This is a genomic window from Pseudonocardia sp. CA-142604, assembly GCF_050948475.1.
Lineage (GTDB): Bacteria > Actinomycetota > Actinomycetes > Mycobacteriales > Pseudonocardiaceae > Pseudonocardia > Pseudonocardia alaniniphila.
In genome coordinates this window covers 7,726,275-7,782,914 of the sequence record NZ_CP192045.1, presented here as the reverse complement: position 1 = coordinate 7,782,914, position 56,640 = coordinate 7,726,275, and the positions used below count along the sequence as shown (strand labels likewise).

Annotated in this window: 50 protein-coding genes (2 of these 50 running past the window's edge); 18 read left to right on the top strand and 32 right to left on the bottom strand. The window is 70.9% G+C overall.

Annotation, left to right across the window (positions count from 1 at the left end):
• Nucleotides 1-1,193, bottom strand: partial view of a helix-turn-helix domain-containing protein gene (locus ACQPZQ_RS35115; protein WP_433288097.1) — the 5' portion only. 565 nt of this gene lie to the left of the window's left edge; 1,193 of the gene's 1,758 nt are visible here — the first part of the coding sequence; its start codon is at nt 1,191-1,193; the stop codon falls past the left edge of the window.
• Nucleotides 1,194-1,304: 111 nt separating this feature from the next.
• Between ACQPZQ_RS35115 and ACQPZQ_RS35110 the strand changes: the two genes are divergently transcribed.
• Both ACQPZQ_RS35110 and ACQPZQ_RS35105 read left to right on the top strand, forming a co-directional pair.
• Nucleotides 1,305-2,768 carry an aldehyde dehydrogenase family protein gene (locus ACQPZQ_RS35110; RefSeq protein WP_433288095.1) on the top strand — a complete coding sequence of 488 codons (1,464 nt, stop codon included), beginning with the start codon at nt 1,305-1,307 and terminating at the stop codon, nt 2,766-2,768.
• Nucleotides 2,768-3,220 (top strand): GlcG/HbpS family heme-binding protein, encoded by a 453-nt coding sequence (locus tag ACQPZQ_RS35105; RefSeq protein ID WP_241039835.1) that lies wholly within the window; start codon nt 2,768-2,770, stop codon nt 3,218-3,220. The genes ACQPZQ_RS35110 and ACQPZQ_RS35105 overlap by 1 nt, the downstream gene beginning before the upstream one ends.
• A gap of 145 nt (nt 3,221-3,365) precedes the next feature.
• Here the strand turns inward: ACQPZQ_RS35105 and ACQPZQ_RS35100 are convergent, their stop codons facing one another.
• The 3 genes from ACQPZQ_RS35100 to ACQPZQ_RS35090 are packed head-to-tail and all read right to left on the bottom strand — an operon-like array spanning nt 3,366 to nt 6,803.
• Nucleotides 3,366-4,760, bottom strand: a complete 1,395-nt coding sequence (locus tag ACQPZQ_RS35100) for an MFS transporter (RefSeq protein WP_433288093.1) — start codon at nt 4,758-4,760, stop codon at nt 3,366-3,368.
• Entirely contained in the window at nt 4,757-5,194 is a 438-nt protein-coding gene (locus tag ACQPZQ_RS35095) for a RidA family protein (protein WP_433288091.1), read from the bottom strand. The genes ACQPZQ_RS35100 and ACQPZQ_RS35095 overlap by 4 nt, the downstream gene beginning before the upstream one ends.
• Complete coding sequence (locus ACQPZQ_RS35090) at nt 5,187-6,803, bottom strand: gamma-glutamyltransferase family protein (protein WP_433288089.1); 1,617 nt, start codon at nt 6,801-6,803, stop codon at nt 5,187-5,189. The genes ACQPZQ_RS35095 and ACQPZQ_RS35090 overlap by 8 nt, the downstream gene beginning before the upstream one ends.
• Before the next feature lie 210 nt (nt 6,804-7,013).
• Here ACQPZQ_RS35090 and ACQPZQ_RS35085 point away from each other — a divergent pair, with 210 nt between their 5' ends.
• From ACQPZQ_RS35085 to ACQPZQ_RS35065, 5 genes are all read left to right on the top strand, one after another.
• The gene (locus tag ACQPZQ_RS35085; protein WP_433288087.1) at nt 7,014-8,669 is read left to right on the top strand and encodes a hypothetical protein; all 1,656 of its coding nucleotides are present in this window, start codon (nt 7,014-7,016) and stop codon (nt 8,667-8,669) included.
• Between the two features lie 217 nt (nt 8,670-8,886).
• Complete coding sequence (locus tag ACQPZQ_RS35080; protein WP_433288085.1) at nt 8,887-9,633, top strand: TenA family transcriptional regulator; 747 nt, start codon at nt 8,887-8,889, stop codon at nt 9,631-9,633.
• A 60-nt stretch (nt 9,634-9,693) separates the two neighbouring features.
• Nucleotides 9,694-10,023 carry a Rieske (2Fe-2S) protein gene (locus tag ACQPZQ_RS35075; protein WP_433288083.1) on the top strand — a complete coding sequence of 110 codons (330 nt, stop codon included), beginning with the start codon at nt 9,694-9,696 and terminating at the stop codon, nt 10,021-10,023.
• A gap of 10 nt (nt 10,024-10,033) precedes the next feature.
• Complete coding sequence (locus ACQPZQ_RS35070) at nt 10,034-11,263, top strand: NAD(P)/FAD-dependent oxidoreductase (RefSeq protein WP_433288081.1); 1,230 nt, start codon at nt 10,034-10,036, stop codon at nt 11,261-11,263.
• Between the two features lie 11 nt (nt 11,264-11,274).
• Nucleotides 11,275-11,655, top strand: a complete 381-nt coding sequence (locus tag ACQPZQ_RS35065; RefSeq protein ID WP_433288079.1) for a Rieske (2Fe-2S) protein — start codon at nt 11,275-11,277, stop codon at nt 11,653-11,655.
• Nucleotides 11,656-11,663: 8 nt separating this feature from the next.
• Here the strand turns inward: ACQPZQ_RS35065 and ACQPZQ_RS35060 are convergent, their stop codons facing one another.
• Nucleotides 11,664-12,260, bottom strand: a complete 597-nt coding sequence (locus tag ACQPZQ_RS35060; RefSeq protein ID WP_433288077.1) for a TetR/AcrR family transcriptional regulator — start codon at nt 12,258-12,260, stop codon at nt 11,664-11,666.
• A 105-nt stretch (nt 12,261-12,365) separates the two neighbouring features.
• Here ACQPZQ_RS35060 and ACQPZQ_RS35055 point away from each other — a divergent pair, with 105 nt between their 5' ends.
• Both ACQPZQ_RS35055 and ACQPZQ_RS35050 read left to right on the top strand, forming a co-directional pair.
• Entirely contained in the window at nt 12,366-13,808 is a 1,443-nt protein-coding gene (locus tag ACQPZQ_RS35055) for an APC family permease (RefSeq protein ID WP_433288075.1), read from the top strand.
• Entirely contained in the window at nt 13,805-15,166 is a 1,362-nt protein-coding gene (locus tag ACQPZQ_RS35050) for a D-arabinono-1,4-lactone oxidase (protein ID WP_433288073.1), read from the top strand. The genes ACQPZQ_RS35055 and ACQPZQ_RS35050 overlap by 4 nt, the downstream gene beginning before the upstream one ends.
• Nucleotides 15,167-15,370: 204 nt before the next feature.
• Here ACQPZQ_RS35050 and ACQPZQ_RS35045 read toward each other — a convergent pair whose 3' ends face one another.
• Both ACQPZQ_RS35045 and ACQPZQ_RS35040 read right to left on the bottom strand, forming a co-directional pair.
• Nucleotides 15,371-15,943, bottom strand: coding sequence for a CHRD domain-containing protein (locus ACQPZQ_RS35045; RefSeq protein ID WP_433288071.1), 573 nt, complete (start codon nt 15,941-15,943; stop codon nt 15,371-15,373).
• A 604-nt stretch (nt 15,944-16,547) separates the two neighbouring features.
• Complete coding sequence (locus ACQPZQ_RS35040; protein ID WP_433288069.1) at nt 16,548-17,396, bottom strand: SDR family NAD(P)-dependent oxidoreductase; 849 nt, start codon at nt 17,394-17,396, stop codon at nt 16,548-16,550.
• A gap of 213 nt (nt 17,397-17,609) precedes the next feature.
• On the opposite strand from ACQPZQ_RS35040, the gene ACQPZQ_RS35035 reads away from it, so the two are divergent.
• Nucleotides 17,610-18,521 (top strand): LysR family transcriptional regulator, encoded by a 912-nt coding sequence (locus tag ACQPZQ_RS35035; protein WP_433288067.1) that lies wholly within the window; start codon nt 17,610-17,612, stop codon nt 18,519-18,521.
• Nucleotides 18,522-18,542: 21 nt separating this feature from the next.
• Here the strand turns inward: ACQPZQ_RS35035 and ACQPZQ_RS35030 are convergent, their stop codons facing one another.
• The 10 genes from ACQPZQ_RS35030 to ACQPZQ_RS34985 all read right to left on the bottom strand — a co-directional run bounded on the left by ACQPZQ_RS35030 (nt 18,543) and on the right by ACQPZQ_RS34985 (nt 30,194).
• Nucleotides 18,543-19,046 (bottom strand): Dps family protein, encoded by a 504-nt coding sequence (locus ACQPZQ_RS35030; RefSeq protein WP_433288065.1) that lies wholly within the window; start codon nt 19,044-19,046, stop codon nt 18,543-18,545.
• 183 nt (nt 19,047-19,229) lie between these two features.
• Complete coding sequence (locus ACQPZQ_RS35025) at nt 19,230-20,936, bottom strand: MFS transporter (protein WP_433288063.1); 1,707 nt, start codon at nt 20,934-20,936, stop codon at nt 19,230-19,232.
• Between the two features lie 254 nt (nt 20,937-21,190).
• Nucleotides 21,191-21,688: a winged helix-turn-helix transcriptional regulator gene (locus ACQPZQ_RS35020; protein WP_433288061.1), complete on the bottom strand. Its 498-nt coding sequence runs from the start codon at nt 21,686-21,688 to the stop codon at nt 21,191-21,193.
• Nucleotides 21,689-21,747: 59 nt separating this feature from the next.
• Nucleotides 21,748-22,698 carry a ketopantoate reductase family protein gene (locus ACQPZQ_RS35015; RefSeq protein WP_433288059.1) on the bottom strand — a complete coding sequence of 317 codons (951 nt, stop codon included), beginning with the start codon at nt 22,696-22,698 and terminating at the stop codon, nt 21,748-21,750.
• A gap of 70 nt (nt 22,699-22,768) precedes the next feature.
• On the bottom strand, nt 22,769-23,953 hold the full coding sequence (locus tag ACQPZQ_RS35010) for a saccharopine dehydrogenase family protein (protein WP_433288057.1): 1,185 nt from the start codon (nt 23,951-23,953) through the stop codon (nt 22,769-22,771).
• A gap of 73 nt (nt 23,954-24,026) precedes the next feature.
• Nucleotides 24,027-24,830 (bottom strand): alpha/beta fold hydrolase, encoded by an 804-nt coding sequence (locus ACQPZQ_RS35005; protein WP_433288055.1) that lies wholly within the window; start codon nt 24,828-24,830, stop codon nt 24,027-24,029.
• A 199-nt stretch (nt 24,831-25,029) separates the two neighbouring features.
• Nucleotides 25,030-26,526 carry a CoA-acylating methylmalonate-semialdehyde dehydrogenase gene (locus ACQPZQ_RS35000; RefSeq protein WP_433288053.1) on the bottom strand — a complete coding sequence of 499 codons (1,497 nt, stop codon included), beginning with the start codon at nt 26,524-26,526 and terminating at the stop codon, nt 25,030-25,032.
• Nucleotides 26,523-27,899, bottom strand: a complete 1,377-nt coding sequence (locus ACQPZQ_RS34995) for an MFS transporter (RefSeq protein ID WP_433288051.1) — start codon at nt 27,897-27,899, stop codon at nt 26,523-26,525. The genes ACQPZQ_RS35000 and ACQPZQ_RS34995 overlap by 4 nt, the downstream gene beginning before the upstream one ends.
• A 31-nt stretch (nt 27,900-27,930) precedes the next feature.
• Nucleotides 27,931-28,659: an enoyl-CoA hydratase/isomerase family protein gene (locus ACQPZQ_RS34990; protein ID WP_433288049.1), complete on the bottom strand. Its 729-nt coding sequence runs from the start codon at nt 28,657-28,659 to the stop codon at nt 27,931-27,933.
• Nucleotides 28,659-30,194, bottom strand: a complete 1,536-nt coding sequence (locus tag ACQPZQ_RS34985; RefSeq protein WP_433288047.1) for an aldehyde dehydrogenase — start codon at nt 30,192-30,194, stop codon at nt 28,659-28,661. Before ACQPZQ_RS34985 ends, ACQPZQ_RS34990 begins: the two co-directional genes overlap by 1 nt.
• Before the next feature lie 153 nt (nt 30,195-30,347).
• Here ACQPZQ_RS34985 and ACQPZQ_RS34980 point away from each other — a divergent pair, with 153 nt between their 5' ends.
• Nucleotides 30,348-31,013, top strand: a complete 666-nt coding sequence (locus tag ACQPZQ_RS34980; protein WP_433288045.1) for a GntR family transcriptional regulator — start codon at nt 30,348-30,350, stop codon at nt 31,011-31,013.
• A gap of 23 nt (nt 31,014-31,036) precedes the next feature.
• Here the strand turns inward: ACQPZQ_RS34980 and ACQPZQ_RS34975 are convergent, their stop codons facing one another.
• The 10 genes from ACQPZQ_RS34975 to ACQPZQ_RS34930 form a co-directional block, all read right to left on the bottom strand.
• Entirely contained in the window at nt 31,037-32,473 is a 1,437-nt protein-coding gene (locus tag ACQPZQ_RS34975) for an FAD-dependent oxidoreductase (RefSeq protein WP_433288043.1), read from the bottom strand.
• A gap of 135 nt (nt 32,474-32,608) precedes the next feature.
• Nucleotides 32,609-34,003 (bottom strand): FAD-binding oxidoreductase, encoded by a 1,395-nt coding sequence (locus tag ACQPZQ_RS34970; RefSeq protein WP_433288041.1) that lies wholly within the window; start codon nt 34,001-34,003, stop codon nt 32,609-32,611.
• Between the two features lie 51 nt (nt 34,004-34,054).
• Nucleotides 34,055-37,222 (bottom strand): ATP-binding protein, encoded by a 3,168-nt coding sequence (locus tag ACQPZQ_RS34965; protein WP_433288039.1) that lies wholly within the window; start codon nt 37,220-37,222, stop codon nt 34,055-34,057.
• Between the two features lie 25 nt (nt 37,223-37,247).
• Nucleotides 37,248-37,421 (bottom strand): hypothetical protein, encoded by a 174-nt coding sequence (locus ACQPZQ_RS34960; RefSeq protein ID WP_241039864.1) that lies wholly within the window; start codon nt 37,419-37,421, stop codon nt 37,248-37,250.
• Between the two features lie 114 nt (nt 37,422-37,535).
• Nucleotides 37,536-38,270: an acetate uptake transporter gene (locus tag ACQPZQ_RS34955; protein ID WP_433288037.1), complete on the bottom strand. Its 735-nt coding sequence runs from the start codon at nt 38,268-38,270 to the stop codon at nt 37,536-37,538.
• Nucleotides 38,271-38,463: 193 nt separating this feature from the next.
• Complete coding sequence (locus ACQPZQ_RS34950; RefSeq protein ID WP_433288035.1) at nt 38,464-38,634, bottom strand: hypothetical protein; 171 nt, start codon at nt 38,632-38,634, stop codon at nt 38,464-38,466.
• Nucleotides 38,635-38,707: 73 nt separating this feature from the next.
• A complete protein-coding gene (locus ACQPZQ_RS34945; protein WP_433288033.1) occupies nt 38,708-40,141 on the bottom strand; it encodes an FAD-dependent oxidoreductase in 1,434 nt (477 codons plus the stop codon).
• A 155-nt stretch (nt 40,142-40,296) separates the two neighbouring features.
• A complete protein-coding gene (locus tag ACQPZQ_RS34940; protein ID WP_433288031.1) occupies nt 40,297-42,345 on the bottom strand; it encodes an ATP-dependent Clp protease ATP-binding subunit in 2,049 nt (682 codons plus the stop codon).
• Between the two features lie 80 nt (nt 42,346-42,425).
• Nucleotides 42,426-44,543: a glycogen debranching protein GlgX gene (glgX, locus tag ACQPZQ_RS34935; protein ID WP_433288029.1), complete on the bottom strand. Its 2,118-nt coding sequence runs from the start codon at nt 44,541-44,543 to the stop codon at nt 42,426-42,428.
• Between the two features lie 65 nt (nt 44,544-44,608).
• Complete coding sequence (locus ACQPZQ_RS34930) at nt 44,609-44,947, bottom strand: hypothetical protein (RefSeq protein WP_241039869.1); 339 nt, start codon at nt 44,945-44,947, stop codon at nt 44,609-44,611.
• Between the two features lie 253 nt (nt 44,948-45,200).
• Here ACQPZQ_RS34930 and ACQPZQ_RS34925 point away from each other — a divergent pair, with 253 nt between their 5' ends.
• Together ACQPZQ_RS34925 and ACQPZQ_RS34920 are read left to right on the top strand one after the other, a co-directional pair.
• Nucleotides 45,201-46,436 carry a phosphodiester glycosidase family protein gene (locus ACQPZQ_RS34925; protein WP_433288027.1) on the top strand — a complete coding sequence of 412 codons (1,236 nt, stop codon included), beginning with the start codon at nt 45,201-45,203 and terminating at the stop codon, nt 46,434-46,436.
• A 79-nt stretch (nt 46,437-46,515) separates the two neighbouring features.
• A complete protein-coding gene (locus ACQPZQ_RS34920) occupies nt 46,516-47,025 on the top strand; it encodes a mycothiol transferase (protein ID WP_433288026.1) in 510 nt (169 codons plus the stop codon).
• 21 nt (nt 47,026-47,046) lie between these two features.
• Here the strand turns inward: ACQPZQ_RS34920 and ACQPZQ_RS34915 are convergent, their stop codons facing one another.
• Entirely contained in the window at nt 47,047-47,331 is a 285-nt protein-coding gene (locus ACQPZQ_RS34915; protein ID WP_433288024.1) for a hypothetical protein, read from the bottom strand.
• 182 nt (nt 47,332-47,513) lie between these two features.
• Here ACQPZQ_RS34915 and ACQPZQ_RS34910 point away from each other — a divergent pair, with 182 nt between their 5' ends.
• Nucleotides 47,514-48,074 carry an NADPH-dependent FMN reductase gene (locus tag ACQPZQ_RS34910; protein ID WP_433288022.1) on the top strand — a complete coding sequence of 187 codons (561 nt, stop codon included), beginning with the start codon at nt 47,514-47,516 and terminating at the stop codon, nt 48,072-48,074.
• A gap of 88 nt (nt 48,075-48,162) precedes the next feature.
• Here ACQPZQ_RS34910 and ACQPZQ_RS34905 read toward each other — a convergent pair whose 3' ends face one another.
• The gene (locus tag ACQPZQ_RS34905; protein WP_433288020.1) at nt 48,163-49,134 is read right to left on the bottom strand and encodes a pirin family protein; all 972 of its coding nucleotides are present in this window, start codon (nt 49,132-49,134) and stop codon (nt 48,163-48,165) included.
• A 1,260-nt stretch (nt 49,135-50,394) separates the two neighbouring features.
• Here ACQPZQ_RS34905 and ACQPZQ_RS34900 point away from each other — a divergent pair.
• Together ACQPZQ_RS34900 and ACQPZQ_RS34895 are read left to right on the top strand one after the other, a co-directional pair.
• Nucleotides 50,395-50,859 (top strand): MarR family winged helix-turn-helix transcriptional regulator, encoded by a 465-nt coding sequence (locus tag ACQPZQ_RS34900; RefSeq protein ID WP_433288018.1) that lies wholly within the window; start codon nt 50,395-50,397, stop codon nt 50,857-50,859.
• A 52-nt stretch (nt 50,860-50,911) separates the two neighbouring features.
• Nucleotides 50,912-51,274 (top strand): tetratricopeptide repeat protein, encoded by a 363-nt coding sequence (locus tag ACQPZQ_RS34895; protein ID WP_433288016.1) that lies wholly within the window; start codon nt 50,912-50,914, stop codon nt 51,272-51,274.
• Nucleotides 51,275-51,278: 4 nt separating this feature from the next.
• Here ACQPZQ_RS34895 and paaK read toward each other — a convergent pair whose 3' ends face one another.
• Together paaK and paaZ are read right to left on the bottom strand one after the other, a co-directional pair.
• Nucleotides 51,279-52,547, bottom strand: a complete 1,269-nt coding sequence (paaK, locus tag ACQPZQ_RS34890; RefSeq protein ID WP_433299501.1) for a phenylacetate--CoA ligase PaaK — start codon at nt 52,545-52,547, stop codon at nt 51,279-51,281.
• A 68-nt stretch (nt 52,548-52,615) separates the two neighbouring features.
• A complete protein-coding gene (gene paaZ / locus ACQPZQ_RS34885) occupies nt 52,616-54,649 on the bottom strand; it encodes a phenylacetic acid degradation bifunctional protein PaaZ (RefSeq protein WP_433288014.1) in 2,034 nt (677 codons plus the stop codon).
• A gap of 132 nt (nt 54,650-54,781) precedes the next feature.
• On the opposite strand from paaZ, the gene ACQPZQ_RS34880 reads away from it, so the two are divergent.
• Together ACQPZQ_RS34880 and ACQPZQ_RS34875 are read left to right on the top strand one after the other, a co-directional pair.
• Nucleotides 54,782-55,585 carry an enoyl-CoA hydratase/isomerase family protein gene (locus ACQPZQ_RS34880; protein ID WP_433288012.1) on the top strand — a complete coding sequence of 268 codons (804 nt, stop codon included), beginning with the start codon at nt 54,782-54,784 and terminating at the stop codon, nt 55,583-55,585.
• Nucleotides 55,585-56,190 (top strand): TetR/AcrR family transcriptional regulator, encoded by a 606-nt coding sequence (locus tag ACQPZQ_RS34875; RefSeq protein WP_433288010.1) that lies wholly within the window; start codon nt 55,585-55,587, stop codon nt 56,188-56,190. Before ACQPZQ_RS34880 ends, ACQPZQ_RS34875 begins: the two co-directional genes overlap by 1 nt.
• A gap of 67 nt (nt 56,191-56,257) precedes the next feature.
• Here the strand turns inward: ACQPZQ_RS34875 and ACQPZQ_RS34870 are convergent, their stop codons facing one another.
• Nucleotides 56,258-56,640 carry the end of a bifunctional YncE family protein/alkaline phosphatase family protein gene (locus ACQPZQ_RS34870; protein WP_433288008.1) on the bottom strand. Its footprint extends 2,146 nt past the window's final position, so 383 of the gene's 2,529 nt are visible here — the last part of the coding sequence; the start codon falls outside the window, past its right edge — the gene reads right to left on this strand; its stop codon occupies nt 56,258-56,260.

Here is a 56,640-nt window from a genome sequence, read left to right as displayed (position 1 = left end):
ACGAGGTTGCCGCCGATCTGGGTGGCGAGGGTCGGCAGCGCCGCTTCGGGGTACAGCCGCTCGACCGCTCGGGCGGCGGCGTTGAAACGGCGGACGGCGCGCACGTCGTCGGACGCCGGGGGGTCGAGCTCGGCCACGTAGACGGCGTACCTGCCATCCACCGAGAACCCGTGGTGGCGCGCTCTGGCCTGCAGCTGCCCGCCGTCGGCGAACCGGCCGTGCACGAGCTCGACTACGAAGTCTCCGCGCGTGCGCTCCTCGGCCTCGGTCATCGACCGGATCCGCAGCATCTCGGAACCGACGAGGACCGCTCCTTCCTCGGCGATGATCCGCCGCTGCGCCCGGTCGTGGGGGTCGCCGTGCGGGGGTTCGAGGACGGCGACGAGCCCGCTGATCTCACCTCCGAACATCACCGCCGCGGCGATCGGGACGACCGCCGACCCTGCGGCGTCCACCGGATCCAGCACGGTCGCGCCGATCGGCAGCTCTCCGCGGACGAGGCCCTCCACGTGCCGGGCCAGGACCGCGGCCACGGGCGCCGGAGCGGGCTTGGTGCCGGCGGCCGTGGTCTCGTAGGCGAGCACGGTGCCGTCGAGATCCACGACCATCACGGGCGCCTCGCCCATCCGCGCCATCCCGTAGGCGAGCGATGGGATGCCGGCGCCGCGGGCGTGGATCTCGCCGAGGGAGCGGTGCACGCGGTCGCTGTACTGCAGCACGTGGGTCGCCTGGGCCAGCACCTTTGTCGCGACGAGCTGGCTGACGGCCCGGTAGTCCGCGGTGGGTGGGAGCAGGGCAAGGGGAAGCCCCGCTGCGTCGGCAGCCGCCCTGGCCTCCGGGAACGAGACGCGCAGCTCGGCGGGGGAGGCGACGTCCGCGCGACCGAGCCGAACCAGCAACGCCACGGCACCGGACGCCGCGACACGCTCGACGGTGGCGGGGCCTGCTCCGTCGCGGAGGTGGTCGGCGTGGGCGTGCACCGCCACGCCCTCCTCGGCGGCGTCGGGGTCGCCGGTGATCTCCGAGAGGGGCAGACACCAGCGCACCGCACGGCCTGCGCCGGTCGCTCCAGCCACGAGGGTGTTGCGCAGCAGTGGCTCGGCGAGCAGATCGGAGACGGTGACGGGGTCCGGCGCGGGAGCGTGCCGGTGCAGCGACTCGTGTGGTGATCCCACGTGCTCGGCCTGTGCCATGTGCCTAGATCCCGTCCGTGTTCGGGTGCACTTCGTCCAGTGCCAGCCATGGTGACCCGCCCGCACAATCGCCGGAAGCCGTCACACTCCACAATCCGTCGGAGGTTCTTCGTGCACTCCGCACCATCGGTTGCGTCGGCCGGGCTCTCGATCCACCCCGGCCCGTCGTCGGACCGGTCCGTCGATCCCGCCTCACCCGGCCGGGTCGTCCACGCGTACCGCACATCCACCGCCGACGACGTCCGTGCCGCGGTGGCCGGAGCCGAGAGGGCTGCCCGGGAGTGGGCACAGACTCCGCCGCTGCGCCGGGCCACCGTCCTGACCCGCATCGCCGACGTCCTCGAGCGCCGGGCCGACGAGGTCGCCGCACTGATCACCCGCGAGGAGGGCAAGCCCCTCGGCGCTGCCCGCGGCGAGGTCGGCAAGTCGGCCGAGCAGTTCCGGCTCGCGGCGCAGCTCGCGTACCTCGTCGAGGGCAGCACGTACGCGACCGAGACACCTGGCACGTTCGCCTACACCCTGCGCGGGCCCCTCGGCGTCGTCGCGGCGATCACGCCGTGGAACTTCCCTCTCTCGCTCGCCGCCCGCAAGATCGCTCCCGCGCTGGCCGCGGGCAACGCGGTGGTGTTCAAGCCGTCGCCGGTCACGGCGGGGGTCGGTGCGTTGCTCGCCGAGATCGCCGTGGAGGCGGGCCTTCCCCCGGCCGCTCTCCCCGTGGTCCAGGGCCACGACACCGGGGCGATGGGTGCGCTGCTCGGTGACGTGCGGGTGCGCGGGATCAGCTTCACCGGTTCGGACGCCGTCGGCGCTCTGGTGCGCGCGCAGGCCCACGGGCACGCACGGCTGCAGCTGGAGCTCGGTGGCCGCAACGCCGCCGTCGTCTGCGCCGATGCCGATCTGAACAAGGCTGCCGCGGACGTCGCCGCGGGCGCGTTCGGGCTCACCGGGCAGGCCTGCACGTCGACGGACCGGGTGCTGGTCGCCCGGGTCGTCGCCGCTGAGTTCACGGCGCTGCTCGCCGCGAAGGTGCGCGCGCTGAGGGTCGGGCCGGGGGACCGGACCGGCGTGACGACGGGGCCGGTCGCGATGGCTGCGCAGTTCGAACGGCTCAGCGCGTTGAAGGACTCGGCGATCGCGGCCGGTGCGCGAGTGGTGGCCGAGGCCGAGCTGCTCGACGACCGTGACCCGGACGGCTTCTGGGTCGCCCCGACGCTCTTCGCCGACGTGCCCGGGAGTCACCCGCTCATCGACGGAGAGGTGTTCGGGCCGTTCTGCTCCGTGGTCGCCGTCGACGACGCCGACGAGGCGCTGCGGATCGTGAACTCCTCGACGCACGGCCTGGTCACCGCCGTGCACACCAGCGATCTCGCCGTGGCGCACCGGTTCGCGGCCGAGGCAGCCTGCGGCATCGTGAAGGTCAACGCCCCCACCACCGGCAACGGGGTCGCGCCGCCGTTCGGCGGCTGGAAGGCCTCCTCCGGCGGAGCCTTCCCGGAGGGCGGCCGGCAGGCGCTGGACTTCGTCACCGACACCAAGACCGTCTACCTCACCCACGGAACCCACGGAGAGAGCTGATGCAGACCATCCACCGCCTGACCCTCGAAGACGCGCTGGTGCTCCTCAAGGCCGCCGAGGCGGAGGCCGAGCGGATCGGCGTGAAGGAGACGATCTGCATCGCCGACGAGGGGGCGCATCCGATCGCGCTGCACCGGATGACCGGGGCGCGGCTCACCGGGGTGGACATCGCGATGGCCAAGGCGTTCACCGCCGCGGGCCACCAACGTGCCACGCACCTGTTCAACGAGCCGCCGAACGGCCCGGCGCTGCCGGGAAACGAGGCGTTCGGCATCCAGCACATGCACACCGGCAAGTTCACGGTGTTCGTCGGCGGCTTCCCGATCGTCTACCGGGGTCAGGTCATCGGCGCGGTCGGGGTGAGCGGTGGCAACGGCGAGCAGGACAAGGCCGTCGGGGCCGCGGCGCTGGCCGCCTTCGAGGAGCACATCGCGGGCTCCGTCCCCGCGTAGGACCGGCCGCGAAACGGCGCCCTCACGGCGAGGGCGCCGTTCTCGGCCCGCCCGACCGCTGCCGCGCGAGCGAAGATCGTCACGAGATGGGGAATTCCGCCCTCGCAAGGGCGAACAACCGGATCTCGCGCCGGTCATCGCCCCGTCAGCGGGGTGAGCGGCCCGCGAACGTGAAGACCAGAGCGAACAGGGCCGCGCCCGCGCAGACCAGCAACATCAGGGCGAAGGGGCCGGTGCCGGTCGGGGAGTCGCCGACGACGACCGCGACCACGGCCCCGCCGAGTGCGGCGCCGACGAAGCGCAGCATGTTGAACACCCCGAGGCCGGCGCCGGAGTCGGCCTCCTGCGCCGAGCGGGTGGCGCCCGCGGCGGCCGGTGTCTGCGTGAACGCCATCCCCGCTCCGATCACCGCGGCCGCGCCGACGAGGGTGATCGCCGAGCCCACCCCGGCGCCGCCCGTCCCGACGACGGCCGCGAGCGCCAGTTCGGCCGCACCGAGCCCGAGCAGGCCCCACCGCAGCGCCCACCGAGGGCTCCACCGTTCGGTCAGCACCCCGGACACCGGTGCGAGCAGGGTCATCGCCAGCGGCAGCGCGACGATCAGAAGCCCGGCGGTGCGCGTGGCGACTCCGAGGTGGGTGGTCAGGTAGAGCGGGATCGTCAGCAGCGTGGCCGTGAGGCAGAACATCTGGCAGAGCGCAGCGACGGCCGAGCGGGCGAACCGTGGCTCGACGAGCAGGGAAGGCGGCACGAACGGCGCCGAACGCCTGCGTTCGACCAGCACGAATGTCGCGAGCGCCGCCGCGCCGCACCCGAATCCCACCCACACCACGGGCGAGGCGAGCCCGGCCGGTGCCACCGCGGAGGCGCCGACCAGGACGAGCGCGACCCCAGCGGCGAGCGACAGTGCGCCCGCGAGGTCGAGCCGGACGGTGCGCGGCGGGGTGTGCGCCACCCACAGCCAGGCCCCGATGAACGCGGCGACGGCGAAGGGCACGATCGCGACGAACACCGAACGCCAGCCGAAGGCATCGGTGAGCAGTCCGCCGACCGTCGGGCCGGCGGCCTGCCCGGCCCCGTTCGCCGCCGCCCACCAGGACACCGCACGACCTCGCCGCTGCGGCCCGGCGACCGCGGTGAGCAGGGCGAGGACGGTGGGCAGCACGAGCGCACCGGACAGTCCCTGCACCGCGCGGAATCCGACGAGCAGCGGCAGCGTCGGTGCCATCGCCGCACCGAGCGCGCCGATCGTCACCCCGATCATCGACAGCAGGAACACCCGGCGCCTGCCGAGCCGGTCGCCGAGCCAGCCTGCGAACGGCAGCACGACCGCGCATGTCAGGTTGAACGCGACGACGATCAGCGTGCCGCTGGTGAGCGGCGCCCCGAGGTCGGCGGTCATCACCGCCAGCGGAACGTTGACCAGCGTGTTCGCGATCGTGCTCGCGAAGGTCCCGACGACCAGCGCGGCAGCCACGAGCCCGAGCGGCCCTCCGGTGACCGAGCTCGCGGGTCGCTGTTCCCGTACCGCTCGGGTCACGTCGCGCCCTTGACGGCAGCGGTCAGCTCCACCTCGACGGGCGCGCCGCCGGGCAGCGCCCGCACCCCGACCGCGGCCCGGACGGGTAGCGCGTGTTCGCCGAGTCGCTCGGCCAGCACCGCCGACGCGCCATCGGCGACCGCGGAGAGCGCGGTGAACCCCTCGGCGCAGGCCACGAACACAGTCATCCGGACGCAGCGCTCGATCCGGTCCAGCCCGCCTGCCGCCTCCGCCACGGCCACCAGGGCGTTGGTCGCGGCGACCCCGGCAGCAGCCGCGGCGGTGGGCACGTCGACGTCCTCGCCGACGAGTCCCACGACGGTGAGCACACCGTCGCGGCGCGGGGTCATCCCCGCGCTGTAGGCGAGCCCGCCGACCAGGACGGCCGCGGCGTAGCGCCCTTGCGGCACCGGAGATGCGGGAAGATCAGACACCGAGCGCCACTCCCTCCTGGCGAGAGTCGGAGCCGCCCGCCAGGCAGCCACGTTGATGGTCAACGGATATCACCTGGGCGCTCCCGCCGGCGCCCCAGTCCCCGACCCGAACAACCTCATGCCCGCGCGCCCGCAGGCCGTCGAGCGTCGTGTTCCCGAGCCGGTCCTCGCAGCGGAGCTCGGCGGCGGAACCGAGATCCTCGGCGTCACTGCCGGGGAAGACCGAGAAGCGCGGCGCGTCGACGGCGGCCTGTGGACCGGCGTCGTGGTCGAGCAGGTGGGAGATCAGCTGGGTGTTCCACTGCACCTGGCCGTCGCCGCCGGGGGTGTTGCCGACGTGCCGGAGCCGGCCCTCGTCGTCGGTCACGAGCCAGGCGTTCAGGGTGTGCAGCGGGCGCCGCCGCGGCCGGACCTCGTTGGGATGCCCCGGCACGAGGTAGGCGCCGCGGCCCAGCCGGTTGTTCAGGACGATGCCGGTGCCGGGGATGGTGATCCCGGCGCCGAAGGTGAACGCCAGCGAGTGGATCAGGCTCACCGCGCGGCCGTCGCCGTCGACCGCGACCATCGAGGTCGTGTCGCCCGCCGGGTCCGCCCCTGCCGGTGCGGGCAGGTCACCGGCCCGGATCCGGTCCCGCGATCGCACGATCGCGGTGGGTTCGCCGCCGCGGCGCCAGCCGTCCGTGTCGCTGCCTGCATGGGCGTAGCGATCAGCGAATGCGATCCGCGCGGCCCCGGCGAGCCAGTGCACGGCGTCGGCCGCGAGTGGCGGGCCACCGAGCTCGCCCTCGCAGACGGCGAGCTGGTCGAGAACCATCCAGCCGGGCGTCGGCACCGGGGTCTGGTGCACCCAGTGCCCGCGGTAGCGGCCACGCAGGGCGGGCTCGGGGCGGACCTCGCCGCTCGCGGCCCACTCCTCGCCGGAGAACGGCGCGCCGAGCCCGGCGAGGAAGGCGACGGCCCGTTCGGCCGGCGCACCGGTGTAGAAGGCGGCGGGATCGGCCGCCAACTGTTCGATCGACGCGGCGAGCAACGGCTGCGCGAGGCGGGTGCCCATGGCAGGTGCCTGCCGGTCACGCAGCAGCGTCGCCGCGGTGTCGGGGTCGGCGGCGAGCCGTGCAGCGTGCCGCGCGAGGTCCCCGCTGGTCCGGGCGGTGCAGGGCAGCCCGGCTCGCGCGATCGTCACGGCGGGTGCCCAGAGCTCGGGCAACGAGCGGGTGGCGCCGGCGGCGTGAAGGGCGGACAGTGCGGCGACCGCACCCGGCACCGCGACGGACAACGGGCCGTACCGCGGGAGGCTGGTCAGCCCGGAGTAGTGCTCGGGCGTTCCGCCGTCGGGGCCGAAGCCGCTGCCGCAGAAGGCGTGGACCGAGCCGTCGGGCTCCCGGACCAGCGCGAACGCGTCACCGCCGATGCCGCATTGGCCAGGGAGCGCGAGCCATGCCACGGCGGCCATCGCGAGTGCGGCGTCGATCGCGTTGCCGCCGGTCGCGAGCACGTCCGCGCCCGCCCGGCTGATCGCGGGATGGCTCGCGGCGACCATCCCCTCGGCGCCGAGGGCGGCGGGCCGGAGCGCGTCCGGGAACGAGGCAGGGGGTGCCGTGACGGTCATACCTGCACGATGGACGGGCCTCGCGGGGACCAGTAGGTGAAATGTGCACAGAACCGGGCGGCTCCGACGTGCACTGTGCCTTAACGACAACGTGCACAATCCGAAACCCGTGCGCTGTGCACTGTTGTCGTAGCTGCGATCACGCTGGTAAGAGGACTGTGTCCCGCCACACAGCAGATGACCGCCGACGTCGGCGGGAAGGAGGCCGCGGTGGGACTGACCCCCGCGCACTGGGTCTACCTAGCGAGTGTGCTCCTGATCATCGGAGTCACCGTCGCACGTAAGAACGTCGTGGTCCCCGCCCTCCTGGCCACCGCCGTCACGGCGTGGGTCATGACGGGAAGTCCGGTCACGGGGATCCAGGCGATCTTCAACGCCAGCCTGATCGCAGCATCCGAACTGTTCAACATCTTCTTGATCATCGCCATGGTCACCGCACTGCTCGGCGCGCTCCGGGCGATGAAGGCCGACCAGCGCATGGTGACGCCGTTCCAGAAGGTCATGCGGGGCGGCTGGTCCGCCTACGTGGTGCTGGCCGTCGTCACCTACGGGATCAGCTTGTTCTTCTGGCCGACGCCCGCGGTGCCGTTGATCGGCGCGATTCTCGTGCCGGCCGCTATCCGGGCAGGTCTCCCGGCCATGGGTGCCGCGATGGCGATCGCGGTCGCAGGCCAGGGCATGGCCCTGTCCAGCGACTACGTCATGCAGGTCGCGCCCGGGTTGTCCGCGACCGCGGCGGGTGTGGAGGGTTCGGCGGTCGCCGACGTCGCGCTCGTCCTGTCCCTGGTCACGGGGATCACCGCGCTCGTGATCGTCGGCGTCATGCTGCGCAGGCACATGCGCACGCCGGCCGAGGCCAACCTGGAGGAATGGGAGGCCGGGGTCGTCGCCGAGCCCCGTCCGCCGCGTCGGCTCCTGCGTCGCATCTCGGTGTCGCCGGCTCGCAAGCTCGTCCCCGCGACCTCCGCCGAACGGATCGCCGAGCCGATCGCTGTGGTCGAGGAGAAGGTGCCGGTCGGTGCGACGGTCGGCGGGCCGCCGTCCACCGGGTCAGGAGGACCCGCAGATGGGCGACCTCCCTCGGGCGGCTCCGGCGCCGGCGGCGGGCAGGCCGGCGATGACACGCCGGCCGACGAGGTGGCGGACGCCCGCATCGAGCGACTGTCGAAGATCTTCTCGATCGTCGTCCCCGTCGCATTCCTGGCGATGATCGTCTACATGGTGCTCGGCAAGGTCACCGATCTCGTCCCCTCGCTCGAGGGTGGGTCGGCGGCCGCGCTGGTCGGCGGGCTCGCCGCGATCCTGGTGGTCGTCGCGGCGGCCTCACTGGACGGACCGAAGAAAGCCCTGCAGTCCACCGGCGAGCACCTGACCGACGGCCTGGTGTTCGCGTTCCGGGCGATGGGCGTGGTGCTGCCGATCGCCGGGTTCTTCTTCCTGGGCAACGCCGACTTCGCGGGGAAGATCCTCGGCTACGAGGACGGCCAGCAGGCGCCCGGCCTGCTCGTCGACCTCGTCACCGCCTCGGAGCACTTCATCCCCGGCAACCCGATCGTCATGTGCTTCGGCGTGCTGATCATCGGGATGATGTGCGGGCTGGAGGGCTCCGGCTTCTCCGGACTCCCGCTCACCGGCTCGCTCGCGGGCGCGCTCGGCCCGCATGCCGGAATGGATCCCGCGACGCTGGCTGCCGTCGGCCAGATGGGCTCGGTGTGGACGGGCGGCGGTGTGCTCATCGCCTGGTCCTCGTTGCTCGTGGTGGCCGGGGTGACCCGCGTGCCCGTGATCGAGCTGGCCCGGAAATGTTTCCTTCCCGTCGTGGCCGGTCTCGTGCTGTCCACGTTGGTTGCTGCGTTGTTCTTCTGAGCAATTCCCGCGCACTCCCGCTCGGAAAAGAAATGCAGGACACCGGCCCCGGCGCTCCCTACCGGGGCCGGTGTCGTCTCCGGAGAGCCGTGTGCACACCCCTGCAAGATGGCCCCGGTCCTTGTGCTGAATGACCAGGATTCGGACGCCGCACCGGATTAGCGTTCTCGTCATCACCCCGTTCCACCACTTCCAGAACTCCCGAGGAGGGTTCGCCATGACCCTGACCGCAGACAGCGCCGCCAGCACTGCGGACGGAACGCCGGGTCTCCTGTCCCGCGACGACTTCCGTGCCGCGCTCGAGAACGCGATCAAGGGCCGCGAGGCCAAGAACGCGTCGTTCAGCAAGGCCTGGGCCGACGGTGAGCTGACCCGCGAGCACTTCGCCCGCTGGGCCGAGAACCACTTCCACTACGTCGGGCCGTTCGCCGACTATCTCGGCTACATCTACGGAAACACCCCGGACAAGTTCACCGACGCCAAGGACTTCACGCTCCAGAACATGTACGAGGAGGAGCTCGCCGACATCCGGCACACCGACCTCCTCATTCGTTTCGGTGAGGCCTGTGGCACCACGAGGGAACGCATCGAGGATCCGGAGAACATGAACGCGGTGACCCGCGGTCTCCAGTCGTGGTGCTACGCCGTGGCGATGCGGGAGCACTTCGTGGTGGCGACGGCCGCGCTGGTCGTCGGCCTGGAGTCGCAGGTGCCGAGCATCTACAAGAAGCAGATCATCCCGCTGCGCGAGTCCTACGGCTTCACCGAGGACGAGATCGAGTTCTTCGACCTCCACATCACCTCGGACGAGGTGCACGGCGAGCGCGGCTACCAGATCGTGCTCGACCACGCCGACACGCCGGAGTTGCAGCAGCGCTGCCTCCAGTACGTCCGCTGGGGCGCGGAGATGCGCTTCTCCTACACCCGCGCGCTCTACGACACCTACGTCGCGCCCACCCTCTGACCGCCTCGCCGCGGCGGCCGCACCATCGTGGCCGCCGCGGCCCGACGCCCGGGAGTACCCGTGAGCGACACCGACACCGGGCAGTGGATCGCCACGGTCCCGCTCGCGGACCTGAAGCGCCGCAAGAAGCTCCGCGTCGAGTTGGGTGACCGGGCGGTCGCCCTGTTCCTGGTCGGCGAGCGGGTCTTCGCACTCGACGACGTCTGTATCCACAAGGGACGGTCGCTGTCCCGTGGGGTGCTGTGGAAGGGCAAGGTCGTCTGCCCCGCGCACCAGTGGACGTTCGACCCCGAGACGGGAGCGGCCGACGACCAGGACGAGTGCCAGCCCGTCCACGAGGTCCGAGTGATCGACGGCGTGGTGCACGTCAGCGCCCACCCCCGTCCATAGAGGAGACGACATGTCCGACCTACCGCGCAGCCTCGTCACGGTGGGCGCCGGTCAGGCCGCCGTCGCCGCCGTCCGGCTGCTGCGCCGGCGCGGTTTCGACGGGCGCGTGACCGTGCTGTCCGACGAGCTGCACGCTCCCTACCAGCGCCCGCCGTTGTCCAAGGAGTTCCTCCGCGGCGAGACCGAGCCGGAGGATCTCACCCTGCTCGACGAGGCCTGGTGCGCGGACAACGACGTCGAGCTGCGCCTGGGCGTCCGCGCCGAGTCCGTGGCCGCCGGAGTCGTCCGGCTGATCGACGGCAGCGAGCTCGCCTCCGACGCGATCCTGCTGGCCACCGGCGTCAGCGCCCGGCGGCTGCCGGGCGTCGGGGGCGATCGGGTCGTGTACCTGCGCACCCTCGACGACGCCGCCCGGCTGCGCGGCATGCTGTCGGCCGCGGAGCGGATCGCCGTCGTCGGTGGCGGGCTGATCGGCTCCGAGGTCGCCTCCGCCGCCCGTGAATCGGGCGTCGCCGTCACCGTTCTCGAGGCCGGGACGCTGCCGTTGATCTCCCAGCTCGGCCCGGAGATGGCCGGCTTCTATGCGGGCCTGCACCGGCAGTACGGCGTCGACCTGCGCTGCGGGCAGGAGATCGGCGCCGTCGACGAGACCGCAGGCGGTGTGGTAGTCCGCACCGCGGCAGGTGATGTCGAGGCCGACCTCGTCGTCGTCGCGGTCGGCGCGGTGCCGAACGACGAGATCGCGCGCGTCTCCGGGATCCCGGTCGACCCGGTTCGCGGCGGCATCGTCGTCGACGACGGGTGTCGCACGGTGGTCCCGGGCGTGTTCGCTGCGGGCGACGTGGCGAGCCGCGCCGTGGGCGGCGGGTTCGTCCGCGTCGAGCACGTCGACAACGCCACGACGCAGGGCACCGCGGTCGCGAAGGCGCTCATCGGCAAGCCGGCTGGTCCGGCCGACGAGGTGCCGTGGTTCTGGTCCGACCAGTACGAGCTCGGGCTGCAGTTCGTCGGCAGGCCGCGTCCGGGCGCCGAGATCGTGGTGCGCGGCAGCGTCGACGACCGCGACTTCACGGCCTTCTACCTCGCCGACGGGTGCGTGCATGCCGCGTTCGCCGTCGACCGCGGGGGAGACGTCCCGGCCGCCAAGCAGCTGATCGCGAGCGGCCTGCCGGTGTCACCGGCGGCCCTCGCCGACGACGACACCGACCTGTTCGACCTGCTCGACACCATCAGCGCCTGAGGAGAACGACGGTGGAGTTTCACAAGATCGCCCGCTCCGGCCAGATCCCCGAGGGCGTCGTCCGGCGGTTCTTCGTCGGCGACGTCGAGGTCGCCCTGTCGCGTTCCGATGGCGAGATCCACGCGACGTCGAACTACTGCAGCCACCTCGACTGCCTGCTCTCGAGCGGCAAGGTGACCGACGAAGGTCTCCTCTGCTCGTGCCACGGCAGCGTGTTCGACCTGGTGAGCGGGGAGCCGCTCTGCCCGCCCGCGACCCGTCCGATCACGGTGTTCCCGGTTCGTGAGGAGGACGGGCACGTCTACGTCGGAATCGACGAGAAGCTCGCCGCGGCCGCCATGAAGCGGCGGGCGGCGGGCTCGCGACGGCTCTCCGCACCCCGCACGACCTGACGGGGCAGTCAGCCCGCACCGACGGCCAGCCCGCCGAGCTGGTCGGCGAACGCGTCGAGGGCGGCTCTGGCGGCGTCGCTGTCGCGGTCGACCAGCCAGGCGAGCGTCACGCCGTCGGTGACCACGACGAGCATGCGGGCGAGCTGGGCGACCGGGAGCGTCCAGCGCACCGCGCACGCGTCGGCGATCTCCTCGAGCGTCTCCCGGGCGGTGCGGTGGTAGGCGGCGTACTGCTGCTCGGCGACGCCCGCGAGCTCCGGCTCGTGGAGCGCGTGCTGGGTGAGCGCCATCAGCACCGACTCGCGGTTGGGGTCGTTCTCCACGGTCTCCCAGTAACCGCGCAGCGTCGCCCGCAGCGACTGCGTCACGTCGCCGCTGACGTGGACGTCGGCGCGTGCGGCCACGAGCCCGGCCATGGTCTGCGCGGTGAGCTCGGCGAGCAGCTCCTGCTTCGAGGCGAAGCAGTAGTGGAACGCCGCGAGCGGTGCACCGGCCTCGGCGCACACCCGGCGCGTGGTGGCCGCGGCGAAGCCCTCGCTCCCGATCACCCGGAACGCTGCGTCGACGAGCTGCCGGCGACGCTCCTGAGCCGGTACTCGCGCCATGGCGGCCTCCTCGATTCGGACTTCTGGGTCAATCGTCCCAGACGATTGACACACTCGCCTCTCCGTCGCACTCTGTGATCCACCTGACAAACAGGGGGGAACGCGATGAGTGAGTTCGGTTATGCGTCGCAGTTCCCGCGGGTGCTCCGGCGGTTCGCGCTCTTCGCGATCGCGTTCTCGATCGTCTCCATCACCACGGGGATCTTCGTCAACTACGCCTACGGGCTCACCCAGCTCGGTCCGGCGGCGGTCTGGCTGTGGCCGGTGGCCGCGGTCGGTCAGTTGCTCGTGGTGCTCGTGCTGGCCGAGCTGGCGGGGCACTTCCCGCTCGCCGGAGCCAACTACCAGTGGACCGCTCGCCTGGTCGGCTCCCGCTTCGGCTACGTCGTGGGGTCCCTCGGCGTGCTCTACGGCGCCGTCGGCCTGCCCGGCATCGCGTTGATCGGCCTGGCCCCGCTGACGGCCACCGTACTCGGGCTGGACGCCGAGAACGTCCGGCTCCTGCTGTTCATCGCGGTCCTCGCGCTGGTGGTCGCGTACCTCATCAACGTCGTGCGGGTGCAGCTGGCCGCTCGCGTGAACAACGTGGCGGTGTTCGCCGAGATCATCGGAACCGTGGTGCTCAGCGTCGTGGTGTTCCTGGCGTGGGTGCGCGGCGGCGAGAATGCCGGTGGCGGCCACGGTTTCGGCTTCCTGTTCACGACAGCCACGGGGGCGCCGCTCGCCGACGCGATCGTCGGCGGTGCGTTGATCGGGATCTTCACCCTCGTCGGCTTCGAGGCCGCGGCGGACATGGCCGAGGAGGCCGTCGACGCGCGGCGCGCGGTGCCGCGGGCGATGATCCTCTCCGTGGTGGTGTCCGGCGTGCTGGGCATGTTCGCGCTGGTCGGATTCACGCTGGCGATCCCCGACCTGCCCGCGATCCAGGCGTCGCCGGTGCCGCTGGCCGCGATCGCCGAGTACTGGCTCGGGCCCGTCATCACGAAGATCTTCCTGGCCATCGTCGTGTTCTCGATGTTCGCCTTGATCGTCGTCGCTGCGGCATCGAACTCCCGGCTGATCTTCGCGATGGCCCGCGACGGGATGCTGCCGTTCTCCGCCGCCCTGCGCCGCGTCCACCCTCGTACCGGGACGCCCGTGCCCGCGCTGGTCGCGTCGCTGGTGGTCTGCCTGGTGCTGCTCATCTACGGGACGGCGGACGGCAACGCGTTCGCGGTGCTGGTGGGGGCCACGGCGCTCGTGCCGTACCTGGTCTACCTGCTCACCCTCGGCGGATACCTGGCCCGGCGGCGGGCTCTCGTCGAGGCGGGCGAGGGCGGCTTCCGGCTGGGGGCCCTCGCCCTGCCCGTCGCGGGGCTGGCGCTGCTCTGGCTCGTCGTCGTGGTGGCGGCCCTGACGTTGCCGGAGGCCTTCCGCTCGGCCGACTACGTCGTGATCGGCGCGCTGGCGCTGGCCGGAATCTGGTACGTCGCCGCGCTGCGCAGGCGGCTCCGCGACGGCACCGCCGGCATCGGATCAGCTCGCCCCGACCCCGTGGAGATCGCATGACCTGGCGCAACTGGGCCGGCAACCAGCGAACCGACCCGCGTCGGACGGTCGTCGCGCGGGACGCGGACGAGGTCGTCGAGGCGGTGAAGAACGCCCAGCGCGACGGCCTGCGGGTCAAGGCGCTCGGCACGGGACACTCCTTCACCGGGATCGCCGTGCCCGAGGACGTGGCGCTGCGACCGCCGTCGGACCCGACACTGCTGCGCGTCGACGCGGCGACGGGACTGGTCACCGCTCCCGCCGGGATGCCGCTGCACCGACTCAACGTGCTCTTGTGGGAGCGCGGGTTCGCCCTGCCCAACCTCGGCGACATCGACGCGCAGACCGTCGCCGGGGCGATCTCCACCGGCACCCACGGCACCGGCGTGACCCACCAGGGGCTCGCCGCGCAGGTGCGGGGGATCGAGATCGTGCTGGCCGACGGGTCGCTCGTGACGTGCTCGCCGACCGAGCGCCCCGAGATCTTCAGCGCCGCGCGCATCGGGCTGGGCGCACTGGGCGTGATCACGAGCGTGACGCTGCAGGCCCTACCGGCGTTCCGGCTGCACGCCGTCGAGACCGCGATGCCCCTGGACGACGTGCTCGACGGCCTCGACGAGCTCGTCGCGGGCAACGAGCATTTCGAGTTCTACTGGTTCCCGCACACCGGGATCGCCGCCACGAAGCGCAACAACCGCACCGAGGCGACCGGCCCCACCCGCGGGCGCGTCGCGGAGTGGGTGGGCGACGACCTGCTCGGCAACGGCGCGTTCGAGCTCACCTGCCGGCTCGGCGCGGCGTTGCCCACGCTCGTGCCGCGGGTCAACCAGCTGATGGCGAGGCAGATGGCGGCTGCCGAGTACGTCGACCGTTCCTACCGGGTGTTCACCAGCCCGCGGCGGGTGCGGTTCCTGGAGATGGAGTACGGGATCCCGCGGGCCGCGATCCATGAGGCCCTCGCGGGGCTGCGGGCAGCAGCGGAGCGGCACGGCCAGGCGGTGACGTTCCCGGTGGAGGTGCGGTTCGCCGCCGCCGATGACGTGCCGCTCTCGACCGCCACGGGCCGCGAGAGCGCCTACGTCGCCGTGCACGTGTACCGCGGCCAGCCGCACGAGGCCTACTTCGGTGCCGTCGAGGCGGTGATGACAGCCCTCGACGGGCGTCCGCACTGGGGCAAGCTGCACACGCAGACCGCGGCGACACTGCGCGAGCGCTACCCGGCGTTCGACGACTTCGTGGCGCTGCGCGACCGCCTCGACCCGGAAGGCCGCTTCACCAACGCCTACCTGAACCGGGTGCTGGGCGCACCCGGCGGCGCGATCACGTCGACACGTAAGGCGCTGCCGGAAGACCCAGCCGGGCCCGGCCCCGCACAGTGAGCTGTCGCCGTCGCGATTGATCTCGGCCGCGCCATGACCGGGGAAGTGCGCGGGCACCACGAGCGTCCGCGTGCCCGCAGCCTCCGCGATCACGCGCCTGCGGGTGGCTCGAGCCCGCTCGGATCGCGCATCGGCAAGGTCGGGTGATCGGGCCATGATCGACCCGATCACCCGACCTGCCTCACTGCGTCGTGGGTGTCGTTCTCAGTAGCTTTCGTGCACCTGGCCGCGCACGGCGCCGCCGGGGAACTCCTCGGTGTGCAGGTTGAAGTAGAACCGCTCCGGGTGGTCCTCGATCCGCTTCAGGAGATCGCGGTCCTTCACGGTCACGGAGCCGCTCGTGTAATTGCGCCCGCCCGGGAGCTTCTTGCCGAAGAACGGGATCTTCACGTCACCGTTCTTGCCGGCCACACCTTCGTGGATGTGGCCCATGATCGGCGTGCCGATGCCGGTCCAGCTGAAGTAGTAGTACACCTTGTCGCCCTGGATCCGCATACGCGCGATCGCGATGCCGTCCTTGTCGCCGACCTTCGGTCCACCCTTCACCGGCACCTCGTTCTTGCCCTTCAGCACTCCGGAGAAAGACCACGTCTTGTCGTAGTCGGCCTCGTGGCCCGCGCTCATCGTGGCGGCCGGAACGGCCGCCACGGTGACGGCGCTCGGCGCGGCGGCCGAGGGCTGCGCCGCGGCGGCCGTGCCGGCGCCCAGCGCCAGTCCGGCGACAGCCACGGTGGCGGCGACTCCGACGAGGGCGCGGCGGCTCAGGCTGCGGTTCATGTCGATCCTCCTGTTTTGCGAGCCGATGCCCTGTGCACCGCCTCACGAGGTTGATCACGCAGCGACCGACCCGCCGCGTTCAGCGTGATCGGGAGGTGAAAATCATGCCGTCCGAGCACAACCGAAAGCCGGCCGCCTGCGTTCTCTCAGAGGTAGTGCTGGTAATGCGTTCGCAAAAAGAGAGTCGAGGTTTGGTATACGTGCATCGGCGTCAGCGCCGGACGGCGTAGACCCGGTTGATGCCGCCGACAGGCACAGGCGTCCGACGACGCGGTCAGGCCCCGCCCGACCGTGTTGGTGTTCTGTCTCGTCCGGTTGCGATCTTCCGTGCATTCTCGATGGACGGGCCATGGAAGTCGTAACCGTGGAAGAGGGATTTCGGAAACACCTCGGCTGTCAGCATGGTGGAACGGTCGAACCTACATCCGACGTCGGCAACCGGCGAGTCATTCCCGCACGTATCGCTCGTTCAAGCGGTGCGCTCCGCCAGTTGGTCCGGACGGGAGCGGATCGGCCCCGGCCATTCCTGTGTGCCGGCCCGAAATCATTACGAAGGGATTATTGCTGTCAACCGGGCGTCGGCGAGTGACCGTGCATCGTCCCGTCAGTCGAATACACCGTCGGTGACAGCGGCCCAGTCGTCGAGATCGTCCAGCCGGGCGTTGAGGGCCGTACGCATCGCGTTCGCCCCGCTGCTGCCGAGGGCGAGGCGCAACGGTGCACGGTCGCTGTCGACCGCAGCGATGATGCCGGCCGCGATCTGCTCGGCACTGACGAACGCGCCCGGCGGCAGGGAGTCGATCTCGGCTTGTACCTGACGCACCGTCCGGTCGTAGTCGCTGATCGGCGTGGCGATCTCGAGGTTGTCCAGGAAGTTCGTGGCCGTCGGCGCGGGCTGGACGATCGTCACCCGGATACCGAGCGGCTCGAGCTCGCTGACCAGCGCATCGCTCAGCCCTTCCACCGCGTACTTCGTGGCGGCCAGCAGGCCGACGCCGGGGTGCGCGAACTGGCCGTAGAAGGAGGAGCCCTGCAGCACGTGCCCGGACCGTTGCCTGCGCAGCACGGGCAGCGCCGCACGCAGGACGTTGAGCACCCCGAAGACGTTGGTGTCGAAGATCGCCCGCGCCTGCTCGTCACCGGCCTCCTCGACAGCGCCGAACAGGCCGTAACCCGCGTTGTTGGCGACCACGTCGATGCGTCCGAACGACTCGACGGTCGCGTCGACGGCCCGCTGCACGTCGTCCTCGTTGCGCACATCGGCGTCGATCGCGAGCACGGTGCCCGCGTACTTCTCCGTGAGGTCGCCGAGCCGTGCGCTGCGGCGGGCGACGGCCGTGACCTGGTCGCCGGCGGCGAGAACCTGCGCGACGAGCTCGCGGCCGATGCCGGAGGTGGCGCCCGTGACCAACCAGGTTCGCCGGCTGTTCGACTGTGTCGTCGGGTCGGTCATCGGTCTCCTCCTGGGCTCGGCTGTCCCCACGCTAGAAGGCGTTCCCCATGAACGGAAATAATTCGCGCGCTCGTGTCGGCGCCCATTCGATCACCGGTTCCCGGCGGTGGCTGTACGGCGTTCTGTGGGTCGATGCGTCGTGGGCAGACAGCGCGCCCGGCCGCGATTAGTTTCTGATGTGGCCCCGGCGAACCGTTCGGCAAGGGGGGAAATATGTCGGCAGCTGCGATGAATGTCGAGATGCGGCATCTGCGGGCGTTCGCGTCCGTCGCGACGCACCGATCGTTCACGATGGCATCCCGGGAGCTCATGATCACGCAGCCCGCGCTCACCCGGACGGTGCAGCAGCTCGAGACCGCGCTGCAGGTCCGGTTGATCGCGCGCAACGCGCGGCCGGTGGAGCTGACCGATGTGGGGCGGCGGTTCCTGGAGCGCGTCCGCCGGGTGCTCGCCGAGTTCGACCGTGCCATGGCCGCGACGAGCGATGAGCGGGAGTTGCGGCTGGGGTTCCACTGGGTGTTGCCGCACCCGTGGGCACAGCTCGCCATCGACCGGTTCGAGCAGGCGACGGCGGCAACGGTGACGGTCTCACGCTGCGCCGACCTGGTGGCAGATCTGGCCGCCGGTGAGGTGGACGTGGTGGTCCTGCGCGGCGCCAGGACGCTGCCCGGGCTCACCGCCGTTCACCTGTTCGACGAGGACCGCGTCGCAGCCGTCTCCGCGCGTTCTCCGCTCGCCACGCGTGAGAAGCTGCACTGGGACGAGCTGGCCGATCGGCCGCTGGTCGTGAACACCGTCTACGGGAGCACCCGGCCGGAGCAGTGGGGCCCTCGGCATCGCCCGCAGCAGATCGTGACCTGCTCGAACTTCGACGATTGGCTCGAGCTGGTCCGAGCCGACCACGGTGTCGGTGCCGTCCCCGCCTCGGTCGCCCGGCCGGGGCTGCACCCCGGTGTCGCCCTGATCCCTCTGGTCGGCGCGCCTTCCGTTCCGGTGCGGCTCCTGTACCGGCCGCATCAGCCGGATCCGCTGCTGCGGTGCTTCCTCGACGCCGCGGTCTCGGCCGCCCACGAGCAGCCGGCCCCGACGGTCATGCCCTCGGGCCGTAGCTACCAGAGGGCATGACGGCAGCCTGCTGGTCCCGGATCACGGCGTGGGGGACTGCTCCGCCGCGATCATCCAGGCGCGCTTCTCGAGGTCGTCGATGATCGCGTGGAGCAGATCCGAGGTGGCGGGATCCGCGGCGTCGACCCTGTCGTGCACACCCCGCATGGTGCCGACGGCAGCGGTGATCCGTGCGGTCACGAGCTCGACCGTCTCCGCCTTCTGCCGTGTTCCGCTGGGGTAGGCGGGCAGGCTCGTCGTCGCCGTGACCGTGTCCGACCGCCCGTCGGGAACGGTCTGCAGGGCGCGCATCCGCTCCGCGATGGTGTCACTCGCCTCCCGGGCGGTGTCGACCAGCTCGTCCAGGCTGAGATGCATGGAGCGGAACCCGGGCCCGATCACGTTCCAGTGCGCCTGCTTGGCCTGCAGATGCAGCTCCACGAGATCGACCAGTACGGCTTGGAGATTGTCGGCCAGCTCCGAGGGAGCAACGAACGGACGAAGATCCTCGCTGCGGCGCCTGCTGGAGTTCTGGGTGGAGGTCATGATGGTGATCGTAGATTCGGAAAGCGATCGCGGAAAATGCTTGTTATCGCGACGGCATGCGCGGCGGGCATCGCGATCAATCGTCGACGCGACGAAATGGACATGCCGCTTATTCGTGAATTCGTTGCTTTTGCAGCCGCAAACGGAGGAGTCGCTCCGCACGTTCGCCCCTGCGTGCCGCGGTCAGGCGCTCCGCCCGGCCTGGCGCCCTCCTCGCAGCGCCGACGCGATGGCGGCCAACACCGCGAGTCCGGTGGATACGGCGAACACCAGCACCAGGCCCTCGTGGAACGGCGCCGAGAGCAGGTGCGGGAAGAACTCGCGACCGGTGAGTGTCTGCTGGTTCGCCGCCGGCAACGACGTGAGCACGCCACTGGGTCCGAGCAGCGTCTGGATGGGGGTCACGCCCAGGATCGTCGCGAACAGCGACGACACCGGCGGCAGATCGCCGATCTGCTGGGCGACGCCGTGCGGCACGCCCTGCTGCTGCAGGCTCGCCGTCAGCGAGTGCGGGAGGCCGGCGGCCAGCCCGGCGATCAGCAGCGTGAAGAACACGCCGATCGACAGCGACGTGCCGGTGTTCTGGAACGTCGAGCGCATTCCGGAGGCCTCGCCGCGAGCCCGGGCGGGCACGCTGCTCATGATCGAGGCGGAGTTGGGGGAGCTGAACATGCCGATGCCGACCCCGTTGGCGGCGATGAGCAGCGCGAAGACCCAGTAGCCGAAGTCGATCGGTAGCAGCATCAGGCCGACGAAGCTGCCGGCGAACAGGACCATTCCGCCGGTCGCGAGACCACCGGCGCCGATCCGGTCGGAGAGGTACCCCGAGATGGGACCCGCGACGAGGAAGGCGGCGGTCAGGGGGAGCAGGAAGATCCCGGCCCACAGAGGCGTGTCGCTGTAGTCGTAGCCGTGCAGGGGTAGCCAGATGCCTTGCAACCAGATGATGAGCATGAACTGCAAGCCGCCCTGCGCGAGCCTCGTGGCGAAGCCCGCCAGGTTGCCTGCGGTGAAGGCCTGGATGCGGAACAGCGCCAACTCGAACATCGGCTCGGCCACCTTGAGCTCGATCACGACGAACGCCGCGAGCGCCACCACCCCGCAGACGAGCGTTCCGAGCACCCAAGGATCGGTCCAGCCCATGGAATGGCCGCCGTACGGACGGATGGCCTCGGTGATCGCGACGAGGAGAGCGCCCAGCCCCACGGCGAACGTGATGTTGCCCCACCAGTCGATGCGGACGGTGCCGGTCGGCCGGGTGCTGGTCTCCCGGAGCTTGCGGTAGGCCCAGATCGTCCCGAAGATCCCGACGGGGACGTTCACCCAGAACACCGCCCGCCAGTCGAAGATCGCCAGCACGCCGCCGGCGATCAGCCCGACGAACTGGCCCGCCAGGCTGGCGACCTGGTTGATGCCCAGCGCGAACCCACGTTGGTCGCTCGGGAAGGCGTCGGTGAGGATCGCGGCCGAGTTGGCGGTGAGCATGGAGCCGCCGATGGCCTGCAGCGTCCGCCAGCCGATCAGCCACATCGCACCGTGGCCGCCGTCGAACGGGTCGAAGGACAGCAGGATGGACGCGAGGGTGAAGACGGCGAAGCCCGCGTTGTAGATCCGTACGCGGCCGTACATGTCGCCGAGGCGGCCGAGGGTGACGACGAATACGGCCTGGACGAGCCGGTAGCCCATGATCATCCACAGCAGGTAGCTGACGTTCTCCGGCGCGAGCGGGTCCAGATGGATGCCGCGGAAGATGGCAGGGAGCGAGATGAGGACGATCGAGCCGTCGAGCAGCGACATGAAGACGGCGGCGGTCGTGTTGGCCAGCGCCACCCACTTGTAGTTGTCGTCCGGGCCGGCGTCCGCCTGGCGGCCCTCCAGTTCCGTCGGCATCAGGATCCCTCGGCCGGCAGCGGACGGTCCGGCAGCGGCGACGCCCGGTCGAACCGCTCCGGCGCACCGATCCCGATCGGGCCGATGCTCGTCAGAGGCGCACGGAGTACATCCGGGATCCGAGCCACTTGCCAATGCTAACTATGCGGTCCGGGTCGGGCGCCCGAGCGCGGCGTGACAAGCGGGACACTTCTCCGCCACCTGGAGACCCACTCCCGTGCACTCGGGGAACCGGAGGGTGTGGGTGGGTGGCCTCAGACGGCCGGTGCGAGCGGGATCGCTTCGGGGGAGCGCCAGGGGCGGACCCAGGCCTCTTCCTCGCGGGTGACGTGGACGCCGCAGCGAGGGCAGTCCCCGCCCGGTTCGACGGGCTCGCCGCACGTACGGTGCACCACCTGCATGGGCGCGGTGGCTTCCGCCGGGCCCGTGTGTGTGGCTCCCCAGTCGTACATTGCATGCAGCACCGGGAGGATCGCTGCTCCGGCCTCGGTCAGCCGGTACTCGTTGCGGGTGCGGCCGCCGCTTTCGTCCCGATACGGCCGCTTCGTGAGCAGGCCGTGCTCCACCAGCTTCCTCAGCCGGTCGGAGAGGATGTTGTCGGCGATGCCGAGGTCGGCCTTGAACTCGTCGAACCGGGACATGCCGACGGTGGCGTTGCGCAGCACGAGCAGCGTCCATCGGTCACCGAGCACGTCGATCGCACGTCCGATCGGGCAGGGACCGCGGGCGTCCCCGCGTCGGGGTCCTGCCATTCGCCCTCCTGTTGCACTCCAGCTGACTTGCTGCTCAATAGCTTACGACGTCGCTGCCGTCAATGGTCCAGCATCCGCTCGCGCACACGCAGGTGCAGGGTGGCCAGGTCGAGCAGCGGGGTCGCGACACCGAGGGCGTGCCCGCGGTCGGCGAGGTCGGCCAGCACGTGCTCCACCTCGGTCCGCCGGCCCGCGACGACGTCGCGGTACATCGACGAGGCCAGGGTCGATCCCGGCTTGGTCACCGCGCCGCAGGTGTTGGCCAACGCCTCGTGCGGGACGGGGTGCCCGGCCGCCGCGGCGACCGTGGCGGTCTCGTCGAGCAGGCCGACAGCGAGGTCGGTGCCGCCCGGTGTGGCGACGATCTCGCCGACCGGGGCGCGCATCAGGCACGTCAGCGCCCCGACGGTCGCGATGAACGACCACTTCGCCCACATCTCTCCGACGATGTCGTCGGAGACCCGCACGTCGATGCCGGCACCGCCCAGGGCGGTCTGCACGGCCTTCGCGCGGTCGGGCGGGGAGTCGGTTCGTTCGCCGACGGTGAGTTGTGCGGTCGGCGCCAGTACGGCGACGTTGCCGTCCTCGTCGAGTGACGTGACGGTCAGCGCCACCCCGCCCAGAACACGCTTGCGGTCGAAGCGGGCGTCGAGGACGTCCAGGTGGGCCATGCCGTTGAGAACGGGCACGATCGCGGTGTCCTCGCCGACCGCCGGCGCAACGTCGTCGAGGGCTGGGGCGAGGGCGGTGGCCCGCAGGCCGAGAAGGATCACGTCCGCCGGGTCCTCGATGGCGTCCGCGGTGGTCACCTGGGGATGCACGACGTGGTGTTCGCCGCCCTCGATGATGTGCAGCCCGTCTCTGCGGACCTGCTCTGCCCGGCGCGGACGCAGCAGGAAGGTGACGTCGCGACCGGCGTCGGTCAGCCGGGCACCGAACAGTCCGCCGACCGCGCCTGCACCGACGACGAGAATTCGGGCCGGACGGCCTGTGTCCGAGATGGCACTCATAGCGAGCCCTCCGTCGAGACTGTGTGAGTCCGACGATGCCACTCTGACTATTGATCTGCAAGTAAGATGGTCAGAAGGTCATCACACCGCGTTCGGCCAGCCGGGCGACGAGGAGGTCGCCCGCGAGCGCCCCCGGGGTCCACATGCCGCCCGCAGCGCCGGATACGTCGTCGAGCAGGCAGCGGGCGACCTCGGTGACCATCGCCGCCGTCGCCTCGTCGCCGGGGTTGCCCTCACCCGCGACCGTGGTCCGCAGACGGCGTCCGTCGGTGTCGGTGCCGACCAGCAGGATCCGGTAGGTGGGCGCGGCCCCGGCGACGAGATCGGCCTGGTTGCCGTGCGCGGCGCCGGCTGCACGGGGTGCCACGATCGCTGCCATCACCGCGGTCATCTCCGCGGCGATCTCCCGGCCGAGATCTCCTGGGCCCGCGAGCATCAGCTCGTCGTAGGTGAAGTCCTCGCTCCAGGCGTGCCCCTGCAGGGCGTTCGAGCGGTGCAGGTTCGCCGCGTTGATCGGGCCCATCACCCACGGAGCCGCCCACATCCCGAGCCGGTCGTCGAACTCGGGCTCGGTGGGCCGGGGCTGTTCCGGGCCGCGGAAGCCCCCGGCCAGCAGGAACGGGTCGTTCGCCAGGGCGCCCAGCGCCGGGTCGGTTCGTGCCGCTTCGGCCGAGGCCACGAGGCTCGCGATGCTCCCGGCGGTGAAGCCGCCGACGTCGGCGAGGGCGATCCGGCTGTTCACCCGCGGCAGCGGGACCCCCCAGCGCGTGACGGCTCTCGACTCGAGGACGTGCACACCGAGCTCGAACGGAACGGACTCGAAACCGCAGGAGAAGACGATCCGGGCGCCCGTGCGCCGGGCGTCGGCCTCGAAGCGATCGATCATGCTCCGCATCCAGAGGGGCTCGCCGTTGATGTCGACGTAGTCCGTGCCGTTCGTCGCGCACAGCTCGACCAGCAAGGCTCCGACGTGCTGGAAGGGACCGACCGTGCTGAGCACCATCCGGGTGCGGGTCACGAGCGCGAGCAGCGACGGTGCGTCGTGTGCGTCGGCGACGATCAACGGCGTGTCCGGCGGGGCGCCGATCTCCTTGCTCAACCGATGTAACGCCATCTCGTCGCGGGCGGCCAATCCCCACCGCAGGCCGTGGCCGTGGCTCGCGAGGCGCTCGGCAACGAGCCTGCCGGTGAATCCGGTGGCTCCCCAGACCACGAGGTCGAGCTCGGCGGGTGCGCGGCCGTCAGCAGAAATCACGCCAGCGGACCCTACAGATGCGCCCGGTGGGCGGACTCACGTCGGACGAGCGAGGCGCCCGGCCATCGGCGCGTCAGTCCGCGAGGAACGTCGCCAGCAGCCCGGCCACTTGCGTGTCGGCTTCGAGGACGAGCATGTGGCTGCCGCCGTCGGCACCGTCCACGACCTCCAGACGCGCGCCCGGCACCTGGTCGGCAACCCACTGTTGCGCAGTCAGCGGCACCAGGCTCGCCCCGCCGGCGATGACGAGGGTGGGTTGCTCGATCTGCAGGACCTGGCGACGCCAGTCCTGGTGCGCGAAGTCGTCGAACAGCGCCGAGGAGAAGGCACCGTCGACGCGCATGGCTCCGGCGATGACCTCGCGCTTGCGCTCCTCGGGGAAATCGGGGAGGAACAGCCCCGACAGAAACCCGGGAAGCATGTACTCGCGCGTCGCCGGGTTGGCGATGCCTTTCACGATCCCCGAGATCTGCTCCTCGGACAGCGCCGAGATCCCGCGAGAAGAGGACTCCTCGTCCGCACCGGCCTCGTGGATCATCAGCGGGGTGTGGTCGGCGAACGCCAGTTTGTGCACCCTGGCGGGGCCGAACAGCTCGAGGTAGGCCCAGATCACCGAGCAGCCCATCGAGTGCCCGATGAGCGTCACGTCGTCGAGAGCCAGGTGGTCGAGAAGTTCGTGCAGGTCGAACGCCAGCCGGTGCAGGTGCCAGCCTGCCTCCGGGTCCCCGGACGCGCCGTGGCCGCGCTGGTCGTAGAGCACCCGCCGGTACCCGGGAAGCTGCTCGGCGACCGGGCTCCACAAATGGGAACTGCCCTGCCAGGCGTGCACGAACACCACGGGCGCACCGGTGCCGTGGTCGGTGTAGCTGAGGCGCACGCCGTCGTTCGTCGTGAAGGTCGCGTTTACGCGATCCTCTCCCGCGAATGTGATTATGGAGCCATAGAACTGTCAGGAGTACCCGTCCGGAAGCATTACGGTTCCATAATGCGAAGGACGCGCCGGCCACGGGGTCCGTTGCGTTACGGTCCGTGGCCGGCGCGTGGGAGCGGACGTTCTTCGTGCGCGCACGTCTTTCTCAGTTCGAGGTCGGGAAGCTGTAGCTGGCACCCCCGCCCGTCTCGGAGTGCGGCCAGCGGGAGGTGACGACCTTGGCCCGGGTGTGGAAGCGGACGCCCTCGGGGCCGTGCACGTGCGTGTCGCCGAACAGTGAGTCCTTCCACCCGCCGAACGAGTAGTACGCCATGGGCACCGGGATCGGAACGTTGATTCCGATCATGCCGACGTGGACCTCGCGCTGGAACCGGCGCGCAGCCTCCCCGCTGCCCGTGAAGACGGACGTGCCGTTGCCGTACGGGTTGGCGTTGATCAGCGCGATCGCCTCGTCGAGCGTCTCGGCGCGCAGGACCACCAGTACGGGGCCGAAGACCTCGTTGCGGTAGACGTCCATCTCGGCCGTCACGTGGTCGATCACGGTCGGCCCGACGAAGTACCCGTCCTGCAGGGCGTCGGACTGGATCGCGCGGCCGTCGGCCACGAGGGTGGCGCCCTGGCCCTCTGCCGAGGTGACGTACCCGATGATCCGGTCCTTGGACTGCTGGGTGATCACCGGACCCATCTCGCTGGTGGAGTCGGTGCCCGGACCGACCTGGACGGCTGCCGCCTTCGCGCGCAGCGTCGCGACGAGCCTGTCGGCGGCGTCGCCCACGGCGACCGCAGCGGAGATCGCCATGCAGCGCTGGCCCGCGGAACCGAAGGCCGCAGCGGTCAGGTGGTCGGCGGCGAAGTCGATGTCGGCGTCCGGGAGCACCACGGCGTGGTTCTTCGCGCCGCCTAGCGCCTGCACGCGCTTGCCTGCCTGCGTCGCGCGTTCGTGCACGTAGCGGGCGATGGGAGTGGAACCGACGAAGGACACCGCGGCAACGTCCGGGTGGTCGAGCAGCGCGTCGACCGCCACCTTGTCGCCGTTCACGACGTTGAAGACGCCGTCGGGCAGCCCCGCCTCCGCCCACAGCTCGGCGAGCAGCACGGACGCCGATGGCACCCGCTCGCTCGGCTTGAGCACGAAGGTGTTGCCGCAGGCGATGGCGATGGGGTTCATCCACATCGGGACCATCACCGGGAAGTTGAACGGCGTGATCCCGGCGACCACCCCGAGCGGCTGGCGGAACGAGAAGCTGTCGATGCCCGTGGAGACCTGGTCGGAGAACTCGCCCTTGAGCAACTGCGGGATCCCGCACGCGAACTCGACGACCTCCAGACCCCGTTGGACCTCGCCCCGGGCGTCGGCGAGCACCTTGCCGTGCTCGGACGTGATCAGCTCGGCGAGCTCGTCGGTGTGGGCCCGCACCAGCTCGCGGAAGGCGAACAGGATGCCCGTCCGTTTGCTCAGCGAGGTCTGCGACCACGAGACGAACGCCTCGGACGCGGCCTGGACGGCGAGGCCGACGTCAGTGGCGTCGGCCAGGGCCACCTCGGCCTGTTGCCGGCCGGTGGCCGGGTCGTACACCAGGCCGACCCGGTGGGTCGTGCCTGCGGTCGGCTTGCCGCCGATCCAGTGGTCAATGGTTCTCATGGTCGTATTCCTTCGCTGACGATGCCCCCGGCGACGAGCCCGTCGACCGAAGTCGCGGGGTTGTCGTCGAAGAGGAACTCCCCGTGGGTTTCCGGGGTGAATGCCAGGCCGATGAACGCGATCACGATCAATGCGGAGACCGCGGTCGTGGCCAGGGCCAAACTGCCGCCGAACCACTGCGTCGCAATTGCGCCGGCGAGAAGTGGGCCTGCGGCGGTGAAGAGCCGGCCGATGCTGTTGGTCACCGCGAGGGCCGATGCCCGCACCGAGGCGCCGAACAGCTCGGGGAAGAACACGGCGCTGCCCGAGAGCACGCCGAACACGCCGAAACCGACGAAGGGCAGCAGCCACATGTAGGCCGTGAAGCTCGTGCCGAACGGGTAGAGCACGCAGACGGCGATGATGCCGATGACCAGGCTCATCACGAAGGTGGGCTTGCGGCCGATCTTGTCGGCGATGAACCCCCAGCTGGCGTACCCGATCAGGCCACCGAGGTTGAGCATGGCCGTGGCCCATGACACGTAGCCGACCACGGCGTTCCCGGTGACGCCGTGCTCCCCGACGATCTCGCGGACGATCTGCGGGGTCCAGGTGGTGACCCCCCAGAACGCGAACAGCGCGCCGATGCAGATGACCGTGCAGGGCAGGGTCCGCCGGAGCATCGGAGGCGTGAACAGCTGCGTGAGGACGAAGCGGTCGGCCGCGATCTTGCGGGCTCCCGCCGCCCGCTCCTGCTTGCGCACCGCACGTGCGGCCTTGACCGTCGCCGTCGACTCGGGCTCGTGCACGTGCTGGCGGATGAACAGCACGAGGAGGGCCGGAATGAGGCCGAAGGCGAGAGTGATCCGCCATCCGAAGCCGCCGACGAAGTTGTAGACGATCGCCGAGAGGAACGAGCCGATCGCCAGGCCGGACATCATGATGCCGCTGGCCTTGGCGCGGTGGCGGTTGTTCCACGCTTCGGCCACCAGCGCCGCGCCGATCGGAAGCTCCACGCCGGAGCCGATCCCGGCGATGAAACGCAGAACCGCGAAATGCCAGAACTCGCCGGACAGCGTGGCCAGCGCGGTGAACACGGAGTAGGTCAGCACTCCGATGATCAGGACCCGGACGCGTCCGACGTAGTCCGCCAGCGCGCCGAACGCGATCGCGCCCACCGCCCAGCCGAACAGGAAGACCGTGACGGCGAGGCCGCTGTAGAACGAGGACGGGTGACCGAGCAGGTCGGTGGTCGCCGGGCCGGCGACCTGCGTGAACAGGCTGGAATCGAAGCCGTCCAGCGCCCACCCCATTGTGGTGGCGACCAGGACGGCCCATTGGTAACGGCTGATCTCATGACGCCAGGAGTGCGCGCCGGGGCGTGCGACTGCCATCGTCGGCTCCTTTGCCAGGCCGTTGCGGGGATCAGGAATTCGTGACGTCGCCGAGCAGGCGCAGGCGGCGCAAGCCCCCGACGACCAGGCGGTCGATGCTCAGTTCGAGGGCCTGGTCCTCGTCGAGGGAGCGGCCGGCCTCCAACATCTCCCGGATCTCGGCGTGGATGCGGGGGTCGTGCTGACGCAACGCGGTGATGCGCTCGTCGCTGTCCTTGGTCAGCTCGTCCGGCCCGGAGACCACGGCGTTGAGCAGGCCGAGCTCCACCGCGCGTGCGGCGGTGATCTTCTCGCCGGTGGCGGTGAGCCAGAACGCCTGCCGCTCACCGACCACCTTGGGCAGCCAGGCCAGCACGAGTGCCGGTGCCAGGCCGATGCCGACCTCGGGGAACCAGAACTTCGCGGTCGAGACAGCGACCGCCACGTCACACGCCGCCAGGACGCCGACGCCGAACCCGGCTGCGTCGCCCTGCACCTGCGCGACGGTCACCAGCTTCGTCCGGCGCAGCGCGCGCTGGAGACCGACCAGCACCTCCGTCTCGGCGTGCAGATCCTCCGGAGTGGTGCCTGCCCGCTCACGGCCGAGGCAGAACGCCGAGCCGTTGGCCCGCAACCGGAGGACGTGTGCGCCGGCCGGCGGGCGCAGCAACAGCTCGGTGAGCTGCTCGACCATCGCGATGCTCAGGAGGTTGTCGGACCCGTTGTCCAACTCGACATCGACGATGCCCTCGGCCGGCGTGGAGACGGTCAGGCCGCCCATCAGTTGAGCCTTTCCGTCGCGACGCCGCCGTACCAGTCGACGTCGTCCGGCGCCGTGCGGACGGTGATCGCGCGGACGTGGGTGAAGTCGTTGAACGACTCCCAGCCGCCTTCCCGGCCGACGCCGCTCTCGCGCAGGCCACCCCACGGCGACGACGGGTCGAGCCGGTGGTGGTCGTTGATCCAGACCATGCCCATCTCGAGCCGCCCGGCCACCCGGTGCGCACGGGCGACGTCCCGCGTCCAGACCGACGAGCCCAGCCCGTACGGCGAGTCGTTGGCCAGGGTGATGGCCTCCTCCTCGTCGTCGAACGGGACGGCGACGACGACCGGCCCGAAGATCTCCTCGCGGGCGATCCGCATGTCGTTGGTGACGTCGGCGAGGACGGTGGGCTCGATGAAGAACCCGCCGGGAAGGCCGGGCACCTCAGCTGCGCGCCCGCCGGTGGCGACCCGTGCGCCTTCACTGCGGCCGAGCTCGACGTACCCGAGGATGCGTTCCTGGGCCCGCTTCGAGATCACCGGGCCGAGCTGGGTGGTCTCCAGTGCGGGGTCGCCGATGCGGATCGACCTGGCGACCTTCGACAGCGCCTCGATGACGTCGTCGTAGATGCCGCGCTGGATCAGCAGCCTGCTTCCGGCGATGCACGTCTGACCGGCCCCGATGAAGCCACCGAAGGCGGCACCTCGAGCGGCGACGTCGATGGGGGTGTCGTCGAAGATCAGGACGGGGGACTTGCCGCCGAGCTCGAGTGTGGCCTTGGCGAACCGCTTGGCCGTCGCGACCGCGATCGCCCGGCCCGGCTCCGTGCCCCCGGTGAAGACGGCCTTCTTGACCAGCGGGTGCTCGGTCAGGGCGGCTCCCGCGGTCGGGCCGAGACCGGGCACGACGTTGAGCACGCCGTCGGGGATGCCGGCCTCCTGCGCGATCTGGCCCAGCAGCAGCGCGGTGAGCGGGGTCTGCTCGGACGGCTTGAGCACCACGGTGTTGCCGGTGGCCAGCGCGGGGGCGAGGCTCTTCGACGCGATCATCATCGGGTGGTTGAACGAGGACAGGATCCCGACCACGCCGAGGGGGAAACGGCTGGTGTAGGCGTGGTAGTCGCCCCGCAGCGGGACGACCGACCCGCGGTCGGCGAGCAGCAGGGCCGCGTTGTAGCGGTACCACTCCGCGAGCCGGGTGATCTGCGCCCTGGTCTCCGTGATCGGCCGGCCGTTGTTCAGGGTCTCGAGCCGGTAGAGGTCGGTCATCCGAGCTTCGATGCCGTCGGCGAACCGGTTGATCACTCGTGCGCGGTCGTGGATCGGCAGGTCGCGCCACACCCCCGAGCGGAACGTCTCGTCGGCGACCCGGACGGCCTCGTCGACGTCCTCCTCGCTCGCTCCCGCCACGTCCGTGAAGACCTCGCCGGTGGCGGGGTTCGTGACGGGGATCCGCGGGGCGCGGCCCTCCACGACATGCCCTCCGATGCGGAGCCCGGTCGGCAGACCCTCGATCGGGTCGGCCCCCTGGGTCGACGGAGCGGTGATGGACATCGTTGGCTCCTTGTTCGGTATACGGCTTGCCATTATCGGTATACAGCCGACGTTAGGCAGCGACACTCGGAGTGGCAAGGGCTACGAGGTTGGGACACCTTGTGAGTTCATGACCGAAGTGCATACTTGCCGTGACGAACGGCAGGAGGTCACATGGCGGCGGCCGAGTCGGCTGCGGGGCGGGTCACGCGCGATCTGCGACGGCGGGTGCTCAGCGGCGATCTCAAGCCCGGCACGGTGCTGTCCCAGGCCCGCATCGCGGCGGAGTACGACGTGAGCCGGATGCCCGCGCGCGATGCGTTGCAGGTGCTGGCCAACGAGGGCCTGGTGGACCTCGGGCCCGCCACCTCCGTCGTGCGCGAGCTGTCGATCGCCGAGCTGCAGGAGCTCTACGAACTGCGCGAGGCCGTCGAGCCGCTGCTCACCCGGCTGGCCGTGCCGAACGTCGGCCGCGCCCAGCTGGCGCAGATGGCTGCGCTGGTCGACGTGATGGAGGCGGAGGTCTCACCGGCCGAGTGGCTGGAGGCCAACGCGCGGTTCCACGCGCGCATCTTCACCTGCGCCGACCGCCCGCGGATGATCGAACTGACCCAGCACCTCCGGCGCCTGACCGACCGGTACCTGTACCTGCACATCGGGGTGATCGAGAACCTCGAGCACCTGCATGCCGAGCACCGGGAGATTCTCGACGCGGTTCGGGCAGGCGACGCGGCTGCGGCCGCGGAGTCCACGCGCCTGCACCTCGTCACGTCACACGAGCTCATCCTGCGTCACCTGCTGGAGAACGAGCTGCTCGCACCGCTCTCCCAGGGCAGCTGAGCCGACGCGGGGCTCGGGCGTTCCTACGCCACGGTCCGTATGGGCTGGTCCGCGACCGCTGCCAGCAGCTGGGCACGGGTCGGGCCGCCCGCGGGGTACGGGGGCGCCTCGTCGTCGACGGCCTCGATCTTGGCGCGCAGTGTGGCGGGGAAGACCGCCGGGTCGAGAGGTTCGATATGCAGCGCGCTGCGCATGTAGATGCGCAGCGCGTCGGCGTCCATCCGCACCAACCGCTGCAGCGCCCGTTGCAGTTGCCAGGTCGCGCCGGTGGGCCGGTGGGGCGTGCCGGCGATGTCGGCCTGGATCTCGGCCATCCGGTTCCGGTCCTGGGCGAGCGTCCTCCTGTAGAGGGGGCCGACCACCGCCTCGATGGCCTCGGCGAAGCGGGTTGCGAACTCGTCGGACCGGTCCGGCCCGACGTCGCGGAGCACGTCCCGCAGTGTGCACGCCTGGACGAGGCCGGTGGCCGAGCCGCGGCCGAGCGAGGGGTTGGTCCGCACGACGGCGTCGCCCACTGCAACCAGGCCGGTGACCACCGGCGCCCCGTCGACGACGAACGACCGGCGCCGATCGGGGGAGCCCGCCATCACCTGGATCCCGGTGATCGGCGTGGACACCGACCGCAGCCGGCCGAGGTTGGGGAACAGGGCCAATGCACGTTCCCAGGCGTCGACGTCCCGCAGCCCGCGCAGCTCACGATCGTTGGACGCCACGTAGAAGCACAGGCTGTAGGTGTCGGCGTCCCCGTAGATGGTGAGCAGGGACATCCCTTCGTACGGGATGAGGCCGCTCGTGAGCGGCACCGAGCCGGGTTCGTTGTTGCGGAACTGCCGGCAGTAGTAGACGAACCCGAGCTCCTCCGCCTGCTCGTCGGGCCGGCGGGCGCCGATCGCGCCGAGCATCCGGTCGACGGACGTGTTGCGGCCCATCGCGTCGACCACGAGGTCGGCGCTCAGCTTCTCGCCGGCGTCGATCACGACTCCGCCGACGTGCGGAACCCCGTGGACGCCCGGCGGGGCCGGCACCAGCGCGGCCACCCTCGCTCCTCGCCGTACCGTGACGCCCTGGGCGCGCGCCGCGACCGCTGACAGCGCCCCTTCCAGGACCGGCCGGCGTGCCGACATCCCCCGCAGATCCTCGTCACCGGCGCGGATGCCACCGGTCAGGGCGACCGGCATCGTGTCGATCGGATTGATGCGCCTGCCGCCCAGCCGTTCGACCTCGTCGATCACCTCGGGCAATTCCCGTTCCATCAGCCGTCGCCAGTAGGCGAGCATCTGATGGGGCAGCCGGAACTGGCTGACGCCCGGTCGTTCCCAGTTGCGCCACAACGACTCCGCGTCACCGTCCGGTTCGGCCGGGTCACGCTCGAGCACCGTGACGTCGTGACCGTCCCGGGCGAGCAGCAATGCCGTGGCGAGGCCGGTCAGACCGGCGCCGATGACGACGATGCGCGCCATTTCCGTTCTCCCTACATCCCCCCACGGGTCGCAGCCGTCACGGACCCGGCCCCCGTACCCACCATCTGCTTCCGGGCCAGGTGGCGGTAGGTGGGGCCCGTCACGCTGCGCGACCCCGGGTTCCGACGGAACCGGTTACTCGGCCGGTCGGACGTTCTGGTTGACGTGGAACAGGTTGTCCGGGTCGTAGCGCTTCTTGACCTGGGCCAGCCGCTCGTAGTTGCCGCGGTAGGACGCCTTCACCCGGTCCTGTCCCTCGTCCATGAGGAAGTTGACGTAGGCGCCACCGGCCGAGGTCGGGTGCAGCTCCTCCCAGTAGTCGCGGGCCCAGCGCGAGATCGCGTCCGCGTTCGCCGGGTCCGGGTCGACGCCCACGATGACCCCCGCCCAGCCCCCGTCGCGGTAGGGGAAGGCCGTGGCACCCTCCGGCACCCGGGAGGCGGCGCCGTCGATGGGATACAGGTGCATGGTGGAGTGGCCCGACGGCAGTTGCGCGCCGTACTTGCGGTGCACGTCAATGGCGGCGTCGGAGATCGTGGTGAAGACGTCCGCACGCCAGTACCACTGCAGGCCGGCCGGGTACAGGGCGTCGAATGCGCTCTGCAGCACGGGGAACGGCATGTCGTGCAGGCCGACCACCAGCGGCGAGCCGAACGTGGTGATCGGTTCGAGCACCTCGTCCGCCCGGTCGTGCGGGCCGGTGTAGCACCAGACGATCGCGCAGGCCTTGCGGCCCCAGAGCTCTTCGGGGAACGGTGGTGCAGGCGGGATGGTGATCAGCCCGATCCAGCCGTTGAGCTCCTCGGGCAGTGACGGGATCAGCTCCCGGTACCAGCGCATCACGGCGTCGGTGTCGGCGAAGTCGTAGAGCACCGGACCGCCGATGATCGTGCCGTTCTCCCCGATGTCGTGGCAGCGGAACGTGAAGGACGTGACCACACCGAAGTTCCCGCCGCCACCACGCAGGGCCCAGTACAGGTCGCTGTGGGAGCTCTCGTTCGCCGTCACGAACGTGCCGTCGGCGAGTACGACATCGGCGGAGACGAGGTTGTCGGACGTGAGCCCGAAGCGCCGGGTGAGGTAGCCGATCCCGCCGCCGAGCGTCAGGCCCGCCACGCCCGTGGACGCGATGAAGCCAGACGGGGTGGCCATGCCGAAGGCGGCGGTGGCGTGGTCGACGTCGCCCCACGTGCATCCGGCATCGGCGCGCACGGTGCGGTTCACGGGGTCGACAGTGGTGCTGCGGAGCAGTGACAGGTCGATGACCAGCGCGTCGTCCCACACACCGAGCCCTGCGGCGTTGTGGCCGCCACCCCGGACGGCGATCTCGAGGCCGTGGTCACGACCGAAGCGGACACAGGCGATGACGTCGGCGACGTCCCGGCAACGGGCGATGGCCGCGGGCCGTTTGTCGATCATGGCGTTGTAGACGGAGCGGGCGTCGTCGTAGCTCGGGTCTTGCGGCGTGATCAGGTCGCCGCGAAGGGCGGCGGCCAACTCGTCGTACGGAGCCACGGTGGTGGTGGTCATGACGTCTCCTCGGCTGCGGCGCTCGACGTCCGAGCGACCCGGTTGCCGACGCTAGGAATCCGGCGTTCGCGCAGCGTTCGTGGTGGCGTTCGCGGGAGGACGAACACCGCGCTCGGCGAGGTCGAGACCACAACGCCGCAACAGCGCAACGCTGCCGTGGGCACGCGCCATCTCCGCCGCCGACAGCAACCGGGCGACGGCGGCGTCAGGGTCGTCGTAGGCCGCCCGCATCCGCATCACCTGCGGCATCCACCACAGGTCGTCCCGGGCCTGTCCCGCGACGAGAGCCGCGTCGAGGGTCGCCCGGACCGCACCGGCCCGGTCGTCACGGGCCGAGGACTCGGCGAGCAGCGAGAGCCAGTACGGCATGCGGGCGAATGCGCCCTCCGACCTGAGGTTCTCGATCCCGCGCCGGGCGAGGTCAGCGCCCGACCCGTCCGTGCGGGCCCAGCCGTCGAGGATCAACCCCCACTCGCGGTAGTACGCGAAGTCGTAGCGGTCACAGAGCTCGCGCAGCTCGGCGACGGTGTCGTTCAGTTCGGGCAGGTCGTGCCGCATCTGGTGAGTGATGGAGCCGTAGGCCAGCGCTACGGCCAGGTTGTACGGGTGCCCGATCGACCGGGCCAGCGCGATCGCTTCCCGGCAGCTCGCGACGGCCTCGGCGTCGTGGTCGAGAAGCCAGTGGGCGTGCGCCGACCAGGCCTTGCCGTGCACGACGGGACGCGTCCCGACACTGAGCGCGGCGGCCGCGTCCAGTTCGGCGGCGACCTCGAAATGGCGCAGCGCCTCCTCCGGCATGCCGAGGCTGACGGCGGAGCCCCCGAAGGCGAAGTGGGCCGCGCCGTTGAGCGCGGAGTCGGGTTCGACCACGGTGAGCAGGCGCTCCGCCGTGCGGTGAGCGTCGGCGATCCGGCCCTGGACGAACCGGGACGCCCAGAGCCCGATGAGGCCGTCCAGAACGGAGTTCTTGCGACCGAGCCTCTCGGCGAGGGCGACGGTGCGTTCGAGCGTGTTCTGCAGCCTGGGGGAGGAGTAGCCGTACCGGGCGTTGACCGGCGCCGCAAGGGCTTCGAGGACGCCCAGCTCCTGTGTGTCCCTGTCCCGGCCCGCGGGGAGGGTGCGCAGGATCGTCAGCGCCTCCTGATGCAGGCGGATCGCTTCGTCGTGGGCGAACCTGCCTGCTGCGACGTCGGCCGCACGCCGGTAGTAGGTCACGGCCCGCTCCGCGCGTCCCCCGCGGGCGTACTGCTCAGCGAGCTGCGCCGAGACGCCGTCCGTGTCGTCGGGGTGCAGCAGTTCGAGTCCCTGCGCGATGCGCCGGTGCAGCAACCACCGCTTCGGCGGGCTGATCTGCGCGTAGGCGGTGTCGCGCAGCAGGTCGTGGGAGAAGTCGTAGCCGTCGCGGAACTCGCGGATGATCCTGCGCCGCCACAGTTCGTCGACGGCGTGGACCACGTCGCCCGCGTCGAGGTCGCTCGCCTCGCTGAGCAGGTCGAGGGTGAAGTTCCGGCCCACCGCGGCCGCCAGCCCCGCAACCTCACGGGCCGTGGGCGTCACCTGGTCGAGGCGGTTGCGCAGCACCGCGGTGAGGTCAGTGACCGGGAGCGGTGCCCCCGCCGGATCCGCGCTGCCCAGATCGACCGTCGCCCGTGCCGCCTCGACGACGTACAACGGGAAGCCGCCGGTGGCCGCCTGAAGGAGGCTCGCGTCCTCGTCCGGGAGGGGCTGCCCTGAGATCTCCTCGGCGAGACGGGTGGTGTCGGCGACCTCCAGCGGGCTGACCGGAAGCTCGGTCAGCATCCCGGTGGCCCGCATCCGGACGGCCCAGTCGGCAGCTCCGGCTTCGTCGTCGAGGGTCTCGTCCCGCCGGGTGGCCGCCACCATGACCGGCCGGTCGGAGGCACGCCCGAGGGCGAACGTGAGGAACTCGAGGGTCTCCTTGTCGCACCACTGCACGTTGTCGAGCACCAGCAGCATCGGGCGGCCGACGCCGAGCAGAGCCCGTGCCAGGCCCTCGTAGAAGCGGTGGCGCTGCCAGGCGTCCACCATGGCCCGGAGGCTGGCCCCCGGCTCCCCGCGACCCTCGGCCGAGGGCACCAGCCTGTCGACCTCGACGCGCCACACCGGTTCGAGCGCCGTCATCGACGACCGGATCGCCGGGTTGCGCAGCCAGTCGGCCACCGGCGCCAGCGCCAGGCGCCCCGAGGCCCCGAAGCACTGGGTGCTCGCCACCACCGCACCCTGGCGCCGGGCCAGCTCGGCGAGCTCGGCGACGAGGCGGGTCTTCCCGACGCCGGGATCGCCGCGGACGAGCGCGATGACCGGGCGCCCCGCGGCTGCGCCGGCCCACAGCGTCCGGAGGACCTGCATCTCCCGGGTCCGTCCGACGAGCTTCGCTGCGGCCGGTCCCGTACGGGCCGGCGGGACGTCGATCGTCGACGGCGGTGGCGTCGCAGGGTCGGCGCGGGCCATCACGCGCTGGAGTGCCGCGAGCGTCGTGCGGTCGGGGGCGAGGCCGAGTTCGCGCTCCAGGACCGAAGCGCAGTGGTGGTAGGTGCTCACGGCCCCGGCCCGGTCACCCAGGTCGGCCTGCAGCGTCATCAGGGACCGGTATCCGGCCTCCTCCAACGGACGGAGCTGGATACGCCGCCGAGCTGCCTCGACCGCGCCTGCGAGGTCGCCGGTGCGGGTCCGCGCATCGCGGCTCAGGTCGCACAGCTCCACGCACTGGCCCTCGAGCTCGGATCGGGCGTCGAACAGCCAGTCGTCGTATACGCCAGGTAGCAGCTCGCCCCGGTAGCAGGTGATGGCCGCGCCCGCGTGCCTGATCACCGCCTCGGTGTCGTCGGCGGCCAGCGCGGCCAGCGCGGCGCGGCGTTCGATGTCGAAGGTGCGCACGTCGACGCGACAGGTGGGGCTGTCCTCCCAGCACAGGTCCCTCGACGTGACGACGAGCGGCGGGTCGCCGAGGAGCTGTCTCAGGTGGTGGAGCTCGCGGCGCAGGTTCGTGAGTGCCTGCGCGTCGGTGGACTCGGGCCAGAAGAGCCCGGCGATGCGCTGCCGGGACTGGGGAGACCCGGCGTGGACGACCAGGAAGGCCACCAGCGCGAGGGAGCGCGACGACCGCGTCCGGACGGTGCCGGTGGCGTCGTCGGAGATCGACTGCTCGCCGAGGAGAGAGATGTGCAGCATCTCGTGCGCCTCCCGAACCGCGCTCATCCGTGCCGGGACTCCTCCGGGGTCCTCATGTCCGCTTGTGCGGCACCCCCGCGTTCGGGACCAGGTTCCGTTCCACGAACGCGTACGCCTCAGCGAGGTCGCGGACCCCGGCCGGGCTGTTACCCACGGACGGAGCGGCCTTGATGATCGCCTTGAGCACCGCCTCACGGGCCTGCTCACTCAGGCTCTGATCAGCCATGCCGACTGACGCTACTCGGGCGAGCACAGAAAACCGCCACCGAACACGAGGCCGGACGTGCACGGTGGCGGAGTTTCTGTTTTCAGTCGTTCGTGATCAATGATTCTTTCGTGGTTACTGCCCGGCCTTGACGCCCGGCTCGTACTGGATCAGGTTGCGCGGGACCGCGCCGGGAAGGTGCGCCGAACGGCGCTTTCCGACCGGCAGGACGGCCCGCTTGAAGGTGGACTCGAGCATCATCGCGCTGCCGAGGTACCAGGCGAGAAGGGCGGAGACGAGCAGTACGTAGGCGGCCACGGTCTGGACCACCGGCACGCCGCCCATCAGGGCGATGGCGAGGAGGGTGGATCCGGCGGCCAGGGTGCCCAGCACTGCGGTCAGCGCGTTGTTCTCGCGGGTGGCGGCGATTGCTCCCACCCACGTGATCGCGGCCAGTACCACGAACCAGAAGCCGAAGGCGACGGACGCCGTACCGCTGGCGGCGGCGGCGGGCAGCACGCCCAGTGCGATCAGCAGGTTGTACAGGCCGTAGCCGATCCAGAACGAGCCCCAGATGCCGTGCATCGCTGTGGCCACCGCGTCGCGGGCCCGGTAGGCCCACATGCCGGCGAGCAGTTGCGCGATGCCGCCTGCCGCCAGTGCGAAGGGGAACAGGATCAGTGGTGTCTGCGAATCTCCGTACCAGCCGGCCAGGTTGGCGGCGACCATGAACGTGGCCGCGGCGAAGCCGAACAGTCCGAGGACGGACGGCGCGGCAACCGGTGACAGCGCGATCGTGGTGTGCTCGCGCCAGAAGTTGTGGTCGGGCGCATCGGCGAGTGCCGAACGCCCATTCGTACCGGTGATCATTTCTTGCCTCCCAGGTTTCACGCCGGGCTCCGGCCCACCCGGCGGCCGTCCGGGATGCGATTCCCGAGGCGACTCGGCGGGCTTCTCCTTCTGCTCGGAGAAACCCACACCTGGATCAACGCCGGAACTGCTGGTGAAAAGCCCGTTCCGGCTGTCTACAACCTCACACGGCCGTCGTCAGTGATGAAGCCCGTCAGGAGGCGCGTTGTCCGGACAGCGAAGGGGGCCGGGGTTTCCGGCTCCTTTTGTCGCCGAGCCGCCGGACGAGCTTGCGCAGTCTCTTGGTCTTGAGATCGCGCATCGAGCGTTCGAGCGCGTCCTGGCGCTTCGTGAGCTTCTTCAGCTGCTTCTTCAGCGACGCCATTCGACGCCTCCCCTCATCGGTTCCGGATCCACGCTCCCGCTTGTGTGCCCGTCCAGCCCCGGTCGAAACGGCCTTACGCGACGGATTCCGCGGGCTGGTCGGCGCCGGCGACGGCCGCGAGCAGCTGGGCCCGGGTGGGGCCCGTGGGCGGGTAGCTGGGACCGTCGGCCTTCTCCGCCTCGATCCGGGCGCGCAGCGCGGGCGGGATCGCCGTCACGTCGAGGGTCTCGATCTGCAGCGCGGACCGCATGAAGAAGCGCAGCACGTCGGGCTCTTGCATCATGATCTGCCGGACCCTCCGCTGCAGCGCCCAGGCCTCGCTCGCCGGCGGGTAGGGCGTGCCTGCGATGTCCGCCTGGATCTCGGCCATCCGGTTCTGGTCCTGATCGAGCGTCAACCGGTACATCTTCCCGACGACGGCGTCGATCACCTCGGCGAAGCGGCGTGCCAGCTCGGCCGGCCGGTCCGGTCCGACCTCACGGAGCACGTCGCGCAGCACGCACGCCTGCGCCATGCCGATCGACGAGCCCCGACCGAGCGAGGGGTTGGTGCGCACGAAGGAGTCACCGACCGCGACCACACCGGTGGCCACCGGCTCGCCGTCGACGACGAAGGACCGGTGCCGGTCCGGACCACCGGACATCACCTGGACGTCGGTGATCGGTGTGGACATCGCCAGCAGCGGCACGAGGTCGGGGATCAGGGCGGCGGCGCGGTCCCAGGCCTGCGCGTCCCGCAGCGCGCGCAGCTCGCGGTCGTTGGACGCCGCGACGAACGCCACGCCGAACGTGTTCTCATCGGCGGGCACCCAGAGCAGCGACATTCCCTCGTAGAAGAGGATCGCGCTCGGCGCCGGCCGCGGGGACTCGTTGCGGAAGTGCCTGCAGTAGTAGACGAACCCGAGGTCCTCGCTCTGCTCCTCGGGACGCTGGGCGCCGATCCCGGCGAGCATCCGGTCGATCGTGGTGTTGCGCCCCATAGCGTCGACCACCAGGTCGGCGGGCACCGTCTCACCGCCCTCGATGACGACGCCGTTGACGTGCGGGACGCCGCTCGCGTCCGCGGTGGCCACCAGCGCCTCGGCCTTTGCTCCACGCCGGATCGTGACGCCGGGGGTGCGCGCCGCCACGGTCGCCAACGCTCCTTCCACGACCGGCCTGCGGGCCAGCATCATCCGCAGGTCCTCGTCGCCGGGGCGGGACCCGCCGGTCACCGCGGGCGGCATCATGTCGAGAGGGCCCATGCGGACGCCGCCCAGCCGCACCAGCTCGTCGATGACCTCGGGCAGCTCCCGTTCCATCAGCTGGCGCCACAGCGCCTGCATGATGTGGGGCAGCCGGAACTGGCTGACGCCGGGCCGCTCCCAGTTCTCCCACTGCCCGTCCGCCTCGCCTTCCGGCTGCCCGGCGTCACGCTCCAGCACCGTGACGCTGTGGCCGTCGCGTGCGAGCAGCAATGCCGTGGCGAGGCCGTTCAGGCCTGCGCCGATGACGGTGATTCGTGCCATCTCGTTCCCCCCACATTCGTTCCCGACTTCCACCGTGTCCCGACTAGGACGTCTGGCGGTACGTGAGTCGTGACACGCGAACGGATGGTTCCAGCGCTTTTGTGCGGTCCGCCCAAGATGTGGGGGCTTGCGGCACCAGGATTTGTGCTCTCAGCTCAGGATGCGCGGGGTTGGAGCACCAGGGCGCCGTCGACCACGTCCACCACGACCCGCTGCCCCGAGCCGAGGTCGCCGGCGATGATCATCCGGGAGAGCTTGCGGTCGAGCTCGCGGGCGATCGTGCGGCGCAGCGGGCGGGCCCCGAGCTCCGGCTGGTGACCGCGCTCGGCAAGCCAGTCGACCGCGCTCTCGGTGACGTCCAGCGTGATGCCCTGGGCGCTCAGGCGCTCTCCGGTCTCGGAGAGCATGAGGTGGGTGATTCGCCGCAGCTCGGCGCGGTCGAGGGCGTGGAACAGCACGATGTCGTCGATCCGGTTGAGGAACTCCGGACGGAAATGGGCCCGCATGGCAGCGAGCACGGAGTCGCGGACCTCCTCGGCGGGCCGCCCGGCCTGCCCCGCGGCGAGGAGCTGGTGCGCCCCGAGGTTGCTGGTCATGATCACGACCGTGCTCGTGAAGTCGACGGTGCGCCCGTGGGCGTCGGTGAGACGCCCCGCGTCGAGCACCTGCAGCAGCGTGGAGGTGACGTCGGCGTGGGCCTTCTCGATCTCGTCGAGCAGCAGCACCGCGTACCGGGTACGTCGCACAGCTTCGGTGAGCTGACCGGCGTCGTCGTAACCGATGTGGCCAGGGGGCGCCCCGACCAGCCGCATCGCGCTGCTGCGGTCGGCGTACTCGCTCATGTCGAAGCGCAGCAGCGCGTCGGCCGAGCCGAACAGGGCCTCGGCCAGCGCTCTGGCCAGCTCGGTCTTGCCGACGCCGGTGGGGCCGAGGAACAGGAACGACCCGATCGGACGGTCGGGGTGCGCCAGCCCGGCCCGGCCGGCGCGCACCGCGTCGGCCACGGCCTCGACGGCGTCGTCCTGCCCGACGACACGGCGGTGCAGCAGCGCCTCCAGGTCGAGCAGCCGGGTGCGTTCGGTGGCGGTGATGCGGGCGACCGGGATACCGGTGATCTGTGCGAGCACCGCGGCCACGTCATCGGCGGTGATGTCGACGGTCCCGGCAGGGGCGGCTGCCGCGGCCGCCTCCGCGATGTCGATCTCGCGGGTGAGCATGTGTGCGCGCTCGAAGTCCTCGGCGTCGACGGCGACGTCACGGGCCCGGCGCAGCTGCTCCACGCGCTCGTCGGCCGCAGGGTCGGTGTGGTCGCGACCGGCGTGGATCCGGGCCCGTGCGCTCGCGCGGTCCACGAGGTCGATCGCCTTGTCCGGCAGGAACCGGTCGGTGAGGTAGCGGTCCGACAGCTCCGCGGCTGCGACCAGCGCCGCGTCGCCGATGCGGACGTCGTGGTGCTCCTCGTAGCGCCTGCGCAGCCCACGCAGGATCGTGACCGTCGCCGCGACCGTGGGCTCGCTGATGCGGACCGGTTCGAAGCGTCGCTCCAGGGCGGCGTCCTTCTCGATGTGCTTGCGGTAGTCGTGCAGCGTCGTCGCGCCGATGAGCTGCAACTCGCCGCGCGCGAGAGCCGGCTTGAGCAGGGTGGCGGCGTCCATCGCTCCGCCCTCGGCCGAACCGGCGCCCACCACGGCGTGCAGCTCGTCGACGAACAGCACGATCGACCGTTCCGCGCCCACGACCTCGTCGATGACGCCGGTGAGCCGTTGCTCGAAGTCGCCGCGATACCGGGTGCCCGCGACCATGCCCGCGAGGTCGAGCGAGACCACGCGCACGTCCCTGAGCTGGTCCGGCACCTCGCCGTCGGCCACGCGCTGGGCGATGCCCTCGACGATCGCGGTCTTGCCGACGCCGGGGTCACCGACCAGCACCGGGTTGTTCTTGGTGCGGCGGGCGAGCACCTCGAGGACCTGCTCGATCTCCGCGTCCCGGCCGATGACGGGGTCGAGCCTGCCCTGCTGCGCCGCCGCCGTCAGGTCGCGCCCGAACCGGTCCAGCCGCGGGGTGCGCGCGTGGGTTCCCGGCGTCCTCGGTGTGGTGTCCGGACGGGGCATGGCGCCGCCCAGCGTGGTCTCCAGGTTCCCGATCAGACGCTCGAACAGCTCGTCGAAGGGTCCGGATCCGGGGCGGTCCTGCGGCACGTCCACCTCCACGAGGGTGTATCCGACCTCGATGGTCCTCCCTCGGCGGCCGGTCCGCCCAGGTTGGAGGCCGCGAGCGGGCGCTTTTACGCGATGCGCATCAGAAGCTGCAGCGACCGCCCCACCACTCCGAGCGTGGTGCGGGCACGCGCGGCCGGCGGCAGAAGCGGGCCGGGGGCGCCGCGCTGCGGGTCGGCGGTGTCGAGGACGATCTCCCACGCGGCGCCGTAGGCCGGGCCGGGCAGCGTGAACGCCACGACGTCCGGGCTCGGGTTGACCAGCAGCAGGAACGAGTCGTCGCGCAGCTTGCGGCCCCGGCGGTCCGGCTCGGGGATCCCGTCGCCGTTGTAGAAGATGGCCAGGGCGCGGGTGCCGCCGTCGGTCCAGTGCGCGTCGCTCATCGGCACGCCTGCCGGGGTGAGCCAGGCGAGGTCCTCGAGGCTGGTGCCCCGGACGGGGCGGCCCTGGAAGAACCGGCGGCGCCGGAAGACCGGGTGGTCGCGGCGGAGCCGGACGAGCCGTGCGGTGAAGTCGGTGAGCGAGTGGAACCCGTCGGCCCGCTTCCAGTCCACCCAGGAGATCGCGTTGTCCTGGCAGTAGGCGTTGTTGTTGCCGCCCTGGGTGCGGCCCAGCTCGTCGCCGTGCAGGAGCATCGGGACGCCCTGCGACAGGAACAGCGTGGTCAGCATGTTGCGCTTCTGCCGTTCGCGCAGCTCCTCGATCGTCGGGTCGTCCGTGGGGCCCTCGGCGCCGCAGTTCCACGAGCGGTTGTCGTCGGAGCCGTCGCGGTTGTCCTCGCCGTTGGCCTCGTTGTGCTTGTGGTCGTACGAGACGAGGTCGTGCAGCGTGAACCCGTCGTGGGCCGTGACGAAGTTGATCGAGGAGTACGGACGGCGCCCGCTCGACTCGTACAGGTCCGACGATCCCGTGAGCCGGGAGGCGAAGTCGCCGACCGTGCCCGGCACGCCCCGCCAGAAGTCGCGCACCGCGTCGCGGTAGCGGCCGTTCCACTCCGTCCACAGCGGAGGGAAGTTGCCCACCTGGTAGCCGCCGGGGCCGACGTCCCACGGCTCGGCGATGAGCTTGACCTGGGACACCACCGGGTCCTGCTGCACCAGCTCGAAGAAGGTGGCGAGCCGGTCGACCTCGTAGAGCCCGCGGGCCAGCGCGGAGGCCAGGTCGAACCGGAACCCGTCGACGTGCATCTCCAGCACCCAGTACCGGAGCGAGTCCATGATCAGCTGCAGGGTGTGCGGATGGCGCACGTTGAGCGTGTTTCCGGTGCCGGTGTAGTCGGTGTAGTAGCGAGGGTCGTCGGCCAGCCGGTAGTAGGCGGGGTTGTCGATGCCGCGGAACGACAGCGTGGGGCCGAGGTGGTTGCCCTCCGCCGTGTGGTTGTAGACGACGTCGAGGATCACCTCGATGCCCGCATCGTGCAGCGTGCGCACCATCGCCTTGAACTCGGTGACCTGCTGCCCGCGCCCGCCCCGCGCGGCGTAGCGGTGGTGCGGGGCGAAATAGCCCACGGTGTTGTAGCCCCAGTAGTTCGCCAGTCCGCGCTCCACGAGGACGTGGTCGTCGAGGAACTGGTGCACGGGCATCAGCTCCACCGCGGTGACGCCGAGCTTCTTGAGGTGCTCGACGACGGCGGGGTGGGCCAGCCCGGCATAGGTGCCACGCAGGGAGGGCGGTACCTCGGGGTGGAGCACCGTGAGGCCACGCACGTGGGCCTCGTAGATCACCGACTCGCTGTAGCGGGTGCGCGGCGGCCGGTCGTTGCCCCAGTCGAAGAACGGGCTGATGACCACGCCCCTGGTCTGGTGGGGCGCGGAGTCGTCGTCGTTGCGGTGCCCGGATTGGCCCCAGCGGTAGTCGAAGAGCGACTCGTCCCAGTCCACGGGCCCGTCGAACGACTTGCCGTAGGGATCCAGCAGGAGCTTCGCCGGGTTGCAGCGCAGCCCTTGGGCCGGGTCGTGGGGGCCGTGCACGCGGAAGCCGTACCGCTGCCCGGGCCCCACGCCCGGCAGGTAGCAGTGCCAGATGAAGCCGTCGACCTCCGAGAGCTCGACCCGCTGCTCGATGTCCTCGTCGTCGAAGAGGCACAGCTCGACGCGGGTGGCGAGTTCTGAGAAGAAGCCGAAGTTGGTGCCCAGACCGTCGTAGGTGGCACCCAGGGGATACGCGTCCCCTGGCCAGACTTCCACCCGATCATCCTGCCCCGGGAGATGCCTGCCACGCTGCCGTCAATCCGGTGATCGTCGGCTCTCGATCAGCGCAAGGTGGCTTGTGCCTGTTGTGCGCGGACGGCGATGGGGGCGCCTGCCAGGTCCTCCTCGTTGCACAGCAGCTTGACGTCGTAGTAGGGCCCGGTGTCGCTGTCGTCGTAGTCCAGGTGAACGGCGATGACGTCGAGCGGCTCGCCCAGCCACTCCTGTGCCTGGCGCAGCCAGGCCGCCGACCGTTCCAGCGCGGTCGGGAGGTCGTCGTCGCGGAACTGCACGGGCCGGTAAGGCACTTGCTGGACCTCATCGCGTACGTGTGAGGGTCGCGGAAGGTCGGTTGCCACGCCGGTCTCGTCGAGATCGAGTTCGATCGCCTGCTCGGTCACGCTGACCAGGGTGGCCCGGTGAGTCCGCACGGGCAAGCGGACGCCCGCGACACGCCCATCACGACCGGACGAAACGCAGACGGAGACGCCGCCTGGCGATCCGCGGTGCGTGCAGGCCGTGTCCAGTGGTGTCACCGGTTGGTGCGGTCCCGCGATCACCTCCGGGTGAAGCCTGCCGCCGTGTGGTGTCTGCGGTGCACAGGGCGTGATCCGATCCACTCCGCGATCGCCGATCACGCCACGGGAGGTCCGGATGCGGGCACGGGGAGCCGGTCGCGGACATGCCCTGGTCGCGTTGCTCGCAACGGCACTGCTGGCGTTCGCTCCGTCTGCTGCGGCAGAGCCGGCACCCCCCACACCGACACCCGAAGGTTCGCCCGATCGTGTCGTCGGCGAGGTCGGGCCCGAACAGCCGGTCGCGGTCGGCGTCGTCCACCAGGGGTTCACCACGACCGCCGCGGCCGGCCAGGTGATGGGTGACGTCGTGGTGGTCGATCTGACCTCGCCCGGGATCCGCGCGGACCTGCTCACCCCCGGCACGATCGCCGCACGCGCGCCGGTCGCCGCGATGGCCGACCACACCGGCGCGGTCGCAGGCATCAACGGTGACTTCTTCGACATCGGTCGCACGAACGCCCCCGCCGGACCGGCCGTCGCCGGTGGCCGCCCGCTGAAGGCCGCGGTGCCCCACGGCAGGCGAATGGGGCCGGCCGTGCCCGGAGCCGAGATCGAGCACGTGTTCGCGGTGGGGGTCGACAGCGTGGGCCGGATCGACCGCCTACGGCTGGCGGGCACGGCGACCAGCCCGCGAGGGGCGTTCCCGATCACGGCGCTCAACCAGTACGCCGTGTCGGTCGACGGGATCGGCGTGTTCACCCCGGACTGGGGCGTGGCCGACCGCGCCACGACGCTGTGCGGCACCGACGTCGACCGTGACGCGCCCTGTGCGGCCGACCAGGCCGAGGTGCTGATCCACGAGGGGGTCGTGGTGCTCGCCGGCCCGCCGGTCGGTGGACAGATTCCGCAAGGCGACGTCGTGCTCACCGGTCGGGACAAGGGCGCAGCCATGGTGCGCTCGTTGGAGATCGGCGACCGCGTGCAGATCGACTACTCGCTGGTGCCGGCCAGCGGTGTGCAGCCGCAGTTCGCGATCGGGGGCAGCCCGATCCTGATCGACAGGGTTCCCGTCGCCGGGCTCGACGACCGCGAGCGGGCGCCCCGCAGCGCCGTGGGCATAGGCCCGGACGGGCACTTCATGTTCCTCCTCACGCTCGACGGCCGGCAGACCGACAGCGTGGGTGCGACGCTCGCGGAGCTGGCCACGGTTCTGCGGGCGATGGGCGTCGACGACGCGATCAACCTCGACGGCGGCGGCTCGTCGACGCAGGTCTTCCGGTCGCCCGGCGCGTCCGGGGTGACGATCGTCAACGATCCGTCCGGTTCATCGCCGCGCCTCGTGCCGAACGGCATCGGCATCTACGCCGGCTGATCGGCGACCCCCGGCCGTGCGCCGGTTCGCTCGTGCGGGCAACGTGGGGGCCCCACGACGACGTTGCGAGGAGTGAACCGTGACGAGTGCCGAGCTGCTGACCGACGCCTACGGCCGGATCCGTGAGGAGGTCCGGAGTGCCGTCGACGGCCTGACCCCCGAGCAGTTGGCCTACCGCGTCGATGGCACAGCCAACTCGATCGCCTGGCTGGTCTGGCATCTGACACGCGTGCAGGACGACCACATCGCCGACGTGGCCGGGTTCGAACAGGTCTACACCGCCCAGGGCTGGGCCGAGCGCTTCGGCTTCCCGTTCCCCCCGTCCGCGATCGGCTACGGGCACAGCTCGGCCGACGTCGACGCCGTGCGCGTCGACTCCTCGGACCTGTTGATCGACTACCACGAGGCGGTGCACGCGCAAACCCTCCGGTTCATCGAGGGCCTGAAGGAGGACGAGCTCGGGCGGGTGGTCGACGAGAGGTGGGACCCACCGGTGACGCTCGGCGTGCGGCTGGTCAGCGTGGTGAGCGACGACCTTCAGCACGTCGGACAGGCCGCTTTCCTGCGAGGGGTGCTGGAGCGGCGGTGACCCGCTGAGGTCGGGCCGGCTTCAGGCGGCCCGGCCCACCGCGAGGCGGGCGAACGGGGCCGGCACGATCTCCAGACCGCGCCGTTCGGAACCGGCCGGCTCCGGCGCGGCCGCGGCGTCGTCGTCCAGTGGGTCCGGCCCGCCGGCCGGGCGGACGCCGTCGATCAAGCGATCCTCCAGGTGCGCGAGCCAGAGGGGCGCGGCCAGCAACACGAGTGGGACAACGATGGCGGCGATCCACATGCTGCCTGCGTACCCGCTCTGCCCGGCCGACCCAACCGGTCCCACTCCATCGTGCCGGTCCATGCCGGATGGGATGGCGACATCTCGGCGACTGTTGCCCATCGTGACGAGCACGCCGTGGCGCCCATCACGGACGGGTGAGCACCAGGATAGTTGACGTGACACAAACTTCGTGACTAGCTTGTTGATGCGTCATCAAGGGCCCCTCGCGGGGCTGGAGCTCGCATCAGGAGTACTCACCAGTCATGACCAAGATCGCGATCATCCTCGGCAGCACGCGCCCCGGCCGTAATGGCGAGGCAGTCGCCAAGTGGGTCCTCGACATCGCGAAGCAGCGCAGCGATGCCGACTACGAGCTCGTGGACCTGCTGGACTACAACCTGCCGCACCTCGACGAGGCGGTGCCGCCGTCGATGGGCCAGTACAGCCAGCCGCACACCAAGAAGTGGGCGGAGAAGATCGGCTCGTTCGACGGTTTCGTGTTCGTCACCCCGGAGTACAACCACTCCACGTCGGGTGCGCTGAAGAACGCCATCGACTTCCTCTCCGCCGAGTGGAACAACAAGGCGGCGGGCTTCGTGAGCTACGGCGCGGTCGGTGGCGCCCGTGCGGTGGAGCACCTGCGCTTGGTGATGGGCGAGCTGCAGGTGGCCGACGTGCGCAACCAGGTCGCGCTGTCGCTGTACACCGACTTCACGAACTTCAGTGAGTTCACCCCGGGTGCGCACCAGGCCGACACGGTCAGCGCCATGCTGGACCAGGTCGTGGCCTGGAGCACCGCGCTCGCACCGCTGCGGAGCGCCTGACCGCAGCGTTTCCGGCTCCCCCATCGACCGGGGGGCGGCGAGGGAGCAACGTCCCGCACCCGATGCACGGGTGCGGGACGTTTCCGTGTCAGGAGAACTTGCGCGGTGCGAGCTGATCGGCCGGGATGACGCCGAGCCTGCCGGCCTGGAAGTCCTCGAGCGCCTGGACGATCTCCCGGCGCGTGTTCATCACGAACGGGCCGTGATGCACCACCGGTTCGCGGATCGGCAGGCCGCCGAGCAGCAGCACGTCGAACTGCTCGCTCGGCCGGTCCGTCGCCCGTAGTACGAGGTGGTCGCCGGGCCCGAACACGACGAGCTGGTCGGCCTGCACGGGCCTGCCCTCCGTCCCGGCGGTTCCGCGGCCCGTCAGCACGTAGGCGAACGCGCTGAACAGGGGGCTCCAGGGCACGGCGAGCTCCGCACCCGCGGCGAGGGTCGCGTGCGCGTAGGTGATGGGGGTGTGGGTCGAGCCGGGCCCGCTGAACCCTGCGATGTCGCCCGCGATCAACCGGACCAGCGCGCCGCCGTCGTCGGAGGTGAGCAGGCGCAGGGTGTCGCGCGTGACCGACTGGTACCGCGCACTGGTCATCTTGAGTGATGCCGGCAGGTTGACCCACAGCTGCACTATGTGCATCGGCCCGCCCGCGCGGTACATCCGCTCGGTGGGGAGCTCGTCGTGCAGGATGCCGCTGCCTGCCGTCATCCATTGCGTGTCGCCCTCGCCGATCACCCCGCCTCCGCCGTTGGTGTCGTGGTGGGAGATCTCCCCGTCCAGGACGTACGTGACGGTCTCGAAGCCGCGGTGCGGGTGCCACGGTGCACCCGAGGTCTCCTCGGGTGCGTTCACCGTGGGGCCGGCGTGGTCGAGCAGCAGGAACGGGTCCGCATCGGCCATCGACATCGGCCCGGGGAACGGTCGGTGGATCGCGATCCCGGCGCCCTCGATCTGGCGGTGCGCGGTGATCACCCGGGTCGCCGGCCGGGCGATGGAGGTGCCGGGGACGGGGCGCGGGATGCGGGGGAGGACGAGCAGATCGTCGACAGTGATCGCGGGCAACGGACAGCCTCCTCAGGTGTGTAGGTGCACCGTACGCACGCTTGATGATGTGTCAACATATGTGTCCGGCTGCTGGGGAGCCGAGGTTGAACGAGCGCGGGCCGTTTGTTCGCCGCGCGTGTCCTGCCGGGGTGTACCGGTGGCGCGTTGGTCCGGCCTGTGGCGCGGATATGTCGTTCGTTCCGGTCTGGCTCGGCTCCCGGCTCCGCTGCGGCTCATGATCAGCGTTTAGGGGTCGGTGGCCGTGTCATCGGCGGCTGGGCGGCCCGAACCGGTGATCTTGGGATCGTGGGATGGGCGGAAGGCCGACGACCGACCCGTTCGTCTGGGTCGCTGTGCGTGCCCCCGTTCAACTGGGTGAGGCTGCCGGTGAGGCTCGGGTTGAACGAGCGGCGCGTTCGTCCAGATTGATCGGGAAACGGGCCGCTCGGGTTCGCGGCGTGTGCCCGGCCGGGGTGTGCCGGCGGCCTGATCGTCCAGGTCACGCGAGCGCGCCGTTCGTTCGCCTGGGTGCTGGGCGGGCGCCCGCCTGGATGTCCCGGTGGCGCGTTGGTCCAGGCCTATGGCGCGGATGTGTCGTTCGTTCCGGTCTGGCTCGGCTCCCGGCTCCGCTGCGGCTCATGATCAGCGTTTGGGGGTCGGTGGCCGTGCTATCGCCGGTTGGGCGGCCCGAGTTGGTGATCATGGTCCGGGGGTGGGCGGAAGGCCGACGACCGACCCGATCGTCCGGATCTGCTGCGAACGTGCCCCGTTTCAACCGCATGGGGCTACCGGCGGGCTGGGGTTGAACGAGCGGCGCGTCCGTCCGGGGTCTATCGGGCGAGCGGGCCGTTCGTTCGCGGCGCGTGCTCTGCCGGGGTGCACTGGCGGCGCGTTGGTCCAGGTCTATGCGCGGATGTGCCGTTCGTTCCGGTCTGGCTCGGTCCTCGGCTTCTCGGCGACTCATGATCAGCGTTTGGGGGTCGGTAGCCGTGTTATCGGCGGCTGGGCGGCCCGAACTGGTGATCTTGGGATCGTGGGGCGGTAGTGGGGCAGCGGGGCCACTCGTTCGACCTCGTGACGCGCCACCGGTCGGTGGCCGCGCGGAATCGGCGCCCCGCCCAACCGGGATCGGGGTTCCTTCGTCGGGATTCCGGCGTGGAACGCACTATCACGGCGCGCCACCGGGCCCGTGTGAAAAGCTGAGATGTCCGACTTTCCGAAATGGTGCCCCGCTCGTGGCGCTATGATGATGTATCAACAACCGGGTAGGCTGAGGCTGTGAGTGAACCGCGGTGGCTCAATGAGCGAGAGGCACGCGTCTGGCGGAGCTACGTCGGCCTGAAGTTGCATCTCGAGGCCGAGCTGGAACGTCGGCTGGTGCGCGACGGAGGGCTCTCCAGCGCCGAGTTCACTCTGCTCGTGCCGCTGTCCGAGTCGCCGGGCGGGCTGCTGCGGGCGCGCGACCTCGGGCGGATGGTCGGCTGGGAACGCAGCCGGATCTCTCATCAGGTCGCTCGCATGGAGAAGCGCGGTCTCGTCGTGCGCGAGGAGTGCCCCGAGGACGCCCGCGGATCGATGGTGCGCCTCACCGAGGCCGGCAGGGAGGCCATCGTGGCGGCCGCGCCCTCGCACGTCGAGGCCGTCCGGAGTCTCTTCTTCGACGCGATCGCGGACGACGAGCTGGACGTCATGGCCGGGGCGTTCGAGCGCGTGCTCGACCGGCTGCCGTGCGACGTGGGATAACTGCGGAATACCACCTAGGGGTACCCGGTTGGGAAAACCGGAGGTGATTCCGTTGCAAGAGATCGACAGGTACCGGCTGGCCGGGCTCCACCTCGACATGGGTGACCCGCTCGAGGCGTTGAAGCTCCTCGAACCGATGGCCGACGGGCTGCGTGAGCACGCGGCCGGGCAGCTGCTGCTGGGGCGCGCGTACTACCACTCGGCCCAGCTCGGCAAGGCGCAGGAGGTCTTGGAGCGGGCGGTTTCGCTGGCTCCGACCGACGCCTACGTGCGCTTCATCCTCGGGCGCACGCTGCAGCGACGCAGCAGGCACGACGAGGCCGGCGTGCAGTTCCGCATCGCTGCGGCTCTGGACGACCGTCCGGAGTACCGCGAGCACCGCGATGCCCACGCACGGGGCACCGCGGCGGCCTGAGGAATCAGCGGTCGCGGAGGTCCCGAAGGCGCTGGAGCTTGCCGACCGAGCGCTCCAGCGTCTCAGGGTCGACGACGTCGCAGCCGACGGTGACGCCGACCGTCTCCTTGACCGCGATGACGAGCTCGCGCGCCGCGTCGAGCCTGCGTTCGGCCGGCGTCTCGTGGCGCGCCTCGACGCGCACGGTCAGCGCATCCATCCGGCCCTCTGTGCTCAGCACGAGCTGGAAGTGCGGGGACAGCCCCGCGGTGCGCAGCACGATCTCTTCGACCTGGGTGGGGAAGAGGTTCACCCCGCGCAGGATGATCATGTCGTCGCTGCGGCCGGTGATCTTCTGCATCCGTCGCATCCCCGGCCGTGCGGTGCCGGGCAGCAGCCGGGTGAGATCACGCGTGCGGTAGCGGATGATCGGCAGCGCCTGCTTGGTGAGCGAGGTGAAGAGCAGCTCGCCCTCCTCGCCGTCAAGCAGCGGTGAGCCCGGGTCGTCGCCGAACGGGTCGACGATCTCCGGGTAGAAGTGGTCCTCCCAGATGTGCAGGCCGTCCTTCGTCTCCACACACTCCTGCGAGACGCCGGGCCCCATCACTTCCGAGAGTCCGTAGATGTCCACGGCGTGCATGTCCATGCGCTCCTCGATCTCGAGGCGCATCTGCTCGGTCCACGGCTCGGCCCCGAAGATCCCGACTTGCAACGAGGAGGAGCGCGGGTCGATCCCCTGCTTCTCGAACTCGTCGACGATCGTGAGCATGTAGCTCGGCGTGAGCATGATGATCTCGGGCCGGAAGTCCTGGATGAGCTGGACCTGCCGCGGGGTCATCCCGCCCGAGACCGGGATGGCCGTGGCTCCGAGCTTCTCGATCCCGTAGTGCGCGCCGAGACCGCCGGTGAACAGGCCGTACCCGTAGGCGTTGTGCACCTTGTGCCCCGGCCGTCCGCCCGCCGCCCGGATCGAGCGGGCCATCACGGTGGCCCAGGTGTCGATGTCGCGTTCGGTGTAGCCGACGACGGTCGGGCGCCCGGTGGTGCCCGAGGAGGCGTGCACCCGCCGCACCTGCTCCTGCGGCACCGCGAACATCCCGAACGGGTAGTTGTCGCGCAGGTCGGCCTTGGACGTGGTGGGGAACTTCGCGAGGTCGGAGAGCTCGCGGCAGTCCTGCGGGTGCACGCCGGCCGCGTCGAAGCTCGCGCGGTAGTGCGGGACGTTCTCGTAGGCGTGACGCAGCGTCCATTGCAGACGCTCCAGCTGCAGGGCACGCAGCTCGTCGACCGACATGCGCTCCGCAGGGTCGAGCAGCTCGGCAGGCGGGGCGTCGCCGAGCCTGCGCGTGGCCGGTGCTGCCATCACACCTCCTTCTTGGCCACGAGCGTGAGGACGTCGTAGCGGGCCACGGACTCGCCGTCCTGGCGCGTCACGTCCGCGTCCCAGCGCACCTCGCCGTAACCGGCGGTGTCGCGCGGGGTCACCTGCTTGCAGGTCAGCGACACCGTCAGGGCGTCGCCGAACTTGACCGGCGTCAGGAAGCGCAGCCGGTCGACGCCGAAGTTGGCGAGCACGGGGCCGGGGTCGGGGTCGACGAACAGGCCGGCGGCCAGCGAGACGACGAGGTACCCGTGCGCCACGCGCTCGCCGAACAGCGGGTTCGCCGCGGCCGCCTCGGCGTCCATGTGGGCATAGAAGGTGTCGCCGGTGAACTCGGCGAAGTGCTCCACGTCCTCCTGCGTGACGGTGCGCGGGCCGCCGACGATCGTGTCGCCGACCCGCAGCTCCTCGAGGTGCTTGCGGAACGGGTGGACGTCGGTCTCCGTGCGCCGCGAGCCCGCCACCCAGCGGCCGGTGATCGCCGTGAGCGTGTCGGGGTCGGCCTGCACGGCGGTGCGCTGCATGTGGTGCAGCACCCCGCGGATGCCGCCCATCTCCTCCCCGCCGCCTGCCCGGCCCGGGCCGCCGTGGACGAGCTGCGGCATCGGTGAGCCGTGGCCCGTCGACTCCTTCGCGTCGGCCTGGGTGAGGACGAGCAACCGGCCGTGCCACGGGGCGACGCCGAGCACGACGTCGCGTGCGAACGCCGCGTCACCCGTGACGACCGAGCCGACGAGGCTGCCCTGGCCGCGTGCGGCGTAGTCGATCAGCTGCTCGGTGGAGGAGTAGGGAAGCACGCTCGAGACCGGCCCGAACGCCTCCACCTCGTGGGGCTCGGCGCGGTCCGGGTCGCCGGTGAGCAGGATCGGGGAGATGAACGCGCCGCGCTCGGCGTCGGCGTCGACCACGTCGACCTTCTCCGGGTCGCCGAAGACGATGCGGCCTGCGTCGGCGAGGGCCTTGACGCTGCGGCGCACCTCCTCGCGCTGTTCGAGGCTCGCGAGGGCGCCCATCCGTACGCCCTCGGCGGCCGGGTTGCCGACCACAGTGGACGCCAATCGGGCCGACACCGCCTCGACGACGGCGTCCACATGCTCGGCCGGCACGAACGCGCGGCGGATCGCCGTGCACTTCTGGCCGGCCTTGACCGTCATCTCCTGCAGCAACTGCTTCACGTAGAGGTCGAACTCGGGCGTGCCCGGCCCCGCGTCCGGCCCGAGGACCGAGAGGTTCAGGGAGTCGGCCTCCGCCGAGAAGCGCACGCTGCGCCCGACGATGCCGGGGTGGGTGCGCAGCTTCGCGGCGGTGGACGCCGAGCCGGTGAAGGCGACGAGGTCCTGCTCGGTGAAGTGGTCGAACATGTCACCGACCGAACCGGCGACGAACTGCAGCGTGCCCTCTGGCAGCAGTCCGGAGTCGACGATCAGCTCGACGAGCGCGGCCGTCAGGAACGCCGTGGGGCTCGCAGGCTTGACCACCGACGGGACGCCCGCGAGGAACGCGGGGGCGAACTTCTCCAGCGGCCCCCACACCGGGAAGTTGAAGGCGTTGACCTGCACCGCGACTCCGCGCAGCGAGGTGGCGATGTGCTGGCCGGCGAACGTGCCGCCACGGGAGAGCGGCTCGACGTCGCCCTCGACGTAGATCGTGTCGTTCGGCAGTTCGCGGCGGCCCTTGCTCGCATAGGCCTGCAGCACGCCGATGCCGCCGTCGATGTCGAACTTCGCGTCGAACGGAGTGCCGCCGGTGCGGGCGGACACCGCGTAGAGCTCCTCGCGATGCTCACGCAGGTCCCCGGCCAAGGCCTTCAGCAGTCCCGCGCGCTGGTGGAAGGTCAGCTCCCGCAGCGCCGGGCCGCCCACGCGCCTGCCGTGGTGGAGCACCGCGGCCATGTCGATCCCGGCCGAGGAGATCCGGGCGACCTCGTCGCCGGTGACGGCGTCGAAGAGCGGGCGGCCCTCGTCGGAGGGGGAGTGCCAGCGGCCCTGGACGTAGCTGCGCAGAACAGTTGACATCAGGGGAGCCCTCCCGGGATGTTCTACCGACCGTTCGTTCGAACGCTAGCACGCAGGGTGCGCCCCGAACAGTGTCGATCCTCGCCCGCGCGTGTCTCGACCGGTCGTTCGTTCGGGCTTTACCATGGCCCCGTGACCGATGACCCAGCCGTGCTGATCACGCGCGATGACGTCGACCCGGCCGTCGCGGTGCTCACCCTCAACCGGCCGGCGCGGTACAACGCGCTCACCACGGAGCTGAAGACCGATCTGCTGGCCGCCGTGGAGGATCTCGGAAAGGCCGAGGACGTCCGCGCGCTCGTGCTCACCGGCGCGGGCAAGGCGTTCTGCGTGGGGCAGGACCTGGGAGAACACGCCGAGGCGCTGCGCGTCGACCCGTCCACGGCCTTCGACACCGTCACCGAGCACTACAACCCCATCGTCGCCGAGCTCGCCGACATGGACTTCCCCGTCGTCGCGGCGATCAACGGCCCGTGCGTCGGCGCCGGTCTCGGGTTCGCCCTCGCGTGCGACCTGCGGATCGCGGCCGCCGGGCTCAAGTTCTCCACCGCGTTCACCGGTATCGGGCTCACCGCCGACTCCGGGCTCTCGGCGAGCCTCGCCCACGCCGTGGGTGTCGCGCGGGCCACCGAGCTGCTCCTGCTGGGGGAGCCGTTCACCGCGGAGGACGCGCAGGCCTGGGGCCTGGTGCGAGCGGTCGTGCCGCCCGAGGAGGTGGTGCCTGCCGCGATGGAGCTCGCCCGCCGCCTGGCGGCCGGCCCTACGAAGGCGTACGCCGAGGTCAAGCGCGGGATCCGGTTGGGAGCCGTGTCCGCGCTGCCGGACGTGCTCGCCGCGGAGGGTGCCGCGCAGGCCCGGCTGGCCACCACCTCCGACCACGCCGACGCCGTCGAGGCCTTCCTGGCCAAGCGCCGCCCGACGTTCCGGGGGCGCTGATGACCACCGAGGCGGCGGGACGCCGGGTCCGCAGGCCCAGCGGCGGAGCCGCCTCGTTGCTCGAGGTGGCGGTGGCGGAGTTCAACACCCGCGGCTACGACGCCACGAGCATGGAAGATCTCTCCCGCGCCGCGGGGATCACGAAGTCGTCCTTCTACCACCACTTCACGGGCAAGGAGGCCCTGCTCAGGGCCGCGTTGGAGCGCGCGCTGAGCGGCCTCTTCGGGGTGCTCGACGAGCCCGCCGCCACCACCGGCACGCCATTGGCGCGGCTGCAGCACATCGTCCGTGGGCAGGTGGCGGTGCTGCAGCGCGACCTGCCCTACGTCACGCTGCTGCTGCGGGTGCGCGGCAACACCGAGAGCGAGCGGTGGGCGCTGGCGCGCCGCCGCGCGTTCGACGCGCAGATCGCGGCGCTCGTGAAGGAGGCGGTGGCCGCCGGGGAGATCCGGCCCGGTGTCGAACCCGCTCTGGCCGCGCGGCTGCTCTCCGGCCTGGTCAACTCGGTGGTCGAGTGGTACCGGCCCGGGCGCCCGGGCACGGCCAACCTTCCGGACGACGTGGCCCGCGCGGTGTTCGAGGGGATCTTGCCGGCAGCCGGCTGAGACCCCGCACCCGAACCTCGCGCGGGCCCGGAACGACGGTGATCACGAACGACGGTGATCAGGTCACTCAGTTGTCGTCGTCATCGTCGTCCTTCGCTCCCGGCGGAGGTGCGGGGAACACGTGGTGTTGCGGCGCGGGCATCACGGAGCCGGCGCCCTTCACGCTGTGCCAGATCGCCTCGTTGAACGTCTGTTCGTCGATCTGGTCCTCCTTCGTGAGGGGCTGAGCGTTGGAGGTCGCCGCATCGGGCGCGTTCGCCGGGTTCGTCTCCTTCATGTTCTGTCTCGGCCGCACGGCGGTGTACGGGGTGAGGTTCGGAGTGGAGGTGAAAGCGGCGAGCATCGGCGTTGCGTAGGCGTCGAACTGCGTGAGCGGCTGCAGCCCGAGGATCAGTTCCATCGTCCGCAGCATCGACGCGGTGCTGTAGAAGGTGGAGTCGACCTTGCCCG

Coding starts and splice junctions, on each gene's coding strand:
- ACQPZQ_RS34970 (WP_433288041.1), bottom strand. CDS start 34,003: ATGACCACCACCACCGTGGCTCCGTACGACGAGTTGGCCGCCGCCCTT.
- ACQPZQ_RS35030 (WP_433288065.1), bottom strand. CDS start 19,046: ATGACCTCCACCCAGAACTCCAGCAGGCGCCGCAGCGAGGATCTTCGT.
- ACQPZQ_RS34955 (WP_433288037.1), bottom strand. CDS start 38,270: ATGATCACCGGTACGAATGGGCGTTCGGCACTCGCCGATGCGCCCGAC.
- ACQPZQ_RS35090 (WP_433288089.1), bottom strand. CDS start 6,803: ATGACCGTCACGGCACCCCCTGCCTCGTTCCCGGACGCGCTCCGGCCC.
- ACQPZQ_RS34990 (WP_433288049.1), bottom strand. CDS start 28,659: ATGGGCGGCCTGACCGTCTCCACGCCGGCCGAGGGCATCGTCGATGTC.
- ACQPZQ_RS35060 (WP_433288077.1), bottom strand. CDS start 12,260: ATGGCGCGAGTACCGGCTCAGGAGCGTCGCCGGCAGCTCGTCGACGCA.
- ACQPZQ_RS34925 (WP_433288027.1), top strand. CDS start 45,201: ATGCGGGCACGGGGAGCCGGTCGCGGACATGCCCTGGTCGCGTTGCTC.
- ACQPZQ_RS35035 (WP_433288067.1), top strand. CDS start 17,610: ATGTCGGCAGCTGCGATGAATGTCGAGATGCGGCATCTGCGGGCGTTC.
- ACQPZQ_RS34875 (WP_433288010.1), top strand. CDS start 55,585: ATGACCACCGAGGCGGCGGGACGCCGGGTCCGCAGGCCCAGCGGCGGA.
- ACQPZQ_RS34965 (WP_433288039.1), bottom strand. CDS start 37,222: ATGAGCGCGGTTCGGGAGGCGCACGAGATGCTGCACATCTCTCTCCTC.
- ACQPZQ_RS35105 (WP_241039835.1), top strand. CDS start 2,768: ATGCAGACCATCCACCGCCTGACCCTCGAAGACGCGCTGGTGCTCCTC.
- ACQPZQ_RS35015 (WP_433288059.1), bottom strand. CDS start 22,698: ATGAGTGCCATCTCGGACACAGGCCGTCCGGCCCGAATTCTCGTCGTC.
- ACQPZQ_RS35070 (WP_433288081.1), top strand. CDS start 10,034: ATGTCCGACCTACCGCGCAGCCTCGTCACGGTGGGCGCCGGTCAGGCC.
- ACQPZQ_RS35045 (WP_433288071.1), bottom strand. CDS start 15,943: ATGAACCGCAGCCTGAGCCGCCGCGCCCTCGTCGGAGTCGCCGCCACC.
- ACQPZQ_RS34950 (WP_433288035.1), bottom strand. CDS start 38,634: ATGGCGTCGCTGAAGAAGCAGCTGAAGAAGCTCACGAAGCGCCAGGAC.
- ACQPZQ_RS35020 (WP_433288061.1), bottom strand. CDS start 21,688: ATGGCAGGACCCCGACGCGGGGACGCCCGCGGTCCCTGCCCGATCGGA.
- ACQPZQ_RS35055 (WP_433288075.1), top strand. CDS start 12,366: ATGAGTGAGTTCGGTTATGCGTCGCAGTTCCCGCGGGTGCTCCGGCGG.
- paaK (WP_433299501.1), bottom strand. CDS start 52,547: ATGTCGGTCGACGAGCTGCGTGCCCTGCAGCTGGAGCGTCTGCAATGG.
- ACQPZQ_RS34995 (WP_433288051.1), bottom strand. CDS start 27,899: ATGGCAGTCGCACGCCCCGGCGCGCACTCCTGGCGTCATGAGATCAGC.
- ACQPZQ_RS35000 (WP_433288053.1), bottom strand. CDS start 26,526: ATGAGAACCATTGACCACTGGATCGGCGGCAAGCCGACCGCAGGCACG.
- paaZ (WP_433288014.1), bottom strand. CDS start 54,649: ATGTCAACTGTTCTGCGCAGCTACGTCCAGGGCCGCTGGCACTCCCCC.
- ACQPZQ_RS35080 (WP_433288085.1), top strand. CDS start 8,887: ATGACCCTGACCGCAGACAGCGCCGCCAGCACTGCGGACGGAACGCCG.
- ACQPZQ_RS34975 (WP_433288043.1), bottom strand. CDS start 32,473: ATGGCGCGCATCGTCGTCATCGGCGCCGGTCTGACCGGCCTCGCCACG.
- ACQPZQ_RS34960 (WP_241039864.1), bottom strand. CDS start 37,421: ATGGCTGATCAGAGCCTGAGTGAGCAGGCCCGTGAGGCGGTGCTCAAG.
- ACQPZQ_RS35025 (WP_433288063.1), bottom strand. CDS start 20,936: ATGCCGACGGAACTGGAGGGCCGCCAGGCGGACGCCGGCCCGGACGAC.
- ACQPZQ_RS34945 (WP_433288033.1), bottom strand. CDS start 40,141: ATGGCACGAATCACCGTCATCGGCGCAGGCCTGAACGGCCTCGCCACG.
- ACQPZQ_RS34980 (WP_433288045.1), top strand. CDS start 30,348: ATGGCGGCGGCCGAGTCGGCTGCGGGGCGGGTCACGCGCGATCTGCGA.
- ACQPZQ_RS34915 (WP_433288024.1), bottom strand. CDS start 47,331: ATGGACCGGCACGATGGAGTGGGACCGGTTGGGTCGGCCGGGCAGAGC.
- ACQPZQ_RS35040 (WP_433288069.1), bottom strand. CDS start 17,396: ATGACCGACCCGACGACACAGTCGAACAGCCGGCGAACCTGGTTGGTC.
- ACQPZQ_RS34910 (WP_433288022.1), top strand. CDS start 47,514: ATGACCAAGATCGCGATCATCCTCGGCAGCACGCGCCCCGGCCGTAAT.
- ACQPZQ_RS35050 (WP_433288073.1), top strand. CDS start 13,805: ATGACCTGGCGCAACTGGGCCGGCAACCAGCGAACCGACCCGCGTCGG.
- ACQPZQ_RS34985 (WP_433288047.1), bottom strand. CDS start 30,194: ATGTCCATCACCGCTCCGTCGACCCAGGGGGCCGACCCGATCGAGGGT.